Origin of the sequence: Micromonospora okii, from assembly GCF_020884795.1 — a bacterium.
Taxonomy (GTDB): Bacteria; Actinomycetota; Actinomycetes; order Mycobacteriales; family Micromonosporaceae; genus Micromonospora; species Micromonospora okii.
In genome coordinates this window covers 57,548-106,518 of record NZ_BBZF01000016.1, presented here as the reverse complement: position 1 = coordinate 106,518, position 48,971 = coordinate 57,548, and the positions used below count along the sequence as shown (strand labels likewise).

Annotated in this window: 41 protein-coding genes (1 of these 41 cut by a window edge); 14 read left to right on the top strand and 27 right to left on the bottom strand. The window is 75.4% G+C overall.

Annotation, left to right across the window (positions count from 1 at the left end):
- Nucleotides 1-727: CLIPPER-2 domain-containing protein (locus LPU43_RS12380; protein ID WP_229400478.1), on the top strand; the 727-nt coding region annotated here is incomplete at its 5' end.
- A gap of 320 nt (nt 728-1,047) precedes the next feature.
- On the opposite strand, the gene LPU43_RS12375 is transcribed toward LPU43_RS12380, so the two are convergent.
- The 8 genes from LPU43_RS12375 to LPU43_RS12340 all read right to left on the bottom strand — a co-directional run bounded on the left by LPU43_RS12375 (nt 1,048) and on the right by LPU43_RS12340 (nt 10,448).
- Nucleotides 1,048-2,307 (bottom strand): MFS transporter, encoded by a 1,260-nt coding sequence (locus LPU43_RS12375; protein ID WP_229400471.1) that lies wholly within the window; start codon nt 2,305-2,307, stop codon nt 1,048-1,050.
- A gap of 259 nt (nt 2,308-2,566) precedes the next feature.
- The gene (gene htpX, locus LPU43_RS12370) at nt 2,567-3,445 is read right to left on the bottom strand and encodes a zinc metalloprotease HtpX (RefSeq protein ID WP_229400470.1); all 879 of its coding nucleotides are present in this window, start codon (nt 3,443-3,445) and stop codon (nt 2,567-2,569) included.
- 243 nt (nt 3,446-3,688) lie between these two features.
- A complete protein-coding gene (locus LPU43_RS12365) occupies nt 3,689-5,308 on the bottom strand; it encodes an NADH-quinone oxidoreductase subunit N (RefSeq protein WP_229400469.1) in 1,620 nt (539 codons plus the stop codon).
- Nucleotides 5,309-5,425: 117 nt separating this feature from the next.
- On the bottom strand, nt 5,426-6,934 hold the full coding sequence (locus LPU43_RS12360; RefSeq protein WP_229400468.1) for a complex I subunit 4 family protein: 1,509 nt from the start codon (nt 6,932-6,934) through the stop codon (nt 5,426-5,428).
- A 34-nt stretch (nt 6,935-6,968) separates the two neighbouring features.
- A complete protein-coding gene (locus LPU43_RS12355) occupies nt 6,969-8,720 on the bottom strand; it encodes an NADH-quinone oxidoreductase subunit 5 family protein (protein ID WP_373321705.1) in 1,752 nt (583 codons plus the stop codon).
- A gap of 227 nt (nt 8,721-8,947) precedes the next feature.
- The gene (nuoK, locus tag LPU43_RS12350) at nt 8,948-9,307 is read right to left on the bottom strand and encodes an NADH-quinone oxidoreductase subunit NuoK (RefSeq protein ID WP_229400466.1); all 360 of its coding nucleotides are present in this window, start codon (nt 9,305-9,307) and stop codon (nt 8,948-8,950) included.
- Nucleotides 9,304-9,843 carry an NADH-quinone oxidoreductase subunit J family protein gene (locus tag LPU43_RS12345; protein WP_229400465.1) on the bottom strand — a complete coding sequence of 180 codons (540 nt, stop codon included), beginning with the start codon at nt 9,841-9,843 and terminating at the stop codon, nt 9,304-9,306. The genes nuoK and LPU43_RS12345 overlap by 4 nt, the downstream gene beginning before the upstream one ends.
- Nucleotides 9,840-10,448 carry a NuoI/complex I 23 kDa subunit family protein gene (locus tag LPU43_RS12340; protein ID WP_229400464.1) on the bottom strand — a complete coding sequence of 203 codons (609 nt, stop codon included), beginning with the start codon at nt 10,446-10,448 and terminating at the stop codon, nt 9,840-9,842. Before LPU43_RS12340 ends, LPU43_RS12345 begins: the two co-directional genes overlap by 4 nt.
- Before the next feature lie 140 nt (nt 10,449-10,588).
- Between LPU43_RS12340 and LPU43_RS12335 the strand changes: the two genes are divergently transcribed.
- Nucleotides 10,589-11,164, top strand: a complete 576-nt coding sequence (locus LPU43_RS12335; RefSeq protein WP_229400463.1) for a Uma2 family endonuclease — start codon at nt 10,589-10,591, stop codon at nt 11,162-11,164.
- Here LPU43_RS12335 and LPU43_RS12330 read toward each other — a convergent pair.
- Nucleotides 11,145-11,567, bottom strand: coding sequence for an ester cyclase (locus LPU43_RS12330; protein ID WP_229400462.1), 423 nt, complete (start codon nt 11,565-11,567; stop codon nt 11,145-11,147). The genes LPU43_RS12335 and LPU43_RS12330 overlap by 20 nt on opposite strands.
- A 243-nt stretch (nt 11,568-11,810) precedes the next feature.
- Between LPU43_RS12330 and LPU43_RS12325 the strand changes: the two genes are divergently transcribed.
- Nucleotides 11,811-12,848 carry a glutathione S-transferase family protein gene (locus LPU43_RS12325; protein WP_229400461.1) on the top strand — a complete coding sequence of 346 codons (1,038 nt, stop codon included), beginning with the start codon at nt 11,811-11,813 and terminating at the stop codon, nt 12,846-12,848.
- A gap of 134 nt (nt 12,849-12,982) precedes the next feature.
- Nucleotides 12,983-14,230 carry a S8 family peptidase gene (locus tag LPU43_RS12320; RefSeq protein ID WP_229400460.1) on the top strand — a complete coding sequence of 416 codons (1,248 nt, stop codon included), beginning with the start codon at nt 12,983-12,985 and terminating at the stop codon, nt 14,228-14,230.
- Between the two features lie 74 nt (nt 14,231-14,304).
- Here the strand turns inward: LPU43_RS12320 and LPU43_RS12315 are convergent, their stop codons facing one another.
- Both LPU43_RS12315 and LPU43_RS12310 read right to left on the bottom strand, forming a co-directional pair.
- Nucleotides 14,305-15,267 carry a complex I subunit 1/NuoH family protein gene (locus tag LPU43_RS12315; protein ID WP_229400459.1) on the bottom strand — a complete coding sequence of 321 codons (963 nt, stop codon included), beginning with the start codon at nt 15,265-15,267 and terminating at the stop codon, nt 14,305-14,307.
- Nucleotides 15,267-16,082, bottom strand: coding sequence for an NADH-quinone oxidoreductase subunit C (locus tag LPU43_RS12310; protein WP_229400458.1), 816 nt, complete (start codon nt 16,080-16,082; stop codon nt 15,267-15,269). Before LPU43_RS12310 ends, LPU43_RS12315 begins: the two co-directional genes overlap by 1 nt.
- 147 nt (nt 16,083-16,229) lie before the next feature.
- Here LPU43_RS12310 and LPU43_RS12305 point away from each other — a divergent pair, with 147 nt between their 5' ends.
- A complete protein-coding gene (locus tag LPU43_RS12305) occupies nt 16,230-17,276 on the top strand; it encodes a glucose 1-dehydrogenase (protein WP_229400457.1) in 1,047 nt (348 codons plus the stop codon).
- A gap of 15 nt (nt 17,277-17,291) precedes the next feature.
- Here LPU43_RS12305 and LPU43_RS12300 read toward each other — a convergent pair whose 3' ends face one another.
- From LPU43_RS12300 to LPU43_RS12275, 6 genes are all read right to left on the bottom strand, one after another.
- Nucleotides 17,292-18,608, bottom strand: a complete 1,317-nt coding sequence (locus LPU43_RS12300; RefSeq protein ID WP_229400456.1) for a DUF2252 domain-containing protein — start codon at nt 18,606-18,608, stop codon at nt 17,292-17,294.
- A gap of 10 nt (nt 18,609-18,618) precedes the next feature.
- Entirely contained in the window at nt 18,619-18,882 is a 264-nt protein-coding gene (locus LPU43_RS12295; protein WP_229400455.1) for a flavin reductase, read from the bottom strand.
- Between the two features lie 871 nt (nt 18,883-19,753).
- Nucleotides 19,754-20,350 carry an NADH-quinone oxidoreductase subunit B gene (locus LPU43_RS12290; protein ID WP_229400454.1) on the bottom strand — a complete coding sequence of 199 codons (597 nt, stop codon included), beginning with the start codon at nt 20,348-20,350 and terminating at the stop codon, nt 19,754-19,756.
- 115 nt (nt 20,351-20,465) lie between these two features.
- Nucleotides 20,466-21,944, bottom strand: coding sequence for a pyridoxal phosphate-dependent decarboxylase family protein (locus LPU43_RS12285; RefSeq protein ID WP_229400453.1), 1,479 nt, complete (start codon nt 21,942-21,944; stop codon nt 20,466-20,468).
- Nucleotides 21,941-23,341: an MFS transporter gene (locus tag LPU43_RS12280; RefSeq protein WP_229400452.1), complete on the bottom strand. Its 1,401-nt coding sequence runs from the start codon at nt 23,339-23,341 to the stop codon at nt 21,941-21,943. The genes LPU43_RS12285 and LPU43_RS12280 overlap by 4 nt, the downstream gene beginning before the upstream one ends.
- A gap of 32 nt (nt 23,342-23,373) precedes the next feature.
- Nucleotides 23,374-23,688: an MGMT family protein gene (locus LPU43_RS12275; RefSeq protein ID WP_229400451.1), complete on the bottom strand. Its 315-nt coding sequence runs from the start codon at nt 23,686-23,688 to the stop codon at nt 23,374-23,376.
- Nucleotides 23,689-23,724: 36 nt separating this feature from the next.
- Between LPU43_RS12275 and proB the strand changes: the two genes are divergently transcribed.
- Nucleotides 23,725-24,882 carry a glutamate 5-kinase gene (proB, locus tag LPU43_RS12270; RefSeq protein WP_373321699.1) on the top strand — a complete coding sequence of 386 codons (1,158 nt, stop codon included), beginning with the start codon at nt 23,725-23,727 and terminating at the stop codon, nt 24,880-24,882.
- A 68-nt stretch (nt 24,883-24,950) separates the two neighbouring features.
- Entirely contained in the window at nt 24,951-26,195 is a 1,245-nt protein-coding gene (locus tag LPU43_RS12265) for a glutamate-5-semialdehyde dehydrogenase (RefSeq protein ID WP_229400449.1), read from the top strand.
- 46 nt (nt 26,196-26,241) lie between these two features.
- Here LPU43_RS12265 and moeZ read toward each other — a convergent pair whose 3' ends face one another.
- The 5 genes from moeZ to LPU43_RS12240 form a co-directional block, all read right to left on the bottom strand.
- Nucleotides 26,242-27,465, bottom strand: coding sequence for an adenylyltransferase/sulfurtransferase MoeZ (gene moeZ / locus LPU43_RS12260; RefSeq protein ID WP_229400448.1), 1,224 nt, complete (start codon nt 27,463-27,465; stop codon nt 26,242-26,244).
- A gap of 90 nt (nt 27,466-27,555) precedes the next feature.
- Nucleotides 27,556-28,356, bottom strand: coding sequence for a DUF3152 domain-containing protein (locus LPU43_RS12255; protein ID WP_229400447.1), 801 nt, complete (start codon nt 28,354-28,356; stop codon nt 27,556-27,558).
- Between the two features lie 118 nt (nt 28,357-28,474).
- A complete protein-coding gene (locus tag LPU43_RS12250; protein ID WP_373321698.1) occupies nt 28,475-29,572 on the bottom strand; it encodes a DUF3152 domain-containing protein in 1,098 nt (365 codons plus the stop codon).
- 5 nt (nt 29,573-29,577) lie between these two features.
- A complete protein-coding gene (locus LPU43_RS12245; RefSeq protein ID WP_229400446.1) occupies nt 29,578-30,552 on the bottom strand; it encodes an alpha/beta fold hydrolase in 975 nt (324 codons plus the stop codon).
- Between the two features lie 86 nt (nt 30,553-30,638).
- A complete protein-coding gene (locus LPU43_RS12240; RefSeq protein ID WP_229400445.1) occupies nt 30,639-33,050 on the bottom strand; it encodes a hypothetical protein in 2,412 nt (803 codons plus the stop codon).
- Nucleotides 33,051-33,198: 148 nt separating this feature from the next.
- Here LPU43_RS12240 and LPU43_RS12235 point away from each other — a divergent pair, with 148 nt between their 5' ends.
- From LPU43_RS12235 to LPU43_RS12215, 5 genes are all read left to right on the top strand, one after another.
- Entirely contained in the window at nt 33,199-33,837 is a 639-nt protein-coding gene (locus LPU43_RS12235; protein WP_229400444.1) for a TetR/AcrR family transcriptional regulator, read from the top strand.
- A 65-nt stretch (nt 33,838-33,902) separates the two neighbouring features.
- Nucleotides 33,903-34,130 (top strand): DUF3107 domain-containing protein, encoded by a 228-nt coding sequence (locus LPU43_RS12230; RefSeq protein ID WP_117665019.1) that lies wholly within the window; start codon nt 33,903-33,905, stop codon nt 34,128-34,130.
- Between the two features lie 655 nt (nt 34,131-34,785).
- Nucleotides 34,786-36,471 (top strand): DEAD/DEAH box helicase, encoded by a 1,686-nt coding sequence (locus tag LPU43_RS12225; protein WP_229400443.1) that lies wholly within the window; start codon nt 34,786-34,788, stop codon nt 36,469-36,471.
- Nucleotides 36,472-36,759: 288 nt separating this feature from the next.
- The gene (locus LPU43_RS12220; RefSeq protein ID WP_229400442.1) at nt 36,760-38,010 is read left to right on the top strand and encodes a class I SAM-dependent methyltransferase; all 1,251 of its coding nucleotides are present in this window, start codon (nt 36,760-36,762) and stop codon (nt 38,008-38,010) included.
- A 210-nt stretch (nt 38,011-38,220) separates the two neighbouring features.
- A complete protein-coding gene (locus tag LPU43_RS12215; RefSeq protein ID WP_229400441.1) occupies nt 38,221-38,637 on the top strand; it encodes a helix-turn-helix domain-containing protein in 417 nt (138 codons plus the stop codon).
- 64 nt (nt 38,638-38,701) lie between these two features.
- Here the strand turns inward: LPU43_RS12215 and LPU43_RS12210 are convergent, their stop codons facing one another.
- Together LPU43_RS12210 and LPU43_RS12205 are read right to left on the bottom strand one after the other, a co-directional pair.
- The gene (locus tag LPU43_RS12210; RefSeq protein ID WP_229400440.1) at nt 38,702-39,817 is read right to left on the bottom strand and encodes a DUF8832 domain-containing protein; all 1,116 of its coding nucleotides are present in this window, start codon (nt 39,815-39,817) and stop codon (nt 38,702-38,704) included.
- A 135-nt stretch (nt 39,818-39,952) separates the two neighbouring features.
- Nucleotides 39,953-42,244: a DEAD/DEAH box helicase gene (locus tag LPU43_RS12205; RefSeq protein WP_229400439.1), complete on the bottom strand. Its 2,292-nt coding sequence runs from the start codon at nt 42,242-42,244 to the stop codon at nt 39,953-39,955.
- Between the two features lie 479 nt (nt 42,245-42,723).
- On the opposite strand from LPU43_RS12205, the gene LPU43_RS12200 reads away from it, so the two are divergent.
- Nucleotides 42,724-44,058: a TrkH family potassium uptake protein gene (locus LPU43_RS12200; RefSeq protein ID WP_229400438.1), complete on the top strand. Its 1,335-nt coding sequence runs from the start codon at nt 42,724-42,726 to the stop codon at nt 44,056-44,058.
- Nucleotides 44,048-44,716, top strand: coding sequence for a potassium channel family protein (locus tag LPU43_RS12195; RefSeq protein ID WP_229400437.1), 669 nt, complete (start codon nt 44,048-44,050; stop codon nt 44,714-44,716). The genes LPU43_RS12200 and LPU43_RS12195 overlap by 11 nt, the downstream gene beginning before the upstream one ends.
- Nucleotides 44,717-44,834: 118 nt before the next feature.
- Here LPU43_RS12195 and LPU43_RS12190 read toward each other — a convergent pair whose 3' ends face one another.
- The 3 genes from LPU43_RS12190 to LPU43_RS12180 all read right to left on the bottom strand — a co-directional run.
- Nucleotides 44,835-46,553 (bottom strand): serine/threonine-protein kinase, encoded by a 1,719-nt coding sequence (locus tag LPU43_RS12190; RefSeq protein WP_229400436.1) that lies wholly within the window; start codon nt 46,551-46,553, stop codon nt 44,835-44,837.
- A 70-nt stretch (nt 46,554-46,623) separates the two neighbouring features.
- Nucleotides 46,624-48,174: a fused MFS/spermidine synthase gene (locus LPU43_RS12185; RefSeq protein ID WP_229400435.1), complete on the bottom strand. Its 1,551-nt coding sequence runs from the start codon at nt 48,172-48,174 to the stop codon at nt 46,624-46,626.
- A 36-nt stretch (nt 48,175-48,210) separates the two neighbouring features.
- Nucleotides 48,211-48,971, bottom strand: the 3' portion of a protein-coding gene (locus LPU43_RS12180; protein WP_505845437.1) for a coiled-coil domain-containing protein. The gene runs 250 nt beyond the window's last position; 761 of the gene's 1,011 nt are visible here — the last part of the coding sequence; its start codon lies beyond the right edge, outside the window; the stop codon is at nt 48,211-48,213.

Here is a 48,971-nt window from a genome sequence, read left to right as displayed (position 1 = left end):
CACGTACACCGTCAAGAAGTCCGACGTGACCAACGGCAAGATCGTCAACGTCGCGCAGGCGAGCGGCCGGTTCGGCGAGCAGACGGTGCCGTCCAACGAGGCGACGTTCACCGTCACCACCGCGGTGGTCCCGCCGAAGCAGGCCAGCCTGTCGATCGAGAAGAAGGCCCGGGTCGACTCGGACTGCCGCAACAAGTGCGGCCACGAGGGCTCCGCCGCCAAGGGCGACAAGATCTTCTACACCTACCGGGTGACCAACACCGGCAACGCCGCCATCACCGGAGTCGCCGTCGACGACCCGACCGCCGGCCAGGTGGTCTGCGCCAGGACGACCCTGGCGCCGCGTACGAGCACGGACTGCCACGCCGTCAAGCCGCACGTGGTGACCGCCGCCGACGTCAAGGCCGGGAAGATCGTCAACACGGCCCGCGCGACCGGCACGTTCGACGGCAAGGCGGTGGTCTCCGAGCCCGACACCGTCACCGTCTGCGTCCGGGACGGCAAGGGCGACCACCGCCACGACGGCAAGGACCACGACCACGGCAAGGACGGCAAGGACCACGGCGACCACGGCAAGGACGGTGACCACGGCAAGGACGGACCGAAGCTGCCGGTCACCGGTGGCGACGCCACGGGCGCCCTCACACTGAGTGGCGGCCTGCTGGCCGCCGGCGCCCTCCTGCTGGGGGCCAGCCGCATCCGCCGCAAGGCCGGTATCCCGGCCTGATCGGCACAGCCAGGCGCTCCGGGCACCGCATGCGGTGCCCGGAGCGCCCACGCGTCGGGCGGGTTCGGCCGGGGGGACGCCCGACGCGCAAGCACCCCGACGCGTACCGCCCCTCAGCCCAAGGAGAACCGCGCTCAGCGCGAGAAGATCAGAATCAGTACCACGGTCAGGAGCGCGCTGATCGCCAGCGAGCCCAGACAACCCACCCGGTTGGAGAAGAAGAGGAACATGCGCCCTGCGGTACCCGGTGGGCGCGCCGCCAGCCCGCGCGGGGAGGGGCCGGCCGCCGGACGTGGCCGCTCAGGCGGATGTGCGGCGGGTCATGCGGCGAGGGTCTGCTCGACGCGTACCGCTGTGGCCTCGGCCCGGGCGATCGGCCCGGCGGGGAGCGCGGCGACCGAGGCCCCGACGGCGACCGCCGCGCCGGCGAAGAGGAACGCCCCGGTCACGCCGCCCGCGTGGTCGATGATCAGCCCGGCCACCGCGCCACCGGCCGCGCTGGCGGCCACCGACATGGTCACCACCCAGGTGTACGCCTCGTTGAGCATGCCGGCGGGAGCGACCCGCCCGACCAGGGTGTTCTCCAGGGTCAGCGCGGGCGCGATGGTGGCCCCGCCCACGACCAGGGCGACGCCCAGCGCCACCGGGCCCGGCATGATCGCGAACACGGCGAAGCTCGCCGCGACGGCGGAGAGCAGCCAGGCGAACTGGCGGGTCATGTTTGCCGCCGGCTTGCGCACGCCGAACCAGAACCCACCGATCGCGCTGCCGACCCCCCAGACGGCGAGCAGCACGCCGGCCAGGCTCTCCGGGTCGCCGGTCGGCTGGTTCCCGGCGTACGCGGGGACGATCACCCCGGCCGCGCCGAACGCGATGCCGAGGCTGGCGACGCAGAGCAGCAGTGCGGGGAAGCCGCCCACCCGCAGCGGGCCGAGCCCCTTGGCCTGGTGCTCGTGCGGGTGGGGCCGCCAGGCGCGCATCACCCGGCCGAGCGCCACGGCGGTGGTGCCGACCAGGGTGACCACGGCCGCGCCGATCAGGGCCGCCGCCGCGTCGGCGACCAGGACGAACCCGGCCACCAGCAGGGGGCCGAGCACGAAGACGACCTCGAAGAGGGAGGTCTCCGCGGCCAGGGCGGTGTTGCGCAGGTGGTACCGGCCGGAGGCGGGGGCGGTCAGGTCGTTCCAGGCGCCCCGGATCGCGGCGGTCAGCGGCGGGTACGTGGCCCCGGCCAGCCCGGCCGCGACGTAGATCAGGGCGAGGCCGGCCGTGTCGGACCGGCTGACCCAGAGCAGCCCGAGGAGCGCGAGCGGGTGGGCGACGGCGGTGGCCAGCAGCACCGGGGTGGGGCCGACCCGGTCGGCGATGCGGCCGGCGACCGGGCTGAGCGCAGCGCCGGCGAGGGCGTAGATGCCGGCGGCGATGGCGGCGAGAGAGTACCGCCCGGTGACCTCCTCCACGACGAGCAGCAGCGCCAGCGAGGTCATGCCGATCCCGAGCCGACCGACGACGCCGAGAACGAGCAGCAGTGGCGCGCCGGGAATCCGCCAGACGCCCAGGTACTGGCGCAGTGCGGCCACGGGAACCTCCAGGGGTGTAACGAGTGGAATTCGACCCGACCCTAACGCCCCGGCCGCCGGGGGTGAATCGGTTATGGCGGGTGTCTCCCCCGCGCGGCGGCGATCGCGCTCGACCCGTGCGGCGCGGGCCTTCGGCACCCTCCCCTGCACGAGGAGCCGCCCCGTTAACCCGAGGAACCGGAGGAACCGGCCCGGACACGAGGAACCGCCCGCGCCCGGTCGGACGGGCGCGGGCGGGACTCGACCGGGTCGGGCGGGGTCAGCGTTGGAAGCGCACCGGGCCGGCGCTGGCGGCCATCCGCTCCAGCCGGGCGACCCGCTCCTCCATCCGGGGGTGGGTGGAGAAGAGCGCCGCGATGCCGCCGCCCCGCGTGAAGGGGTTGTCGATCATCAGGTGGGCGGTGCTGGTGAGCTGCCCCTGGGCCGGCAACGGCCGCATCTGGGTGCCCATGTGGATCTTGCGCAGGGCGCTGGCCAGGGCCAGCGGGTCCCGGGTGAGCTGGGCACCGGACTGGTCGGCCTGGAACTCCCGGCTCCGGCTGATCGCGAGCTGGATGATGCTGGCGGCGATCGGGCCGAGAATGATCGTGAGCAGCAGCACGGCCGGGTTCGGGGCCTCCTCGTCGTCGGAGGAGCCCAGCGGGATGAACCAGGCCAGGTTCGCCAGCATCGTGATGATGCCGGCCAGACCGGCCGCCACGCTGGAGATGAGGATGTCGCGGTTGTAGACGTGCGACAGCTCGTGCCCGATCACCCCGCGCAGCTCGCGGTAGTCGAGGACCTCGGTGATCCCCTGCGTGACGCAGACCGCCGCGTTGGCCGGGTTGCGGCCCGTGGCGAACGCGTTGGGCTGCGAGGTGGGGCTGACGTACAGGCGGGGCATGGGCTGCCGCGCCTCGGTGGCCAGCTCGCGGACCATCCGGTACAGCTCGGGGAACTGCGCCTCGGTGACCGGTTGCGCCCGCATCGAGCGCAGCGCGAGCTTGTCGGAGTAGAAGTAGGTCACGCCGTTCATCACCAACGAGAGGATGACGGCGATGACCAGACCGCCGCTCCCGCCGAACCAGTAGCCGACCGCGAGGATCAGCGAGGTCAACAGGCCGAGCAGCGCTGCGGTCTTCAGACGGTTGTGATGCACGATCGCTCCTTCGGTGCGCGGGCCACGCGGGGCTCGCCGACCGGTACAACGTCACCGGTACCCGTCAACCATCCGTCTAATGACTGTGAGTTACCTGGACGAGGCTGGGCATCGGCTGAACACCAGGTCAGGCCCGCTCCCGCCCCGGCCGGGCCCGCACGCCCCGTCAGCGGGGGGCCGGTCAGCGGGCGGGGGCAGCAGGGGGCGGGACCGCTGACGGGGCAGGCCGGTCAGCGGGGCCGGTCAGCGGGCGGCGAGGTCCAGCACGAGCTGCGGGGCGAAGCCCACGACGACCGCGACCAGGGTGGCCACGGCGAGGGTCGCGACGACCGCCACGCCCGGGTGGACAGGGGCGGGGACCGCCTCGGTCGGGCGGGCGGGCGCGGGCGCGGCGTCGGCCGGGAGCGCGGGCGTGGGTGTGGGAGCAGGCGCGGCGCCGGTCGGGAGCGTGGGAGCGGGCGCGGCGTCGGCCGAAAGTGGCGGCGTGGGTGCTGCGTCGGCGGGGAGCGCGGGGGCGGGCGCGGCGTACAGGCGGGTGGCGAGGCGCAGGTAGTAGGCCAGGCCGATCACCGCGTTCACCGCCACCACCAGGGCGAGCCAGCCCGCGCCCCCGTCCAGCAGGGCCCGGACCACAGTCACCTTCGCGAACAGGCCGGCCAGCCCCGGCGGGAGACCGGCCAGCCCGATCAGGGCCAGCGCGAACGCCGCGCCGACCCAGGGCCGGCGGCGGGCCGCGCCACGCAGGTCGTCGACCGTGCCGCCATCCGCGCCGGCCGGGCGCAGGGCCACCAGCGCCGCGAACGCGGCCAGCTCCACGATCACGAAGAAGACGACGTACGCGACGGCGGCGGCGTACGCGGCGGCGCGGGCGTCGTCGGAGCGGCCGGCGGCCAGCGCCAGCGCGCCGAGCGGGGCGAGGACGTAGCCGGCCTGGGCCACCGACGACCAGGCCAGCAGCCGGACCGTGCGGTGCTGGCGCAGCGCCACCAGGTTGCCCACCGTCATGGTGAGCACGGCGAGCCCGGCGAGCACCGGGCCGGTCACCCGCGCCGGCAGGGCGTGCTGGACCACCGCGAGCAGGGCCACCACCCCGCCGAGCTTCGAGGCGGTCGACAGGTACGCCGCCACGGGCAGCGGCGCGCCGTCGTAGGTGGCCGGGGCCCAGGCGTGGAACGGCACGGCGGCCACCTTGAACGCCAGCCCGAGCAGCACCAGCGCCACGGCGGCCGTGGTCAGCGGCACGTCCAGCAGCTCCGGCCGCTCGGCGAACAGCGCGCCGACCCGGTCGAGGTGCAGGCCCCCGGTCACCGCGTAGAGCAGCGCCGCGCCGAGCAGGGTGAGGGTGGTGGCCACCACGCTCACCACGAAGAACGTCACCGCCGCCTCCGCGCTGGCCACGCTGCCCCGGCGCAGCCCGACGAGCACGTACAGCGGCAGGGTCAGCGTCTCCAGCGCCACGATCAGGGTGATCAGGTCGCCGGCCGCGCCGAGCACCACGCCTCCGGTCATCGCGCAGGCGAGGAGGAAGCAGTATTCCCCCACCGGGGAGCGCCCGGCCCGCAGCGACGGGCCGGACAACGCCAGCACGCCGAGGGTGAGCAGCGCGAACAGCGCGCCGACGAGGGCCGCCCGGCCGCCGAAGACGTACGAACAGTCGGGGCCCACGCAGAACGTGGCGCGCTCGCCGCCCGCGCCGACGACGGCGCTGCCGAGCGCGGTGGCGACCGACCCGGCGGCGGCCACCGCCACCGTCGCGGCGGCCCGCGCCACCAGCAGGTCGGCCAGCAGCACCAGGACGGCGGTGCCGGCGGCCAGGTACGCCGGGAGCAGCGCCACGTTGTCGACGCTCTGCACGAGACTCATGAGTGCCTGCCTTCATTCGCGACTGCGGGGCTCCGCTCCGCTGCACTCCTCGCGCTCATGGGGTGAGCCTGCCTTCACTCGCGACTGCGGGGCTCCGCTGCGCTGCACTCCTCGCGCTCATGGGAGGACGGCCTCCAGGAGGGCGGCCACCGGGTCGGCGGCGACGCCGAGGACCAGGGTGGGGGCCAGGCCGACGGCGAGGGCGAGTAGCACCAGCGGGGCCCAGGCCGTCAGCTCGGCGGCGGCCAGCCCCGGGGCGAGCCGGCCGACCACCGGGCTGGGCGGGCCGTGGGTGACCCGGCGCAGCAGCCGCAGCAGGTACGCGGCGGTCAGCGCCCCGCCGACCGCCGCCAGCACCCCGAGCGTCGTCCACAGTGGGCCGCCCCGTTCGACGGCGGCGACCACGGCGAACGCCTCGCCCCAGAACCCGGCGAGGCCGGGCAGGCCGAGCGAGGCGACGGCGGCGAAGCCGAGCAGCCCGGCGAGCCGGGGCGCGGTCTCCCGCAGCCCGGACAGCTCGGCCAGTTCCCCGGTGTGCGCCCGGTCCTTGATCGCCCCGGCCAGGAAGAAGAGCAGGCCGGTGATCACCCCGTGGGCGATGTTGCCGATCAGCGCCGCCTGGATGCCGGTGGCGGTGAGCGTGGCCACCCCGAGCAGCACGAAACCCATGTGCCCGACGCTGGAGTAGGCGATCAGCCGCTTCAGCTCCCCCTGCGCGAGGCAGACCAGGGAGCCGACGAGGATCGCCGCGACGGCGAGCACCCCGAGCGCCGGGGCGGCCCAGCGGGCCCCCTCGGGGGCCACCCCGACCGCGACCCGGATCAGCCCGTACGTGCCCATCTTGAGCAGCACCCCGGCGAGCACGACGCTGCCGACGGTGGGCGCCTGGGTGTGCGCGTCGGGCAGCCAGGAGTGCAGCGGCCAGAGCGGGCTCTTCACCGCGAACGCCAGCCCGAGCAGCGCGAACGCGGCGAGCTGGGTGCCCCGCGACAGCCCCGCCCCGCCGGTCAGCGCGACGAGGTCGGCGGTGCCGGCGGCGGCGACCACGACGTAGACGCCGACCAGCAGCAGCACCGAGCCGAGCAGGGTGTAGAGGGCGAACTTGCGGGCCGCCCGCCGCCGGTCGGGCCCGCCCCAGCCGGCGATGACCGCGTACATGGGCAGCAGGACGACCTCGAAGAACAGGAAGAACAGCACCAGGTCGAGGGCGAGGAAGGTGCCCAGGATGCCGACCTCGACCACCAGCAGCAGCGCCACCAGGGCCCGGCCGCTGCCGCCGCCGTCGGGCACCTTCCACACCGTGTACGCGCAGCAGAGCAGCGTGAGCAGGGCGGTCAGCACCACGAGGGGGTAGGAGATGCCGTCCACGCCCAGGTGGAAGCGCAGGTCGAGGCCCGGCACCCAGGACACGTCGAGCCGGTGCCAGGGCCGCAGCGCGGGGGCCGGCCCGTACGCCGTCCAGCCCCGGTCGCCGGTCGCCAGCGCCGCCGTCGCCAGCAGGGTCAGCCCGGCCGCCGCCGTGCCGACCAGGCGGGCCGCCCGGTCCCGGGGCACGGCGGCGACCACGGCCGCGCCGACCGCCGGCACCGCCAGCGCCGCGACCAGCAGGACCTGTCCGAGCGTCACCGCTCCCCCTCGGCTCGCACCGCTTCGACCCGCCTCACGCGGCCCCTCCGATCAGCACGGCGGCCAGCCCGATCAGCAACGCGCCGGCCAGCACCGCCACCGCCGCGCGGGGCAGCGCCGCCCGGTGCAGCCCGGCCAGCGCACCGCCGAGCCCGGCCGCGCCCCGGCCCGTGCCCTCCACCGTGCCGTCGACCACCCGCTCGTCGCCCGCGCGGGCGAGGCGGGCCAGGGCGGTCACCGGGCGTACGACGAGGGCGCGCTGGACGGCGTCGAGCCGGAAGCCGGCCGCGAACACCGGCCCCAGCGGGCCCAGCGCCCGCGCAGGGTCGCCGGCGCGGTCCCGCCGCCAGCCCGCCCAGGCCAGCCCCGCCCCCGCCGCCAGCAGGGCCAGCGGGAGCAGCGCGGCCGGGCCGAGGTGGGTCAGCTCCCCCTCGGGCGCGGCGAGCCGGCCGGTGAACGGCGGCAGGAACGCGGCGAGGCCGAGCAGGGCCGCCGGCACGGCGAGCAGCAGCAGCGGCCAGCGCATCACGGGCGGCGGATCGTGCGGGTGAGCCGCTGTGGCGTGCGGGTGGGCCGCTGTGGCGTGCGGGTGAGCCGGCGCCGCGTGCGGGTGGGCGGGCGCGGCCTGCGGGCCGACCTCGCGCGTCCGTGCCTCACCGAGGAACGTCCGCAGCAGCAGTCGGGTGGCGTACCAGGCGGTGACCGCAACGCCGACCAGCCCGGCCAGCCACACCAGCCAGCCCACCCAGGCGGGGGCCGGGCCGTCACCGTGCAGGGCGGCGGCCTCGGCGGCGGCGAGCACGCCCTCCTTGCTCCAGAAGCCGGACAGCGGCGGGAGGCCGGCCAGCGCGCCGAGGCCGATCACCGTGCACCAGAACGTCACCGGCATGGCGGCGCGCAGCCCGCCCATCCGGGACATCGAGGCGGTGCCGAGGGCGTGGATCACCGCCCCGGCGGCGAGGAACAGCAGCGCCTTGAACGCGGCGTGCGCGAGCAGGTGGAACAGCGCGGCGGCGGGCGCGCCGACGGCCAGCGCCCCGGTCATGTACCCGATCTGGGAGACCGTGGACCAGGCGAGCACCCGCTTGAGGTCGTCCTGGGCGGTGGCGGCGAGCGCGCCGAGCAGCAGGGTGACCGCGCCCATCGCGCCGAGCACGGCGAGCGCCACCGGGGCCCGCTCGAACAGCGGGTAGAGGCGGGTGACCGCGTACACCCCGGCGGCGACCATCGTGGCGGCGTGGATCAGCGCGGAGACCGGGGTGGGGCCGGCCATCGCGTCGGGCAGCCAGGTGTGCAGCGGGAACTGGGCGCTCTTGCCGGCCACCCCGGCGAGCAGCAGCAGGCAGGCGGCGGTCAGCGTGCCGGCGGAGTGGTCGTGGGCGAGGACGTCGGCGATGCGGAAGCTGCCCGCCGAGACGCCGAGCAGGGCGATGCCGAGCAGGAACCCGACGTCACCGACCCGGGTGACCAGGAACGCCTTCATCGCGGCGGCGGGCGCGCCGGGCAACCGGCGGTCGTGGGCGATGAGCAGGTAGGAGCAGACGCCCATCACCTCCCAGCCGACCAGCAGCATGACCAGGTCGCCGGCGACCACCACCAGCAGCATCGCGGCCGTGAAGAGGCTGATCTGCGCGGCGTACGGCGGGTAGCGGTGGTCGATTTCGGCGGCGGCGTGCGGGTCGGGCCGCAGGTAGCCGACGGAGTAGACCTGCACGGCGAGGGCGACCGCCGCGACGGCGACCGCGACCAGGGCGGCGGCGCCGTCGAGCCGGACGCCCAGGGTCACCCGCAGCCCGCCCAGGTCGAGCCAGGTGGTGGAGGTCTCGGCGGGCGGGCCGACCCGGGCCAGCAGCACGAGCGCGACCAGCAGCGCCCCGGCCGCCCCGGCCACGCCGAGCCCGACCGCCGCCCGCCGGGCCCGGTCGTCCCGGCCGCCCGCGCCGGGCGGCAGCAGCAGCCCCACCAGCCCCGCCACCAGCGGCGCGGTCGGCAGCAGCGCGCCGAGCAGGCCGGTCACCGGGTCGCCTCCGCCGCTGCCCCGCCGGCCTTGGTCGGCTCGACCGTCGGCGGCTCGGTCAGCGGCACCTCGTCCACCGCGACGCTGGCGCGCAGCCGGTAGAGCTGGAGCACGATCGCCAGCCCCACGCCGATCTCCGCGGCGGCGAGGACGATCACGAACAGGGCGAAGACCTGGCCGGCGTGCGGGAGCTGCGCCCGGACCGTGGTGTCGGCCGTGACCAGGACCAGGTTGACGGCGTTGAGCATCAGCTCGACCGCCATCAGCACCAGCACCGCGTTGCGGCGGCGCAGCACGCCGTAGACGCCGAGGCCGAACAGGAGGGCGGCGGTGACGTACGGGATGACCGGCCTCACCGGCGGCCCCCCGTCCCGGGCTCGCGGCGGGCTCCCGGCGGGCGACCGATGTCGGGGCGGGAGAGCACGATCGCCCCGACCAGGGCGGCCAGCAGCAGCACCGAGAGCACCTCGAACGGCAGCACCCAGGAGCGGAACACCTGCTCGCCGAGGCGCTCGGCGGTGCCCGGCTCGGGCAGCTCGACCCGCGTCCAGCGGAACGCGTCGACCAGCAGGGCGGCCAGCCCGAGGCCCGTGCCGCCGCCGATCAGGGCGGCCGGCCAGCCCGGCCGGTCCAGGTCGTCGGACGCGCCGATGGGCGCGCGGGTCAGCATCACCGCGAACAGCAGCAGCACCACCACCGCGCCCACGTAGATCAGCACCTGCACCCAGGCCACCAGCTCGGCGGTGAGCACCAGGTAGACGCCGGCCAGGGCACCCAGGCAGAGCACCAGGTAGAGGCCGGCGCGGACCAGGTGCCGGGTGGTCACCACGAGCGCCCCCGCGCCGACGGCCACCGTGCCGAGGGCGAGCAGCAGCGCGTCCGCGCCGGTCACGAGACGGCACCCGGGTCGGGGCCGGAGGCAGGGCCGGGGCCGGGCTCGGGGCGTGCCCGGGCGGGGGCCGGACGGGCGGCGGGGCCGGCGGGGGACGCGGCCTTGCGCGCGGCGGTGGCCTCCTCCTTCGCCGGCTCGCCGTGGCGGTCGTGGGCGGGCGGCGGGGGCACGGTGCCCATCCACTCGCCGAGGTGGTCCTTGTCGTGCAGCAGGTCCTTGATGTCGTACTCCGAGTATTCGAACTCGGGCGACCAGTAGAGCGCGTCGAAGGGGCAGACCTCGACGCAGATGCCGCAGTACATGCAGAGCGAGAAGTCGATGTCGAACTTGTCGAGCACGTTGCGCTGGCGGGGGCGGGCGGCCCCGGGCACCACCACCTCCTCCTTGTGGGAGTCGATGTAGATGCACCAGTCCGGGCACTCGCGGGCGCAGAGCATGCAGACCGTGCAGTTCTCCTCAAGCAGCGCGATCACGCCCCGGGAGCGGGGCGGCAGCTCGGGGGCCACGTCCGGGTACTGCTGGGTGGTCGAGCGGCTGGTCATCGTCTTGAGGGTGACCGCCAGCCCCTTCACCAGCCCCTCGCCGGGCACGTGCCGCTCGCTCACGCCGCCGCCTCGCTTCGCTCGCTGCGCTCGCTCATGCCGCCCATCCTGCCCTGTCTCCCCCGGCGCGCGCGACCACCACCCGGCACATGGGGGGATACGGTGCCCGTGGGGAGAACGACGCACCGGGAAGGACCTGTCCCATGACCGCCGCGTTGCACAGCGGCCTCCCGCCCGAGGGCGGGTGGACGACCGACGACCTCGACGCGCTGCCCGAGGACGGTCGCCGCCGCGAACTGATCGACGGAGTGCTGCTCGTCTCCCCCTCCCCCACCCGCGTCCACCAGACCATCGCCATGCGACTCGGCGTCGCCCTCGAAGAGGACTGCCCCGACGAGTACGACGTGACCCAGGGCGTCGAGGTGCGGATCAACCGCACCCGCTCCTTCATCCCCGACGTGCTGGTCACCACGTCGACGGCGGCGGTGCGGGCGACCTCCTGCTACGCGCCGCACGAGGTGGTGCTCGCCGTCGAGATCGTCTCGCCGAGCACCCGCTCGATCGACCGGGTGCTCAAGCCCGCCCTCTACGCACAGGCCGGCATCCCGTTCTACTGGCGGATCGAGGTGGAGGACGGCGGCCTCGTCGTCCACACCAACAGGATCGACCCGGTGCACGAGGTCTACACCGAGACGGGCCGCTGGACGAAGTTCGTCGACACCGGCGAGCCGTTCCCGGTCAACCTGCCGGTCGCCCGGATCACGCCCCGGTACCTGTGACGGGCGGCAGCACCTCGACGCCGAGCTGCTGGAGGAGCTGGAACAGCTCGGTGCAGTGCCACACGTCGACGATCCGCCCCTGCTGGTCGAAGCGCAGGAACGACGCCCCGGAGAAGCTGGCCACCCGCCCGGTGGCCGGCACCGGCCCGAACGGCCCGGCCTGGGTGCCGGCGGCCCGCCAGTGCACGGCCACCCGGTCGTCGGAGGCCACCACGTCGACGGTCTTGTAGCGCAGGTCGGGGAAGGCCGCCCGGCGCTCGCGGTGCCAGGCCAGCGCCGCCTCCGGCCCGGTCCCGCCCAGCCCCGGGCAACCGGGGGCCACCAGCTCGTACGCGGACTCCTCGCGCCGGCCGTTCCACACGTCGGCGATGAAGCGTCGGGCCGCCACCTCCACGTCGTTCACCCGGGAAGCCTAGCCACCGCGCCCGGCGGCGCCGGGGGCGCGGCACCCGGAGTCGATCGCCGCCCGGCGGCTCTCGCGGGCCTCGACACCCGTAGCCGACAGCCGCGCAGGCCTCGACACCCCACTCCGACACCCGCGCCGACCCCGACACCCCGCGTCGGTCGCCGGCCGGCGGGCCTCGGGGCCGCCGATCGGCCAAGATGGGACGGACGGGAACGACAGGCGCAACGATCAGGGGGCGACGTGGGCGGCGAGGCGGAAGCGACGACCGGCGGGAAGTACGTCGAGCCGGGCGCGGAGTTCACCCGGGACCAGCGGTACATCGCCACCCGGATCACCGCCGACGGGCGGGACGGCTGGTCGGTCGAGCCGGGCCGGTACCGGCTGGCGGTCAGCCGCGCGTGCCCCTGGGCCAACCGGCTGATCATCGTGCGCCGGCTGCTCGGCCTGGAGGACGCCCTCTCGATGGCCGTGGCCGGCCCCACCCACGACGCCCGGAGCTGGACGTTCGACCTGGACCCGGACGGGCGGGACCCGGTGCTCGGCATCGAGCGCCTCCAGGAGGCGTACTTCGCCCGGTTCCCCGGGTACGAGCGGGGCATCACCGTGCCGGCGATCGTGGACGTGCCGACCGGGCAGGTGGTCACCAACGACTACGCCCGGATGAGCCTGGACCTGTCGACCGAGTGGACGGCCCACCACCGGCCCGGCGCGCCGGACCTCTACCCGGAGCGGCTGCGCGACGAGATCGACGAGGTCAACGCGGTGGTCTTCGCCGACGTCAACAACGGCGTGTACCGGTGCGGCTTCGCCGGCAGCCAGGAGGCGTACGAGAAGGCGTACCACCGGCTGTTCGACCGGCTGGACTGGTTGAGCGAGCGGCTGGCCGGGCAGCGGTACCTGGTCGGCGACACGATCACCGAGGCGGACGTGCGGCTGTTCACCACGCTGGTCCGCTTCGACCCCGTCTACCACGGCCACTTCAAGTGCAACCGGCAGAAGCTGACCGAGATGCCGGTGCTGTGGGCGTACGCCCGGGACCTGTTCACCACCCCCGGGTTCGGCGACACGGTCGACTTCGACCACATCAAGCGGCACTACTACGAGGTGCACCGGGACATCAACCCCACCGGGGTGGTGCCGCTGGGCCCGGACCTGTCGAACTGGCTGACCCCGCACGGCCGGGAGGCCCTCGGCGGGCGGCCCTTCGGCGACGGCACCCCGCCCCCGCCGCCCCCGCCGGCCGAGCGCGTGGACCCGGCGCACACCCCGCTGGGCTGACCTCCGGCGCGAATCGACTACCTCCGTTGGTTATGGCACCTCTCGATCCAAACTGATCGAATTGTGGGCGTGTTCGGCGCCGGTCCCTCGGCCGGCGCCGGGCTCATGTCGTCCACAACGGAGGAGGTCCGACCTTGCGCAAGCCAGGTGGCAGGACGGTACGCGTCGGCGCGCTCGCCGGCATGATCACGGGTGCGCTCGTCGCCGCCATCGGAGCACCGGCGGCTTCGGTGGCGGCGGCACCGGGCCGCGACGCGCCCGCACCGCTGCGGGCCGGTGGCCCGGAGGCCGCGCAGGACCGGTACATCGTGGTGCTCTCCGACACCCCGGCCGGCACCGACCGGGCGGCGCGCGGCGCCCGCGCCGCGCGGGCGGCCGACCGTGCCGAGCAGGCCGGCGGCACCGTGCTGGCCCGCTACTCGCAGGTCCTCGAAGGGTACGCCGCCCGGCTCTCCCCGGCCGCCCTCGCCGCGGTCCGCGCCGATCCCGCCGTGGCGTACGTCGAGCGCGACAGCCTGGTCCGGGGCGGCGACGTGTCGACGCAGGCCACGCAGGCGAACCCGCCGTCGTGGGGGCTGGACCGCATCGACCAGCGCAACCTTCCGCTGAACAACAGCTTCGGGTACACCTCGACCGGCACGGGCGTCACCGCGTACGTGTTCGACTCGGGTATCCGCTCCACCCACGTCGACTTCGGCGTGCGGGCCAGCGGTGTCTACGACGCCGTCGGCGACGGCAACGGCACCAACGACTGCCACGGCCACGGCACGCACGTCGCCGGCACCATCGGCGGCACCACGTACGGCGTCGCCAAGGCGGTGACGATCAAGGCCGTCCGGGTGCTCCAGTGCGACAACAGCGGCTGGACGGCGGACCTGATCGAGGGCATGGACTGGGTCGCCGCGAACCACGACCCGGTCTCGGTGGCGAACTTCAGCCTCCAGGGCTACGGCACCACGCCGAACACCGCCGCGCAGAACCTGATCACCTCGGGCGTGTACTCCGTCTTCATCGCGAACAACTACAACACCGACGCCTGCACGAACGGACCGCGCACGTCCACGGGCATCACGGTCGCCGCGACCGACAGCACGGACAACCGGGCCTCGTTCTCCAGCTGGGGCACCTGCGTCGACATCTTCGCCCCGGGGGTGAACATCACCTCCGCCGGCATCGCCTCGAACACGGCGGTCGCCTCCGGTTGGTCGGGCACCTCGATGGCGGCCCCGCACGTCACCGGGTGGCTGGCGCGCTACCGCCAGACGAACCCGACCGCCACGATGGCGCAGGCCAAGAGCGCCCTGATCGCCGCGGCCACCACCGGGGTGGTCATCAACCCGGGCACCGGCTCGCCGAACCGCCTGCTCTACGCCGCCCCGTAACGGCGCCGCCCCGCCGAGCGGGGTGTTGGGAGGGGCCCCCTGCTATCGCATTCGGGATAGCAGGGGGCCCTTCCTCACAGCGCGACGCGCACGGCGGCGGTCAGGACGAGCTGGGCGAGGGAGAGCGGGACGAGGACCAGCCAGCACAGGCGCTGGAGCTGGTCCTCGCGCAGCCGGGGGTACGACACCCGGAGCCAGATGATCACGAACGAGACGGCGGCGACCTTGATCAGGGTCCAGAGCCAGCCGAGGTGCGCGTCGGCGAACGGGCCCTGCCAGCCGCCGAGGAACAGCACGGTGGTCAGCGCGGCGATCACCACGATGCCGACGTACTCGGCGAGCAGGAAGAACGCGAAGCGCAGCCCCGTGTACTCCGTCATGTAGCCGAAGACCAGCTCGGCGTCGGCCACCGGCATGTCGAACGGGGGCCGCCGGATCTCGGCCAGCCCGGCGACGAAGAAGACGATCATCGCGGGCGCCTGCCAGAGCAGCCACCAGGGCTCCCACGCCTCGACGATGCCGGGCAGGCTGAGCGTGCCGGCCGCCATCGCCACCGACGCGGCGGCCAGCACCAGCGGCAGCTCGTAGCCGAGGAGCTGGGCCGCCCCGCGCAGCCCGCCGAGCAGGCTGTACTTGTTGGCCGACGCCCACGCCGACATCAGCACCGCCAGCACGCCCACCCCGACCACGGCCAGGACGAAGAACAGGCCGATGTCGAGCCGCTGCCCGACCAGGTCGCCGGGGCCGAGCGGGATCACCAGCAGGACCAGCAGGTACGGCAGCAGGGCCACCACCGGGGCCAGCCGGAACACCGCCCGGTCCGCCTCGCGCGGGGTGACGTCCTCCTTCTGCACGAACTTGACGCCGTCGGCGACGAGCTGGGCCCAGCCGTGGAAGCCGCCCGCGTACATCGGCCCGAGGCGGGCCTGCATGTGGGCCATCACCTTGTGCTCGGTCTGCCCCACCACCAGCGGCAGGACGAGGAAGGCGACCAGCACGCCGGCCACCCGCAGCACCGCCTCCAACCAGTCGGGCATCAGGCCGTACCCCCGTCGTCGTCGGCGGCGGCCGGGCGCTCCGGCGGCGCGGGGCGGCCGGGGCGTTCGCCGCGTACCGGACGTTCGCCCGCAGCGGGCCGGGCCTCGCCGAGGGCCGGACGTTCGCCCGGAGTGGCCCGGGCCTCGCCGGGGGCGGGCCGGGCCGGGCGCTCCCGGGCCGGCCGGGCGGGGACGCCGCCGCGCGGGCCCTCGCCGACGCCGGCCGCGCCGGCGGGCGTCGGCGTCGTCCCCCACTCCCCCGGAGCCGGTACGCCCGGCGGGCGCACCGCCCGCCGACCGCCGCCCGCCTCCGACTCGCCCGGCTCCTTCGCTCCCGGCCACGGCTTGGCCACCCGGGAGGCGAGCACGAACTCCTTGCGCAGCGGGTGCCCCTCGAACTCCGGCGGCAGCAGCAGCGGTCTCAGCTCGCCGTGCCCGGGGAAGTCGACGCCGAACATCTCGAACGTCTCCCGCTCGTGCCAGGCCGCGCCGGGGTAGATGTCGACGACCGACGGCACGCTCGGCGCGTCCCAGCCGACCCGGGTGCGCAGCAGCAGGCCGTGCCGGTGGCCGGTGGACCACAGGTGGGCCACCACCTCGCAGCCGTCGGCGAGCTGGTCGACGGCGGAGAGCCAGTCGAAGAAGTCGCAGCCCAGCTCGGCGTCGTCGCGGGCCGCGGCGAGCGCGTCCCGCCAGCTCGCCGGGGGTACGTCGACGGTGGCCCGCGCGTGCGCCTGGCCGCCGGAGACCGATGCGGTGACCTCGACGGGCGCGAGCAGCGCCACCAACCGCTGGCCGACCTCTTCCGGAGTCATGCCGCTGATCCTAGGGCCGGTGCCCGCCCGACGCGGCGGCCCGCCGGCCCGAATCCGGCGTCCCCGCGCGGCCCGGCGTCCCCACCGGGCGGGGCAAATGCCGCGTTCCGCCGGGTGGCGGCCCCTCGCTCGGGCACGATGAGGGGCGTGCGCGCCGTGACCGTCACCCCCGGAGTCCCGAACTCGCTGCGGCTGGTCGACGACCATCCCGAGCCGCCCGCCGAGGAGGGCGCGATCCTGGTCGAGGCGCTCGCGGTCGGCATCTGCGCCACCGACCACGAGATCGTCTCCGGCGGGTACGGCGAGGCGCCGCCCGGCGCGACGGCCCTGGTCCTCGGGCACGAGTCGCTGGGCCGGGTGGTGGAGGACCCGACCGGCACGCTGCGCCCCGGCGACCTGGTCGCCGGCATCGTCCGGCACCCGGACCCGGTGCCCTGCCCCAACTGCGCGGTCGGCGAGTGGGACATGTGCCGCAACGGCCGCTACACCGAGCACGGCATCAAGGCGCTGCCCGGCTTCGCCCGGGACCAGTGGCGGGTGGAGCCGGGCTTCGCCGTCCGGCTGGACCCGGCCCTCGCCCCGGTTGGGATGCTGCTGGAGCCCACCAGCGTGGTGGCGAAGGCGTGGGACCACATCGAGCGCATCGGTGCCCGCGCCGAGTGGCAGCCCCGGACGGTGCTGGTCACCGGGGCGGGGCCGATCGGGCTGCTCGCGGCGCTGCTGGCCACCCAGCGCGGGCTCGCCGTGCACGTGCTCGACCTGGCCACCGCCGGCCCGAAGCCGGAGCTGGTCCGGGCGCTCGGCGCGACGTACCACGCGGAGCCGGTGACGCAGCTCGACCTTCAGCCGGACGTGCTGGTGGAGTGCACGGGAGCGCCGACGGTCGTGCTGGACGCGATGTGCGCGGTCGGGCCCACCGGGATCGTCTGCCTGACCGGGGTGTCCAGCGGCGGCCGGACCATCGACTTCGACGCCGGGGCGCTCAACCGGGAGCTGGTGCTGGAGAACAACGTCGTGTTCGGCTCGGTGAACGCCAACCGCCGGCACTGGGAGCTGGCCGCCGACGCCCTCGCCCACGCCGACCAGGGCTGGCTGGCCTCGCTGATCACCCGCCGGGTGCCGGTGGGGGCGTACGCCGAGGCGTACACCCCCAGCTCGGACGACATCAAGGTGGTGCTGGACTTCACCGCCTGACCGGCGGCCGGCCGGTCAGATGCCGGGCAGGCGGCCGTTGCGGAACAGGTCGACGAAGAGCTGGTGGTCCTCGCGGGCCCGCAGCCCGTACGCGTGGGCGAACTCCACCAGGCCCGCGACGAAGCCCTCGGGGTCGGTCTCCACCGCCGCGACGATCGCCTCCTCCGTGGAGTAGTCGACCAGGTCGTGGCTGGACTCGTCGTCGGCCACCGAGTGCATCCGGGCCACCGCCCGGCCCAGGTCGGCCAGCACCCCGGCCAGCTCCTCCGGCTCGTTGACGTCCGCCCAGTCCAGGTCGGCCGCGTACGGGGAGACCTCGGCGACGAGCTGCCCGGCCCCGTCCAGCTCGGTGAAGCCCAGCCACGGGTCGGCGTGCGCCTGCAACGCCCGCTGCGACTCGGCGGTCCGGTGCCCCTGGTGCCGGAAGTAGCCGCGTACCCGCTCGTCGTCGATGTGCCGGGCCACCGCCGGCACCTGGGCCTGCTTCATGTAGATGACGACGTCGTTCTCCAGCGCCTGGGTGTGCCCCTCCAGCAGCAGGTTGTACGACGGCAGCCCGGCCGAGCCGATGCCCACGCCCTTGCGCAGCACGATGTCCTTGATGCGCGTGGCGACCGGACGCAGCCGGGCGAACGACTCGGGCAGGGTGCCCAGGTACTCCTCGAACGCCGCCCGGACCCGCTCCCGGGTCTCGGGGTCGATCTCGTACACCCCGTCGCCGACGGAGAACTGGCGCTCGTAGTTGTCCACGGTGGTCTGCGCGACGAGCAGGTCGACCCGGGTGTTGAGGCGGGCCTGCTGGAGCACCCGGCGCAGCACCCCGTCGGCGTTCTCCAGGGTGATCGAGCCGATGGCGTCGTCCCCGCCGGCCGCGATGGCCCGCAGCTCGGTCAGGTACGACCGGGCGAAGCCCGCCACCAGGTCACCGATCGCGGTGTCGGAGAGCGCCTTGGCGTACCCGAGCAGGGCCACGCTCGCGGCGAAGCGCCGCAGATCCCAGGAGAAGGGCCCGACGTACGCCTCGTCGAAGTCGTTGACGTTGAACACGAGCTGCCCGGAGGCGTTCATGTAGGTGCCGAAGTTCTCGGCGTGCAGGTCGCCGTGGATCCACACCCGGCTGGTGCGCTCGTTTAGGAAGGCGTCGTCGGCGAAGTCGCCGCGCTGGTCGGCGTAGAAGAGCGAGGCGCTGCCCCGGTAGAAGGCGAACGGCGAGGCGGCCATCTTGCGGAACTTGCGGCGGAACGCCGCCGGGTCGAGCGCCATCGACGCGCCGAACTCCTCGGTGAGCACGTCGACGATGAAGGCGGAACGTTGGTCCGCGGACTGGGTCATGGCCGGCAGGCTAGCGCCCGCAGGCCACCGGGCGGGCTACCCGCCGGGCACGTGCCCGATCGATGAAACGCTCGGCCAGCCGCGCGGGCGGCACGACCTCGGCCAACTCCCGGGCCGCCTCCGCCGCGAGCGTGTCGAGGTGGCTCACCACGCCGGCGCGACCCTTCCGGTGGACGGCGAGGAGACGCAGCTCCGCCGGCGAGCGGGGCCAGGCGATCCCGCACGCCCGGCAGCGCCGGGCGGGGCGGCTCGGCAGGTGCTCAGGGCGTCTCATGCCGGCACCCGCGTGCCGCGAGCGCCCCGGGCCTGGCGGCGAGCCTCCGGGACGCTCGTCCCGGGGTCAGCCGACGCAGCCCCGCGCGCAGCACGAACAGCTCCCGCTTGGCGACCGCCCCGCCCGGGCAGGGGGACGGCGGCTGACCATGCGATGACGCTCGGGGATCGACGGTGGACAGGTGGCCGACGCCCGCGCATGACAGGTCGCCTACCCGTGCCGCCGGAGCATCCGGCCGTGCGAGTCATGGCGCTGTCGGAGGTCGCCGCCTACCTGGGCGTCTCGCGCCAGCGAGCCGCGATCCTCGCCGACCGCCCCGACTTCCCACCCCCATCGCCACACTGACCGTGGGGCCGCGCCTGGGACATCACCGACGTCCGCGCCTACGCGACCCGCCGCCACCCCCACCTGGCCGACGAGGAGCCCGCCGACCGAGCGCCGTGATCAAGAGGTTTACGTCAGCCAACCTGCCCGTCCATGACGGAAACTCCTTGATCAACGCGGTGGGAAGAGGCCGGGCTAGAGATCCTGGTATGAAATGGCCCCCAGAGGGGGCAGGTTCGTACCAAGATCTCGGTCGTTACCAGCCGGCGGTGCCCACCGGGGCCGTCGGGGCGTCCGGCCGGGCGCGTCATGGCGCTGTCGGATCACGCCCCTGTCGGAGGTCGCAGCCCACCTGGCCCGTCTCGCCCCGACCCGCCACCCACCCCCAGCACCCTCCCGCCTCGTCGATCATGGAGTTGGCGGCAACGACACGCCGGAGCGGGTGGAGTCAACTCCATGATCGACGAGGCGGGGATGGGTGGTGGCGTCCGGTGCGTAGCCGGGTGGGGGCGACCGGCTGTGGGGTTGTGCCGTCAGGCGGTGGGCCTCACTCGGTCGGGGGCGTGGTCGGCGGGCGGACCGGTGGGGCGGTCAGCGAGTCCACCGAGCGCGTCGGCCGGCCGGCGGCCGGCGGGGCGGGTGCGTCGGCCGGGGAGGCCAGGGGGTCGGGGCGGGGGACGCCGCCGACGCCGGACTGCTCGGCGGCGATCTTCTCCTGGAGGCGCAGGATGCCGTGCAGCAGCGCCTCCGGGCGGGGCGGGCAGCCGGGCACGTAGACGTCCACGGGGATGATCTGGTCGACGCCCTTGGTCACCGAGTACGAGTCCCAGTACGGGCCGCCGCAGTTGGAGCAGGCGCCGAACGAGATCACGTACTTCGGCTCGGGCATCTGGTCGTAGAGCCGCTTGATCGCCGGGGCCATCTTGTCGGTGACCGTGCCGGAGACCACCATGAGGTCGGCCTGGCGCGGGCCGTGGGCGAACGGGATCACGCCGAGCCGCATGAAGTCGTGCCGGCCCATGCTGGTGGCGATGAACTCGATCGCGCAGCAGGCCAGCCCGAAGTTGAACACCCAGAGCGAGTAGCGGCGGCCCCAGTTCAGCACGAACCGGATCGGCTCCCCCAGCACTGCCGGCAGTTGCACGACCGCCCCCTCTCCTCTGTCACCCAGTCAACCACAGCCGCCGGGCGGCCCCGCCGGGCCGCTCAGGCGGCCAACCCGGCCGGCCCGGTCGCTCAGCCGGCCGGTCCAGCCGCTTTCAGTGGGTCGGGCGTTGCAGCAGGCCGACGAACTCGACCAGCAGCCGCTCCCGCAGGGCCGGCGGGGCGGCGTCGAGCAGGGCGTTCACGGTGGCGTCGGGTGCGCCCCCGGAGGGGCCGCCCAGGCCGAGGCCGGCCGCCAGGCCGGCGACCAGTTCGGGGGTGAGCGCCTCCGGGGTCAGGGTCGCGGCGAGCGCGGTCAGCTCGGCGGGCAGGGCCACCGGCCCGGCGGCGCGGGCCGCCGCCGCCGCGTCGGCCAGGTCGGGGCCGAACTCCGCCACCCGGGGGGCCACCGAGGCGGTCACCGTGAGGTGCACGCTGGCCGGCAGTTCGCCGTACGCGAGCTGGGGCTGGGTGTGCCAGCCACGCGCGGTCAGCTCGTCGACCAGCACGAACAGGTCGAGCTTCGGGTCGGTGGAGGTGAAGCAGACCACGGTCGACTCGGGCTCGGCGAGCAGCCGCAGCCCGTCGACGCCCCGCACCGCGTCGGCGAGCCCGGCGACCGCGTCCCGGGTCGCGGCGGCCAGCCGCAGGTAGCCGTCCTCGCCGAGGTGGCGCAGGGTGGCGTACGCGGCGGCGATCGGGCCGCCGGAGCGGGTGGACGCGATCCCAGGGTTGATCATCGTGTACCCGGGCCAGTCGGCGTACGCGAAGTACTGCGGGGCGCGCAGCGCCGGGTCGCGGTGCAGCAGCACGGAGACGCCCTTCGGCGCGTACGCGTACTTGTGCAGGTCGACGGAGATCGAGGTGACCCCGTCGACGGCGAGGTCGAAGGGCGGCACCGGCGCGCCGAGGCGGCGCAGCCAGGGCAGGGTCCAGCCGCCGAAGCACGCGTCGACGTGGCAGCGCACCCCGGCGGCGGCGGCCACGGCGGCGATCTCGGCGACCGGGTCGATCACGCCGTGCGCGTACGAGGGGGCGGAGCAGGCCACCAGGACCGTGCCGGGGCGGATCGCGGCGGCCACGTCGGCGGCCGACGGGCGCAGCGTGACCGGGTCGACCGGGACCGGGTCGAGGGCGACCCGCAGGTAGTGGGCGGCCTTGGCGAACGCCGCGTGCGCGGTGACCGGCACCGCGATGCGGGGCTCGGCGACCTCGGGGCGGGCGTCGCGGGCCGCCTTCACGGCCAGGATCAGCGACTCGGTGCCACCGCTGGTGACGCTGCCGACGGCGTCCGGGGCGGTGCTGCCGGGGCCGCCGCCGAGCAGCCGGGCCGCCGCGCCGACCAGGGCGTTCTCCATGGCCAGCAGGGACGGGAAGGCGGTCGGGTCGAGGCCGTTGACGTGCGCGGACTCGGCGTGGGCGGCGGCGGTCAGCTCGTCCAGCCCGGCCACGGCGGGGTCGTAGACGTACGCGAAGAGCCGCCCCCCGTGGGTGGGCGCGTCGGCCCGGCGCAGCGCCCGGATCTCGGCGAGCACCCGCTCGGCCGGCACCCCGCGCTCCGGCAGCGCCCGGCCGGTGTCCTGGTCGTCGTTCATGACGTGAGCACGTCCCTCTCGTGATGGCCGGCGGCCTTCGCCGCGTCGCCCTCGGCGGGACGCGCGGCGGCCAGGCGGGCGGGGGTCAGGTCGTAGCGGCGCAGCAGGAGCAGGGGCGGGGCCACCAGGAGGGCCGGGACGACGGTGAAGCCGAGCAGCACGCCCAGCCGGGCGGTGTCGGACTGGGCCGCCGCCGCGCCCGTGTCGGACGAGACGTACCCGCTGAGCGCCAGGACCAGGCCGTAGATGCCCGGCCCGAGGGCGAGGCCGAAGGTCTCCCCCGCCGTCCACAGCCCGGTGAACACGCCGGCCTGCCGGCGGCCGGTGCGCGCCGTGTCGTACGCGATGCAGTCGGGCAGCATGGCCAGCGCGAAGACCTGCTGGCCGGCGTACCCGACGCCGATCACCGCGACCACGAGGTAGACCGCGACGGACGGCAACGCCGGCGCGGCGACCAGCGCGAGCGCGCCGGCCGCGAGCAGCGCCGAGGCGGCGACCAGCGCGGCCCGCTTGCCGACCCGCGCGCCGACGCGGGTCCACAGCGGCATCACCAGCAGCGCCGGCCCGACGAAGCAGGCGAAGAGCACGGTCGGGCCGGTCTCCGGGTCGCGCAGCACCTGGGCGGCGAAGTAGCTGACCCCGGCCAGGATGGTCGCCACCCCGGCGGACTGGATCACGAAGCAGGCCAGCAGCGCCCGGAACGGGCGGTTCCGGGCGGCCACGGCGAGCTGGGCGCGCAGCGTCGGCTCGCTCTCCCCGACCGTCCCGGTGGGCGCGCCCCGCGTGCCGAGGAACGCCCCGACCGTGCCGACCACGATCAGCGCCGCCACGAACAGGCCCATCCAGCGGTGCCCGGCGACGCCGTCGCCGCCCGCGGTCACCACGGCCGGGGCCACCGCGCCGGAGACCAGGATGGCCACCGCCAGCACCGCGACCCGCCAGCTCATCAGCCGGGTACGTTCGGCGTAGTCGTCGGTCAGCTCGGCCGGCATCGCCACGTACGGGACCTGGAAGAAGGCGAACGCGGTCGCGGTGGCCAGGAACGCGACGGCGACGTACCCGCCGGCGGCCGGGCCGGAGCCGAACGGCGCGGCGAAGATCGCGGCGAAGAGGGCGGCGAGGGCGAGCCCGCCGAGCAGCAGGTACGGCCGGCGGGCGCCCCAGCGCGACCTGGTCCGGTCGGAGATCCGACCGGCGACCGGGTTGACCAGCACGTCCCACGCCTTCGGCACGAGCACGAGCAGGGCGGCCACCCCGGCGGCGACGCCCAGGGTGTCGGTCAGGTACGGCAGGAGCAGCAGCCCCGGCACCGTGCCGAAGGCCCCGGTGACCAGCGAACCGAGGGCGTAGCCGGCGTGCACCCGGCGCGGTAGCCGCCCCTTGCCCGACCCACTCATGGGGGCGAATGCTACTCACGTTGTGCGTCGGGTCACATCCCCTCTTCGGGGTACCAGCTCGCCGCCGCCATGTCCACGCCCGACGGGCGCAGCGGGGCGCCCTCGGCGCGCAGCCGGGCCCGCGCCTCGACCTCGTGACCGGGCGGCAGCCGGCCCGCCGCGTTGACCACCCGGTGCCACGGCACCCCGCCGCCGTGCCGCGCCATGATCGCCCCGACCAGCCGGGCCGACGCCCGCCCGGAGCGCTCGGCGAGCGCGTCGGCGACCGCCCCGTACGACATCACCCGCCCCGGCGGGATGCGCTCGACGAGCCCCAGCACCGCCTCGACGTACTCCTGCGGCGTCACGCCCGCCACTCCCTGAGTGTCACGAGCTGCCACGATATGGGAAGGCCGCCGGGGGCGGCGGACCCGACCGCGCAGAATGGGCGGGTGCGCGAAGCAGTCACCTCGGCCCGCCGGATCGTCGTCAAGATCGGCTCGTCCTCGCTGACCACGGCGTCCGGCGGCCTGGACGACGCCCGGGTCGACGCGCTGGTCGACACCCTCGCCGCGCTCGCCGCCGCCGGCCGCGAGGTGGTGCTGGTCTCCTCCGGCGCGATCGCCGCCGGGCTCGCCCCGCTCGGGCTCACCCGCCGTCCGCGCGACCTGGCCACCCAGCAGGCCGCCGCCAGCGTCGGCCAGGGCCTGCTCATCGGCCGGTACGCGGCCGGCTTCGCCCGGCACCGGCTCACCGTGGGGCAGGTGCTGCTCACCGTCGACGACGTGACCCGGCGGGCGCACTACCGCAACGCGTACCGGACGCTGCGCAAGCTGCTCGACCTGCGGGCCGTGCCGGTCGTCAACGAGAACGACACGGTCGCCACCGAGGAGATCCGCTTCGGCGACAACGACCGGCTCGCCGCGCTGGTGGCCGCGCTGGTCCACGCCGAGCTGCTGGTGCTGCTCTCCGACGTCGACGCGCTCTGGACCGGCGACCCGGCCCGCCCGGGGTCGACCCGGATCGCCGAGGTCCGCGACGAGCGGGACCTGGCCGGCGTGACCATCGGCGGGGCCGGCCGGGCCGGGGTCGGCACCGGCGGCATGGTAACCAAGGTCGAGGCGGCCCGGATCGCCACCGGCTTCGGCATCCCCGTGGTGCTCACCGCCGCGCCGCTGGCCGCCGCCGCGCTGGCCGGCGAGGAGGTCGGCACCCTGTTCCACGCCGGGCGGCGACGGCCGGCCGCCCGGTTGTTCTGGCTGGCCCACGCCACCACCCCGCGCGGCCGGCTGCACCTCGACGAGGGCGCGGTGGCCGCCGTGGTGGGGCGGCGCAAGTCGCTGCTGCCGGCCGGGATCACCGCCGTCGACGGGGCGTTCACGGCGGGCGACCCGGTCGACCTGGTCGACACGGGGGGCACGCCGGTGGCCCGGGGCCTGGTCAACTACGACGCCGTGGAGCTGCCCGGCCTGCTCGGCCACTCCACCGGCGAACTCGCCGCCGCCCTCGGCCCGGCGTACGAACGTGAGGTCGTCCACCGCGACGACCTGGTGCTGCTGTAAGCAGGGGCACCTTGTCAACGCATTCCGTTGTACAGGGGCCCCTTCCCAACACGTGAGGAGTGGACAGGATGAGCGTCGTCGAGCAGGCCCGGCGGGCCCGGGACGCGGCGGAGGCGCTGGCCGTCGCCACCCGTACCGCCAAGGACGCCGCGCTGGGGGCGATGGCGGACGCGCTCGTGGCGCGTACCGGGGAGATCGTGACCGCGAACGCGGCGGACCTGGCGGCCGGGCGCGAGGCCGGGCTGAGCGCGGCCGTGCTCGACCGGCTCGCCCTCGACGACGCCCGGGTGGCCGGCATCGCCGACGCGCTGCGCGAGATGGCCGCGCTGCCCGACCCGGTGGGTGAGGTGGTGCGCGGCTCGACCCTGCCCAACGGGCTGGAGCTGCGGCAGGTCCGGGTGCCGTTCGGGGTGGTCGGGATCATCTACGAGGCCCGCCCGAACGTGACCGTGGACGCCGCCGGGATCTGCCTGAAGTCCGGCAACGCTGCGCTGCTGCGCGGCTCGGGCTCGGCGGCGCACTCCAACGCCGCCCTGGTCGCGGTGCTGCGCGACGCGGTCGCCTCGGCCGGCCTGCCGGCGGACGCCGTGCAGCTCCTCGACGCCAGCTCCCGCGACTCGGTCAAGGAGCTGATGCGGGCCCGCGGCCTGGTCGACGTGCTGATCCCGCGCGGCGGCGCGTCGCTGATCCGCACCGTGGTCGAGGAGTCGACCGTGCCGGTGATCGAGACGGGCGTGGGCAACTGCCACGTGTACGTCGACGCCGCCGCCGACGTCGCGAAGGCCGTCGCGATCACCCTGAACGCCAAGACGCAGCGCCTCTCCACCTGCAACACCGCCGAGTCGCTGCTGGTGCACGCGGGGATCGCGGACGCCTTCCTGCCGGCGGTGCTGGCCGCGTTCGCCGAGGCCGGGGTCACCGTGCACGGCTCCCCCGAGGTCGCCGCGCACTCCGCCGCCGTCGTGCCGGCCACCGAGGAGGACCACGCCACCGAGTACCTGTCGGCGGACATCTCGGTCGCCGTCGTCGACTCGCTGGACGCGGCGGTCGCGCACATCCGGCGGTACGGCACCGGACACACCGAGGCGATCGTCACCGAGTCCCAGTCGGCGGCCCGCGAGTTCGTGGCCCGGGTCGACGCGGCGGCCGTGATGGTGAACGCGTCGACCCGGTTCACCGACGGCGGGGAGTTCGGCTTCGGCGCGGAGATCGGCATCTCGACGCAGAAGCTGCACGCCCGGGGGCCGATGGGCCTGCCGGAGCTGACGAGCACGAAGTACGTGGTGACGGGCGACGGCCACCTGCGGGGGTGAGGTCGTAAGGAGGGGCCCCTGTGACAGGGGCCCCTCCTTGCGTTCGTCAGTACGCCGGGAGCGACGGGTCGATCTGCTTGATCCAGGACAGGATTCCGCCCTGGACGTGCACCGCGTCGCGGAACCCGGCCGCCTTGAGCGCGGCGAGCGCCTCCGCCGAGCGGACGCCGGACTTGCAGTGCAGCACGACCTGCCGGTCCTGCGGCAGCTTCGACAGGGCCTCGCCGGAGAGGATGTCGCCCTTCGGGATCAGCGTGGCCCCGGGGATGCGGACGATCTCGTACTCGGCGGGCTCGCGGACGTCGACCAGGAAGACATCCTTGCCGCTGTCCTGCCACTCCTTCAGCTCGGCGGCGGTGATGGTCGAGTCGACGACCGCCTCCTGCGCCTCCTCGGAGACCGCGCCGCAGAAGTCCTCGTAGTCCTCCAGCAGGTCGGTGACCGTCGGGTTCTCGCCGCAGAGCGCGCAGTTCGGGTCCTTCCGAACCTTGATCTTGCGGTAGCTCATCTCCAGGGCGTCGTAGACCATCAGCCGGCCGACGAGCGGCTCGCCGATGCCGGCGAGCAGCTTGATCGCCTCGTTGACCTGGATCGAGCCGATGGACGCGCAGAGCACGCCGAGCACGCCGCCCTCGGCGCAGGACGGGACCATGCCGGGCGGCGGGGGCTCCGGGTAGAGGCAGCGGTAGCAGGGGCCGTGCTCGGCCCAGAACACCGACGCCTGGCCGTCGAACCGGTAGATCGAGCCCCAGACGTACGGCTTGCCGAGCAGCACCGCCGCGTCGTTGACCATGTACCGGGTGGCGAAGTTGTCGGTGCCGTCGACGATCAGGTCGTAGCCGGAGAAGATCTCCCGGACGTTGTCCCGGTCCAGCGCCGTGTTGTGGATCTCCACGGTGACCAGCGGGTTGATCTCCCGGATCGACGCGGCGGCCGACTCGGCCTTGGACCGGCCGACGTCGGAGACGCCGTGGATGACCTGCCGCTGGAGGTTGGACTCGTCGACGGTGTCGAAGTCGATGATGCCGAGCGTCCCGACGCCGGCTGCGGCGAGGTACAGCAGGGCCGGTGAGCCGAGGCCGCCGGCGCCCACGCAGAGCACCCGGGCGTTCTTCAGCCGCTTCTGCCCCTCGACCCCGACGTCGGGGATGATCAGGTGGCGCGAGTAGCGGCGGATCTCGTCAACGGTCAGCTCGGCGGCAGGTTCGACGAGCGGGGGCAGCGACACGGTGGACTCCCCGGGATCGGCGGGTGGGAACAACCGCGCCATTGTCGCTCGCGGGGGCCGCCCTCGGCCATGAGCGGAGACACGTCGCCCGACATGCGGGAGCGGGAATAACCCCGGCCGTTCCGCCGCCGCTCACAGCCCGGCGGTCGGCTCCCCCACGTACCGGACGCCGTCGAGGTAGGGCCAGGCGTTGGCGACGCAGCCGTCCAGGCCGTACGTCTGCTGCTGCATCACCGGCGCGGGCTCGCCGAGGCCGGGGCACGCCTCGTGCAGCTCGCCGAACTCGTGCCCGACCTCGTGGTTGACGACGTACGCCCGGTAGACCTCCAGCGGCGCGTCGTAGTCGGGTACCGCCTCCATCCACCGGGCCAGGTTGATGATCACCTGGCCGGGGAGCCGGCACGAGGTGTACCGCTCGGTGCTCAGCCCGCCCAGCGCACACATCCGCTCCGAGGTGGCCGGGGTGGCCAGGTAGACGGTGAAGTCCGCGTCGACCTCGTCGGTCACCCGCCGCACCCGCAGTTCGCCGGAGGCGATCCAGCTCCGCGGGTCGCCGAGCGCGTCGTCGACGGCGGTGGCGAAGGCGTCGGGGTCCTGACCGGTGCCCCGCTCGACGAGGACGCGGTAGCGGTGCACCGGCCCGCCCGCGCCCCGTACCGGGGACTGCCCCGTCGCGGCGGCGAACCGGCCCGAGCCGCTGGTCGGGACGCCCGTCGGGTCGTCCGTCGGGCCGCCCGGCTCGGTGCTGGCGGCCGTGCCGGCCCCCTGCCCGGTCGGCTCCCCGCCGATGCCGGCCAGGACCGCACCCAGGATCAGGGCCGCGCCGGCGGCGAGCGCCACCAGCCCGGCGAGGACGGCGAGCAGCCCGCGCGGGTGCGGTCGCCGCGCCCGGGACCGGGCCCGACGCGGGTACGGACGCCCGGGGCGGGGCACCCCGGGAGGGTACGCGGAAGTCACTCCCTCAGCCTGGCAGACCAAACGGGCATCTCGGCGCGTTTGCCGCAGATACCGCGAGCGCGTCTCACCTTTCCCTGGGGGGGGAGGGAGCGGGTCAGAGCCGGGGGCCGGTGTAACGGCGGCCGTCCCGGTACGGCCACGGGTTCGCCACGCAGCCGTTCAGGAAGAGCGTCTGCTGCATCATCACCGGCGCGGGCCGACCCCGCTTCGGGCACCGCTCGTGGCGGTTCCCCAACTCGTGCCCGACCTCGTGGTTCACCACGTACGTCCGGTAGACCCCCAGCGGCACGCCCGCCGAGACGTAGTGCGGCACCGAGGTCCGCCACCGGTCCAGGTTGATGATCACCTTTCCGGGCGCGCGGCAGGACGTGTACGGCCGCCCGCCCACCCGGATGTCCACCCCGCCGGCCGCGCACATCCGGCCCGCCGTGCGCGCCGTCGCCAGGTACACCGTGAAGTCGTGGCGGGCCCCGCCCGGCACCTGCCGCAGCCGCAGCCGCCCGCCGTCCACCCAGCTCCCCGGCCCCGCGAGGGCCTCCTGGACCGCCGCGCCGAAGGCCCGCGCGTCCTCGCCGGCCTCCCGCTCCACCGCCACCCGGTAGCGGCGCACCGCGCCGGCCCGGCCGAGCACCGGGCCGCCCCGGTCGTCGTACCGGAAGTCGCCCCGGCCCGCCGACGGCACCGGGCCCGGCAGCCGCAGCACGGGGGTAGACGTGGCGTCCGGCGACCCACCTCCGCCGACAACCGGCGGGGCGGGCACCCCGGCGGGCGGCGGCGCGGGCGGGCCCGCGACCTGCCGCGCCGCCTCCGGGCCCGCAGGAGGCCGGTTCGCCTCCGGGCGCGCGAGCGGCCGGGTTTCCGGGCCCGGGACCGGCCACGCGGACAGGGTGGCGAGCGGCGACGCGGGCGCGCCGGCGGCCGGCGGGAGCGCCGGGGCGGAGGGGACGGCCGACAGGGTCGACGGCGGCGCGGCGACCGGCAGGCCGGCGGCCGGTGCCGCCGCGCCGGCCGGGGACATCGCGTCGGCCGGGGGCCGCTCCGCGAGCAGGGTCACGCCGGCCAGCACGCACACGGCGAGCGCGGCCGGCCGCAGGGCCCGCCACCGGGGGTGGGCGGCGGTACGCGCCGGCGCGGCGCTCTCGGCGCTCTCGGCGGGCGGACGGGCGGCGGGGCGAAGCGGGAAACCGGGCATCCCGGTCAGTTTGCCATGTTCCGCCTCGGCGCTGCATCCGCCGTCTCGGCGAGCAGCCCGAGCACCGCGCGGGCCACCGTGCGCGGCACCTCCATCTGCGCCACGTGCCCGACCCCGCGCAGCATCAGCAGCCGGCTGTCCGGGATCACCCGGGCCGTGCGCGGCGACACCCGCACGTCGACGAGCCGGTCGTGCGACCCGCCGATCACCAGCGTGGGCACCGGCACGGCGGCGGCGAGCCGCCACAGCGAGTCCGCCCCCGGCAGGTACGCGCGCAGGAAGCTGGAGACCAGCCCACGGAACGCGCCCACGTAGACGGCGCCGTAGTGCGCGGCCCGGTAGCACTCCCGCAGCTCCTCCAGCGCCTCCTGCCGGCGCTGGTCGCTGATCCGGGTCAGGTCCGCCACGCAGGACCTCAGCACCTGGCCCGCCATCACCTCGGGGTCCAGCCGGGCCAGGTACCAGCCGACGAGGCGCGCGCCCCGGGGCACCGCCAGCACCGGCAGCATCCGGCCCTGCAACGAACGGCGGAAGTCCAGGAAGGGCAGCGCCGGGGAGACCAGCGTCAGCGTCCGCACCAGGTCGGGGCGCAGCGCCGCCACCCGCACCGAGGCCGCACCGCCCAGCGAGTTGCCGAACAGGTGCACCGGCCCCCGGGCGGAGTGCTCGATCCAGCGGACCACCCGGTCGGCGAGGGCGGGCACCGTGTAGCGGCGGGCCGGCTCGCTGCGGCCGAAGCCGGGCAGGTCGATGGCCTGGCCGTCGAGCCGGTCGGCGAGCAGCCCCGCAAGATCGGTCCAGTTCTGCGAGGAGCCGCCGAGGCCGTGCACGTAGAGCGCCGGCTCGGCGTCGGGCGCGGTCGCCGGGGTGTCGCGGACGTAGGTGACCGAGCCGTCGAGGCGTACCTCCCGGCCCGGCCACGGCGGCGGGACCGCGTGCGGGGGAAGGAGATGGTCCGGCCCGAGGGTCGCGCTCTTCATGACTCCAGTCTGCCCGCCGGGCCCCGGGCTCCGGTCTGCCCGCCGGGCCCCGGCCCGCGACCGGGCCGGCATCGGCGCGCGCCCGGTCAGGCCAGCAGCGCCTCGATCCGTCGGTTGACCGCCGCGAGGGTGGCCCGGACGGCGGCCTGCCGGGGATCGCCGGCCACCAGCGCCGACCCGGCGAGCTGCTCGACCCAGCCGTCGCAGACCAGCAGCACCACCACCGTGGCCACCTCGCAGTTGCCGAACGACACCACGGCAGCGTGCTCGACGAAGCACCGCTCCCGGTCCGGCTCCTGGTCGCCGTCGCGCAGCAGCCGGTCCACCGCCGCGGCGGCGGCCACGGCGCAGAGCCGCAGCAGGTAGCCGTCGACGGCGGGCCCGCTGGCGTACCCCGACGCGCTCTCCGCCCCGGCGAGCAGGCGCACCTCGACCGTGGCGTCGAGGCCGAAGGTGCTGACCTGGACGTGGTCGATCACCACGCGCGGGCCCGGCACGCCGCCGGTGTCCAGCGGACGCGACGGCGCGGTCTCCGTCGTGGTCATCTGCCCGCCCGAGTACGACGCGGCGAGCGTCGCCGGGCTGCCCGTGGCGACGCCGGGCGGGAAGGCGACCCCCTGGCCCGGCTCCTCCACGGCGGCCCGGCCCCGGTGGGCGCTGGCCTGGCGGCGTCGGCGGGGCGGCTCCCCCGCCGGATCGGCCCGGCGCGGCGGCACCTCGGCGGGCCGGCCCTCCGGCGCCCGAGCGACGGGGTTCCGTGGGTCGGTGCGGTGGTCGACCCGCGCCTCGGCCGAGCGGCGACGCACGGGCGGGGGCGGGGGCGGGGCGCTCGGCATGCCGGGGATGTTCTGCGGCGCGGCGGCCAGCCCCATCCGATCCTGGAGCAGCCGGGCCACCTGCCGGCTCACCTCGGCCGGGTCGGCGCCGTCGGCGAGGTCCAGCCGAAGGCTGTGCGCGCCGGCCTGGGTGCGGCGCAGCGCCGCGTCGCGCACCCCGGCGACGCCCCGGACGGCGTCGAGGATGGCGTTGACGTCGAAGCCCTCGGGCCGCTCCTGCGGCGGTGCGGGCTCGTCGTCGCGCCGCAGGTGGGTGGCGATGCGGGCGAGCTCCGGGGTCTCGGCGGGAGGATCCACGGCCGGCGGCTCCGGCACGACGGGCACGTCCGGCTCGGCGGGGACGCGCTGCGGCAGGACCGCCGAGGCGTGGTCCGGCTGCCGGCCCTCGTCGGCCGGGGGGAACTGGTCGGCCGCGAGCCGGCGGGCCGCGTAAGGGGACGTCTCCGCCGCGTACGGGGAGGTCTCCGTCGGGGCCGGCTCGGGCGGGGTGCGGACGAGCCGGCCGATCCCGCTGCTGACCGGCGCGGCGACCGGCCCGGCAGCGGTGGGGGTCGGCGGGTGGCCGAGGGCTTCGTCGGCCGAGGCGTCCTCGGGGACCGGGCGCAGCCGGAACGGCCGGGCGGCCCGCAGCTCGGTCGGGTCCATGGCCGGGTACGGCCGCGCGGGCTCGTCCCCCACCGGCGGCGGGTACGGCCGGGCGGACTCGTCCCCCACCGGCTCGTACGGGCGGGCCTGCTCGGCGGCGTGGGGGCGGCTCGGCTCCGGCGGGTAGCCCCGGCTCGGCTCGGGGGCCCAGTCGGCGGCCCGGTCCTCGCGGGCCCGGCGGCCGACCGGCTCGTCCTCCTCGCGCATTCGGCGGCCGACCAGCTCGTCCTCCTCGCGGCCCCGCCAGCCGAGGCGCTCGTCGTCGTCCCGGGCCCGGCGGCCGGCCGGCTCCTCCTGGTCGCGGGCCCACGGCGGGGCCCAACCCCCGCTCCAGCTCGGGCGGTTCCAGTCGGGGCCGGCCCAGCCCGGCTCCGGCAGCGGGGCGCGCTCGTCGGGGCGACCCCGCCCGACCCCGCGCTCGTCGGCGGGCGGGCGGCCGACCTCGTCGCCACCCGAGCGGTGGGCGGGACCGGCCGGGTCGTGCCCCGGGTATCCGTCCGACCAGCGGCTCGCGCGGGGGGCCGACGGGTCGTCGGAGGAGTGCCGGGCGGGGCCGGCCTCCGGCTGCCCCCTGACGGGCCGCTCCCCCGCCGGGGCGGGACGCTGCGCGGGGACGGCCACCCGGTCGTCGTGGGCCTCGCGCCCCACGTCGGCGAACGGCGGCGCGCTGACCGGCCCCGGGCGGCCCACCGGAGGCTCCTCCCCGGTGTGGCTCACGCCGTTGAGGTGCGGGTGGTGGCCGTTGGTCCGGGCCGGCGGCTCGGAATCGGCCGGCAGGCCGGGCAGCGGCGCCGGCAGGTCGCCGTGCCGGGGCGACGAGGCGGCCCAGCCGGAGGGCGGCTCCGGCCGGTGCCAGGGCGATCCCGCGTCCCGGGCCCCGGCGACGTCACCGCCGCCGGACCAGCCGGACGCCGGAGGCGCCCACCCGCCGACGGGACGGGCCAGGTCGTCCTGCTGACCCGGTTCGTCACCGTGCTCTCCCGGGGTGGCGGCACCGGGTTGCCCTGTTTCACTCACCGCGCGCTCCTTGGTCGCCCCCGCTGAGGCTACCGTGTGGTGACAGTGGCGATAAGTTACAGCGGCGGCCAATTCCGCCGAGGGCTCATCGACCCCGACCGGTTCGGGTGTTTAGTGCCGGCTCGTACGACCAGTTTCGGAGGTTCCCATGACGGCTGTGGGGAACGGTGCCCAGACCGCCGGCCGGCCCACGCGCCTGCCCCGCTCCGCGCGGCGCAAGCAGCTGCTCGCGGCGGCGCAGGAGGTGTTCGTCGCGCAGGGCTACCACGCTGCGGCGATGGATGACATCGCCGAGCGGGCGGGGGTCTCGAAGCCGGTGCTCTACCAGCACTTCCCGGGCAAGATGGACCTCTACCTGGCGCTGCTGGACACGCACTGCGACGCGATCGTGGCCAAGGTGCGCGACGCGATGCGGGGCACCAACGACAACAAGGAGCGGGTCAGCGCGTCGGTCCGCGCGTACTTCGACTTCGTCGACCACGAGAGCGAGGCGTTCCGCCTGGTCTTCGAGTCCGACCTGCGCAACGACCCGGCGGTCCGGCAGCGGGTCGAGCGGGTGGAGCAGGGCTGCATCGCGGCCATCACCGACACCATCATCTCCGACACCGGCGTGAGCCGGGCGCACGCCGAGCTGCTCGCCTCCGGCCTGGTCGGCGCGGCGGAGACGGCGGCGCAGTTCTGGCTGGCCCGGGGCCGGCAGCTCCCCAAGGCCGAGGCCGAGGCGCTCGTCGCCGCCCTGTCCTGGCGGGGCATCGCGAGCTTCCCCCTGCAGGGTGAGTCAGCCTGAACATCCGGCCACGAGATCGGATAGCCTTCCCACGGCGGCTTTTTCGCCCCAGTTGAGGAGGCACCGTGGAGGTCAAGATCGGCGTGCAGTACGCGCCGCGCGAGCTGGTTCTGGAGAGCGCGCAGTCGCCGGCCGAGATCGAGCAGATCGTGACCGACGCCATCGCCAAGGGCGAGGGCACGCTCTCCCTGACCGACGAGAAGGGCCGGCGGGTCATCGTGCCGGTCTCCAAGGTCGCCTACGTCGAGATCGCCGAGGCGTCGCCCCGGGCGGTCGGTTTCACCGTCCGCTGATCCGTCGGGCGTCCGTGGCGGGGCGGGCGACGCCGCCCGCCGTCACGGACGCCGCCGCGCGGGGCGACGCGCCCGGTCGGCCGCTGCGGCCAGCCGGTTGCGGGGGCGGCCCACGGCGGTGGCGGCCGGGCGGAGCGCGTGGTGAAGCGGTGTGAATGGTCGAGCGGTGTGCGCGGCGGCTGGCCGGTGTGCGCGGTCGTCAGGCGGATCAGCCCTTCCTCGCCCCGCCCTCCAGCCCCAGGCCCTCCCGCCCCAGGTGATCCGCTCGGTGGGCACCCTCGCGGAGGGGGCGCATATCAGCGCCCGCAACTGCCCCACGAGGCACCAAAATCCCCCAAAAGGGGTATAACTTAGTGACGCATGTCACAATCAAGGCCCCCGACTGCTGGGTTCCCCTACTGAACAGGGACGACATCGGATCGGCTCGGGTAGTATCGGGTAGTTGCCGCGGGCTCCGATCTGACCGACGACCGACGTCAGTCTGACCGATGATCAGTCTGACCGATGTCAGGTCGATTCGAATTCCCGCTCGCGGCGCGCGTGCGGCCCGGTCCGGCTCGGCACTCCCGCCCCCCGACCGTGTGGCCCGCGCACCTGCCGACCGCGCCCTGAGGACATGACGGGGCGCACCACGAGAGGGCACCCCCAAATCCATATGAGCGAGCAGATTTCCGATCTCACAGAGGGCCAGGAGCTGGCCCCGATCGCCCCGGTCCGCCCCGAGGCTCCCACCTTCGCCGAGCTCGGCGCACGGCCGGAGACCGTCGAGGCGCTGGCCGCGGCCGGCATCACCCGCGCCTTCGCCATCCAGGAGTACGCGCTCCCGATCGGCCTGCGCGGCACCGACCTCATCGGCCAGGCGCCCACGGGCACCGGCAAGACCCTCGGCTTCGGCGTGCCGCTGCTGGAGCGCGTCTTCGCCCCCGCCGAGGGCAGCGACGGCGTGCCGCAGGCCCTCGTCGTCGTGCCCACCCGCGAGCTGGGCATCCAGGTCGCCAAGGACCTCGACGCCGCCGGCCGGACGCGGGGCGTCCGGGTGCTGCCGATCTACGGCGGCGTGGCGTACGAGCCCCAGGTCGACGCGCTCCGCAAGGGCGTGGAGATCCTGGTCGGCACGCCGGGGCGGCTGCTGGACCTGGCCAAGCAGAAGCACCTACGGCTCGACCGCGTGCACGCGCTGGTCCTCGACGAGGCCGACCGGATGCTCGACCTCGGCTTCCTCGACGACGTCGAGAAGATCCTGGCGATGCTGCCGGAGGACCGGCAGACGATGCTCTTCTCGGCCACCATGCCGGACCCGATCGTCGCGCTGTCCCGGCGCTTCCTGCGCCGGCCGGTGACGATCCACGCGGGGCACACCGCCGAGACCGGGCCGTCGCCGCAGACCCAGCAGCTCGTCTACCGCACCCACTCGATGAACAAGATCGAGATCGTGGCGCGCATCCTCCAGGCGGAGGGGCGCGGCCTCACCATGATCTTCACCCGCACGAAGCGGGCCGCCGACCGGGTGGCCGAGGATCTCGACTTCCGGGGCTTCGCCGTGGCCGCCGTGCACGGTGACCTGGGCCAGGGCGCCCGGGAACGGGCGCTGCGCGCGTTCCGGGCCGGCAAGATCGACATCCTGGTGGCGACCGACGTGGCGGCCCGGGGGCTGGACGTCAGCGGCGTGACTCACGTCATCAACTACGACTGCCCCGAGGACCAGGACACCTACACCCACCGGATCGGGCGTACCGGCCGGGCCGGCGCCACCGGCGTGGCGGTGACCTTCGTCGACTGGGACGACATGCCCCGCTGGCGGATCATCGACAAGACGCTCGGGCTGGACATGCCGGAGCCGCAGGAGACGTACCACACCTCGCCGCACCTCTACACCGACCTGGACATCTCCCGGGAGGTCACCGGCACCCTGCCCACGGCGGAGCGAACCCGGGCCGGGCTGTCGGCGGAGGTCGAGGAGGACCTGGGCGGCCGGTCCCGGCGCGGCGACAGCGGCGGCCGGGGCGCCCGGCGCGGCGAGTCGCGCGGCCGTGGCGGCGAGCGCCGCCGGGGCCGCTCCGGCGCGGACGCCGCCGCCCCCGACGCCGGTGCGCCGGCGGAGGAATCCGGCGAGGAGGGCACCCGCACCCCGCGCCGCCGGCGTCGCCGCCGGGCGGGCGAGGTGGTCGCCGGCGAGCCGACCGCGGTGATCTCCGCCGAGTCGTCCGCGGTGACCACCGCCGAGTCGTCCGACGGCGGGCCGGCCGCGTCCGAGGGCGAGCCGGGCCGGCCGCGCCGCCGCCGACGCCGCCGGGGTGGCGGTTCCGGCGCGGGTACGCCGGCCGAGGCGACCGCCGACTGACCCACGCGCTACGCGTCGACATCCCCCGCCCCGGCCCGCCCGGAGCGGGGGATGTCCCGTTCCCCGTCAACCTTGCGCCGCGCCTGCGCCCGCCCTGCCCCGCGTCCGCCATGTCCCGCCGGCCTGCCCCGCCCCTCGCCTCGCCGGCCCTGCCTCGCCCTGCCCGCGTCCGCTATGTCCCGCCCGGTCCGGCCGCATGATCGACTCCGTTGCGCCGGCATGGCGGGGTGCCGAGCGCGCCGACCCCGCCATGCCGGCGACCCGGTGTGGATCACGGAAGATGAACAGATGCCCGAACCGCTGGACGCCGCCCTCACCGAGGTCCGCTCCCTGCTGCTCGACCCCGCCCTGACCCGGGCGGTCGCCGCCGGCCGTCGCCGGGGGCACCGGCCCTCGGTGGTCCGCGCCGAGCTGCGCCCGGTCGCCCTCAAGGCCGGCCCCCGGTTGCAGATCGCCACCTCGGACGGGGCCCGGCCGCACACCCGCAACGTCGCGCCCGGCGCGGAGGCCGACGCGGCGGTGGACGAGCTGCTGGCCGAGCCGTTCGGCAACTGGCACGTGGAGACCGCCGACGTGACGCTCCAGCTCCGGGTGACCAAGTCCGGCGAGGCGCAGGTGCACCGGGCCACCGCCGCCCGGCCGACGGTCGAGCCGCAGGGCCACGACCGGGCCAAGGAGTGGCTGCTCGACCCGGGCGACGAGATCTTCGCCGAGATCGGCGGGTCGGCGGCGAAGCGGCGGCAGGTGGACGCCTTCCTCCGGGCGCTGGCCGCCACCCTGCCGGACGACCTCACGGGGCCGCTGCGGGTGGTCGACCTGGGCTGCGGCAACGCGTACCTGACCTTCGCCGCGTACCGGTACCTCACCCAGCGGGGGCTGGACGTGCGGCTGGTCGGCGTCGACGTGCGCGAGGACCAGCGGCGGCGCAACACCGAGTTGGCCGAGCGGCTGGGCTGGGCCGACCGGGTGGGCTTCGTCGCCGGCACGATCGCCGACGCGGTGGTCGAGCCCGCGCCCGACCTGGTGCTGGCGCTGCACGCCTGCGACACCGCCACGGACGAGGCGCTGGCCCGGGCGGTCCGCTGGGGTGCCCGCTGGGTGCTCGCCGCCCCGTGCTGCCACCACGACCTCGCCGCCCAGCTCCGCGCCCGGCCGGCCCCGGCCCCGTACGACCTGCTGACCCGGCAGGGCATCCTGCGCGAGCGCTTCGCGGACGTGCTGACCGACTCGCTGCGGGCCGCGCTGCTGCGGCTGCACGGGTACCGGACCGAGGTGGTGGAGTTCGTCGACTCCCGGCACACCCCCCGGAACCTGCTGATCCGGGCGCGCCGGGCCGGTGGCGGGCCGTCGGCCGAGCAGCGGGCGGAGTACCGGGCGCTGGTCGACCAGTGGCGGGTCATCCCCCGCCTGGAGACGCTCCTCGCCGCCCCGACCGCCCCCGCGTCCCCTGCGGGGCGGGCCTCCCTCGCCGGAACCGCGTCCCCTGCCGAACCGGCCGCGTCCCCCGCCGAACGGGTCGAGGTGCCCTCGACCGACTGACTCCGCTCGACCTCTCCCCGGCCGGCCGCCGCGCCGGATCGCGGGCCCCTCCACCCCGACGGAACAATGCGAGCAATCTTCGCAGGTCACCGGCCCCGGAGTACCACGAGTCCGGCGAACCGGGCAGGCGGGCGCTTGCTTCCGTCGTCGGTGGTACTACTCTCGGTGGGCACCGTCCGGTGCTCGGGCCGGAAGGAAGACCGCGCAGGAATGGCTTCGCCAGAGGTTTCGCCCCAGATGGCCTTCGCCCGCTTCGTGCGGCGCGCCATCGACGACGCCCGCGAGGAGCGCGGCTGGACCGTCACCGACCTCGCGGCGCACACCGGGGTGGGGCGCTCCACAGTTTTCCGCTGGCTGGCCGGTGACTGGCAGGACTACCCCGAGCTGGCGAAGGTGCGGGGCTTCTGCGCGGCGCTCGACCTGCCGGTGGCGGCGGCCTTCCGGGCGCTCGGCCTGCCCGACGCGGGCACCGTCCCGCGCCGCCGGGGCGAGGAGGCCCCGGTCGAGGCGGACGTCCGGGTCATCCTCCAGCGGTTGGCCGACCCGGCCGTGCCGGCCGAGGAGAAGCACCACATCCGCGACCTGCTCCGCTACCTGGCCCGCCGGCCCGTCCGCCGCGCCGGCTGACCCGCCGCCCCGGCCGACTGACCACCCCGGCCGGACCGGCGGCCGCGTGCCCGGGTCGCCCGGGTCAGGGAACCGTGAGGGTGAACTCGGCGGTCCGCACCACGCCGGCCACCTGGAAGTCCAGGTAGAGCCGGTACCGCCCCGGCCCCGGTACGGTCAACTGGAAGCTGATCCCGTCCGTCGCCGGGCCCGCCTCCGGATGCACGTGCAGGTACCCCAGGTCCCCCTCCCGCAGCGCCACCAGGTGCCCGTACGCCCCCAGGTAGCGCTCCAGCTCCGGGGTCGTGTCGCCGGCCCGGACCTGGAACCGCAGCGGCCGGGTAGCGCCCACCTTGGGTTCACCGGACCAGCTCACGGTGAAGCCGTCCACGGTGTCGGTGCGGGCCGCCGGCGGCAGGGGCCGGGGCGCGTACCCGCCGGGAACGGCCAGGTCGACGCCCAGGGTCAGGGCGCTCTGCCCGCCGTCCCCGGTGACCAGGGTGAAGTCCGCGTACGCCCGCCACACGCCCGGCCCCGGCAGGGTGAGCGGCACCGACCAGGTGCCGTCCGCCGCCATCGCCGGGTGGAGGTGCTGGAACCCGGTGAGGTCCCGGCGGACGATGATCAGGTGCATCGGCTTGTCGTGCACGACCGCGAACCGGGTGACCGGCCGCCCCCGCCCGTCGCGCACCTGGAACCGGAGTTCGCCCGGCCGGCCGGCGGCGAAGCCGGTCGACAGCGGGGCCAGCGTCCACCCCCCGGCGCTCACCGCGAGGCCGCCGACCTCGCTCGCGCCGGAGCCGACGTCACCGGAGCCGACGCCGCCCGCGTGCTCGTGCGCCCCGGTGCCGGGCGCGTGGGCATGATCGTCCGTGCCCGCCTCCGCCGAGGTCAGCGCGGTCGCGGCCGCCGTGGGCGGGTCGAGCCGCCCGAGGCCGAACCCGAGCAGCACCGCGAGCACCAGCCCGCCCACCACCAGTGCGAGCCGCACCGTGCCCCGATCGACCAGCACCCCGTCCCCGTCCGGCGCGGCGCGCTCTGGAGCGGCCGGCGACGCCCCCGCAGCATCGCCGGTCGAGTCCGGGGCGAAGAGCGGCACTTCGGCCTGCTCCGGGGCGGACAGCGGCGGCCCCGTCGGCTCCGGGGCGGGTGCGGCGTCCCGCGCCCCGGGGGCGCGCGTGGCGGGTCGCTCGTCGGTCATGGGCACACGGTACCGCCGGGTGACCTACCACCCGACCAGCGGCGACACGGCGTGGCACCGATCGCAATCCGCGCCGCCCGGGAACTTTCCGCCTCGATCGCCCCGGCGGCCGGCGGTAGGGGCCTGCCTCTTCCGTCAGCCGGCGACGGCCAGCGCCAGGGGGAGCACGTCGGGCGCGCCGGAGCGGCGCAGCAGCCGGGCCACCATCGTCAGCGTCCAGCCCGTGTCCACCAGATCGTCCACGAGCAGCACCGGCCCGTCCAGCCCGGCGAGCGTGTCGGCCAACCCGTCGGGCACGGCGAAGGCGTCGTGCAGGGCGCGTACCCGCTGGGCGCTGTTGCCGCGCGGGCCGCCCGGGCCCGCGGCCCCCGTGGGGACCACCTCGCCGAGCAGCGGCAGCCGGCCCACGGCGGCGATCCGCTCGGCGAGCGAACCGACCAGGGCGGGCCGCCCCCGGGAGCCGACCGCGACCACCCCGGCCGGGCGGCGCGGCCACGGGTCGTCGCCGTGCGCCCACGCCTTGAGCACCTCGACCACCGCGCCGGCCACGTCGTCGGGGACCGGCTGGTCCGCCGCACCGGGCCCGACCAACTCGCGCAGCCGGCCGCCCCAGCCCAGGTCCGACAGCCGCCCCACGGCCCGCCCCGGCAGCGCCTGCTCCGCCGGGGGGATGCGCCCCTTCAGCGGTACGCCCACCGCGTCCAGCCCCGTCGGCCACAGCTTCTTCGGCGCGATCTCGACCCCGGGCCGCCCGAGGTACGCCTGCGCGGCGGTCAGCGCCGGCCCGGACACCTCGGCGGTGAACAGCGGCCCCGCGCACCGGTCGCACCGGCCGCAGTCGCCCGCCCCGGCGTCGTCCAGGCACTCGCGCAGGTACCGCATCCGGCAGCCGGGCGTGGTCGCGTACTCCCGCATGGCCCGCTGCTCGGCGGTGCGCGCCTCGGCGACGCGGCGCAACCGGGCCTCGTCGTAGACCCAGGGCTCGCCCGTGGCGAGCCAGCCGCCGCGCACCCGACGCACCGCGCCGTCCACGTCGAGCACCTTGAGCATCAGTTCGAGGCGGGCCCGGCGCAGGTCGACGATCGGTTCGAGGGCCTGGGTGGAGAGCGGCCGGTCGGTGCGCAGGGCGGCCAGCACGGCCCGGACCTGCTCCTCCGGCGGGAAGGCGAGCGAGGCGAAGTACCGCCAGATCGCCGCGTCCTCCGCGCCGGGCAGCAGCAGCACCTCGGCATGCTCCACGGCCCGACCGGCGCGGCCGACCTGCTGGTAGTACGCGATCGGCGACGGCGGCGCGCCGAGGTGCACCACGAAGCCGAGGTCGGGCTTGTCGAAGCCCATGCCCAGCGCCGACGTGGCGACCAGCGCCTTGATCTTGTTGTCGAGCAGGTCCTGCTCGGCGGCCCGCCGGTCGGCGTCCTCGACCTGGCCCGTGTAGGACGCCACCGGGTAGCCCCGGGAGCGCAGAAACTCCGCCGTCTCGCCGGCCGCCGCCACGGTCAGCGTGTAGACGATCCCGGAGCCCGGCAGCCGGTCCAGGTGGTCGGCGAGCCAGCCCAGCCGGTGCGCCGGACTCGGCAGGTCGAGCACGCCGAGCCGCAGCGACTCCCGGTCCAGGGTGCCGCGCAGCACGAGGGCGTCGCCGAGCTGCTCGGCGACGTCGGCGGTGACCCGGGCGTTGGCGGTGGCCGTGGTGGCGAGCACGGGCGTGCGCTCGGGCAGGTTGCCGAGGAACGTGCGCAGCCGCCGGTAGTCGGGCCGGAAGTCGTGCCCCCAGTCCGAGACGCAGTGCGCCTCGTCGACCACCAGCAGGCCGGTGGTCGCCGCCAGCTTCGGCAGCACGGTGTCCCGGAAGTCCGGGTTGTTGAGCCGCTCCGGGCTGATCAGCAGCACGTCCACCGCGCCGGCGTGGATCTCGGCGGTGATCTCGTCCCACTCGTCGAGGTTGGCCGAGTTGATGGTGCGGGCCCGGATGCCGGCGCGGGCCGCCGCCTCGACCTGGTTGCGCATCAACGCCAGCAGCGGCGACACGATCACGGTCGGGCCGGCGGGAGCGCCTACTGGGGCGACGGCCTGCGGCTCGGCGGGGGCGACGGCCCGCAGATCGGCAGGGGTGCCGCCTACGGGGGCGACGGCCTGCGGCTCGGCGGGGGTGCCGCCTACGGGGGCGACGGCCTGTGGCTCGGCGGGGGCGACGACGTCAGCGGGGGCGACGGCCCCGGTGGGGCGCTCCCGCAGCAGGGCGGTGGCCACGAAGTAGACCGCCGACTTGCCCCACCCGGTGCGCTGCACGCAGAGCACCCGACGCCGGTCGACCACCAGCGCCTCGATGGCCCGCCACTGGTCCTCCCGCAGCCGGGCGTGCTCCCCGGCCAGCCGGCGCAGCACCGCCTCGGCCCGCTCCCGTACCGCCGCCCGATCCTGACCCATCCGGCATTTCTACCAGCGCCCCACCGAATCCACTCCGCCCCGCCCCCACTTCCCGCCTCGTTCGCCTCCCTTCCCGCCCCCCGATTCCGCGCCCTCGGTGCAACCTCCTGCCCCTCCGCCCCACCCCCTCCCACTTCCAGGGATTCCCCTCCCACTGTTCGAGACGCGAGTGAATCTTGGTAAGAAACGGCCCCCAAAGGGGCCATTTCGTACCAAGATCTCGGGCGGCTCGGCGCACTCCGAGTAGGGCACCGCTGGCGGGTCGGGCGCCGAGGTCCATGGCGGCCGGGGAGGCTGACAGCCGGGCCGACGCTGCGGGGCGAACCCAGGCGCGCTGGCCGCCTTGTTGATCAAGAGGTTTTCGTCATGACTTCCGTGTTGCTGTGACGCAAACCTCTTGATCAGCGGGGGCGGGCGGGGTGGGGGCCGGGGGCGGGGTTTGGGTGCGGGAGAGGGGGTAGGGCCAGGAAGATTGGGGGGTGCGTTCGGTTTTTCGTCGTCCCGTGCGGTTTGTGCCGTTCGGGTTCCTGGCGGTGATCCTGGTCGGCACCGGCCTGCTGATGCTGCCGGCGGCGACCAGCGAGGCGCGCTACACCCCGTTCACCACGGCGCTGTTCACCGCCACCTCGGCGGTCTCCGTCACGGGCATGTCCGTGGTCGATACCCCGGCCTACTGGAACACGTTCGGGCTGGTGATGATCACCGTGCTCACCCAGGTCGGCGGGCTCGGCATCCTGACCGGGGCCACCCTGGTGATCCTGGTGGTGTCCCGGCAACTCGGGCTGCGCAACCGGCTGCTCGTGCAGGCCGAGACGGCGGAGTTCGGCGTGGGCGACGTGCGCCGGCTGCTGCTGCGCATCGCCGCCACCGTCGGCGTCTGCGAGGCGGTGATGACCGGCCTGCTCGCCGGCCGGTTCTGGCTCGGCTACGACTACCCGCCCGGCCGGGCACTCTGGTACGGCGTCTTCCACGCCGTGCAGGGGTTCAACAACGGCGGGTTCGCCCTCTTCCCCGACAGCCTCGTCGGCTTCGCCCGCGACCCGTGGGTCTGCCTGCCGATCGCGTTCGGCACGATCGTCGGCGGGCTGGGCTTCCCGGCCCTGTTCGAGGCGGCCCGGCGGTGGCGCAGGCCGGACCGCTGGGCGATCGCCACGAAGCTCACCGTCTGGGGCAGCGCGGTGCTGCTGGTCGTCGGCTTCGTGGGCCTGCTCGCCGCCGAGTGGTCCGATCCGCGCACCATCGGCCCGTACGACGTCCCCGGCAAGCTGCTGGCCGCCTTCACCCAGAACGCGGTGGTGCGTACCGGCGGGTTCGCCACCCTGGACACGGCGGAGCTGGACGAGGAGAGCATCCCGTTGCTGATCGCGCTGATGTTCATCGGCGGCGGCAGCGCCAGCACCGCCGGCGGGATCAAGGTCTCCACGTTCTTCCTGCTCGCCTTCGTCATCTGGGCCGAGCTGCGGGGCGAGCCGGACGTCACGGTGGGCCGCCGCCGGGTGGCCACGGCCAGCCAGCGGCAGGCGCTGACCGTGGCGCTGCTGAGCGTCGCGCTGGTCGCCGGCGGGACCGTCGTCCTGCTGCTGCTCACGGAGGGGCTGGCGTACCACTGGGCGCTGCTGGAGGTGACCTCCGCGTTCAGCACCACCGGCCTGTCCAGCGGGGTCGCGTCGGCCTCCGACGAGCCGGGCCGGCTCGTCCTGGCCCTGCTGATGTACGTCGGCCGGGTCGGGCCGCTCACCCTCGGGTCCGCGATCGCGTTGAACACCCGACGGCGTCTGTACCGCTACGCGGAGGAGCAACCCATTGTCGGCTAGGAACAGGGGCGACAGCGGCATCGCGGTGATCGGCCTGGGGCGGTTCGGCTGCCACCTGGCCACGTCGCTGACCCAGCTCGGCTACGAGGTGCTCGCCATCGACCGGGGCAGCGACCAGGTGCAGCGCTGGTCGCCGTACCTCGATCGGGTGGTGCAGGCGGACGCGACCGAGGAGGGGGCGCTGCGGCAGCTCGGCGTGGCGGACTTCCCGCGCGTGGTGGTGGCGATCGGCGCCTCCCTGGAGGCCAGCGTGCTGACCGTCCTCGCGCTGACCGAGCTGGGGGTGCCGCAGGTCTGGGCGCGGGCGACCTCGGAGAAGCACGCGCGGATACTGGCCTCCGTCGGCTCGCACCACGTCATCTTCCCCGAGGCGGAGACCGGGGAGCGGGTCGCGCACCTGATCGTCAGCAAGATGCTCGACTTCATCGAGCTCGGCGACGACTTCGCCATCGCCACGGTCCGGGTGCCGGACGTGCTGGTCGGCCGTCGGCTGCGCGACCTGGCCATGTCCGAGCGCCACGGGGTGATGGTGGTCGGCGCGAAGCTCCCCGGCGAGCGGTTCCGGTACGCCGAGCCGGGGACGGTCCTCGCCCCGGGCAGCGTGTTGATCGTGGAGGGGGGCATCGCCCAGGTGCAGCGCTTCGCCGCGCTGACCTGACGGCCCGCGGATCAACACCACGGCGACCCGGGTCCGCGCTGACCCGATTCGGACAGCCGCCGGTCAGGTCACCGGCCCTTTCCCTTTCCCTTACCCTTGCCGGCCCCCTTTCCCTTCGTCACCTTCCTTTTCCCTTGTCGCCGGCCCCCTTGCCCTTGCCTGGCTTGTGGGGTTTCGCCTTGGCGCCGCCGCCAGAGCCGCTCCCGGGGCCGCTCCTGGCCGAGGAGCCCGACGAACCCGAGGAGCCCGACGAACCCGAGGAGCCCGAGGAGCCCGAGGAACCCGACGGGCCGGCCTTCGCGACCGTCGCCTTCTTCGTGGTGGGCCTCGCCGGAGCCTTGGTCGTCGGCGCGGTCGTCGGCACCGAACCGGCCACCCCGGAGACCCGCACCTGGCAGGCGGCGTCGCCGAGGCGGAACTCCACCGGCAGCGGGTTCGTCCCCGTGTACCGGCCGGTCAGGGCCAGCTTCCTGGCCGCGCCCGGCCCCAGCGTGGCCTGCGCGCCGGCCGGACGCACCTCGACCGTGCGGCCCTGCTGGCGTACCGCCGGGTCGGCCTTCGTCACGCTCTGCTGCCCCGGGAAGGCGAAGCTCATCGTCCAGTCCCGCAGCTCCCGCTGGCCGGTGTTGGTGACGGTCAGCTCGGCGGTGAACTCCTTGCCGGAGTCCTTGCGCAGCGCGTACTCCACCGCGCACGGCGCGGGCTGGGCCAGGCCCATCCGGGCCTCGGTGGGCTTGTCGATCCCGCCGCTGGCCGAGCTGCGGGAGGTCATCCCCCACATCGTCGCGGTGACCACGACCAGGCTGGCCGCCGCCACCCCGGCCTCGACCTTGCGCCGCCGCGCCGCCGCCCTCCGGGCGCGAGTACGGCCCGACAGGGGCAGCGCGCCCGTCTCCGCCGACCACGGCAGGATCGTGGTGCCGGCGTTGGCGAGCGCGGCCGGGTCGAGCGGCGAGGCGCCGGCCGGCCCCGGGGCGGGCGACACCGGCACGGCGGCGTGCATCCCGGCCGCCTCGGCGAGCGTGCGGGCCAGCTCGGCGGTCAGCGGGCGATCCTCGGGGCGCTTGGCCAGGCAGCGGCGCACCAGCTCGGCCACCTCGTCGGGCAGCCCCGGCACCTCGGGCATCGGCTCCGGCTCGGTGTACATGTGGGCGCGCAGCATCTGGGTGGTGGTGCTGGCCTCCCAGGGCAGCCGGCCGGTGAGCATCCGGTACAGCAGCAGGCCGACGGCGTACACGTCGGTGGCCGGGGAGACCTGGCCGTTGTCCAGCCGCTCCGGGGCCAGGTACGCCGGGGTGCCCAGCAGGGTGCCGTCCGCGCCCTTCTCGCTCTCCCCGGCCAGCGCCGAGATGCCGAAGTCGACGACCTTCACCCCGGTCGGGGTGAGCATGACGTTGCCCGGGGTCACGTCCCGGTGCACCACGCCCCGGGCGTGCGCGGTGGCCAGCGCCGAGCTGACCTCCGCGCCGATCGTCACCGCCTCCCGCCAGGGCAGCGTCGCGCCCCGGCCGAGTCGGGCGCTGAGCGGGCCGCCGTCGACCAGCTCCATCACGACGTACGGCACCGTGAGCCCGACCTGCTCGGACTCGCCGTAGTCGTACACGTTGGTGATGTTGGGGTGGCAGAGCCGCGCGGCGGCCTGCGCCTCGATCCGGATGCGGTGCCGGAACGCCCGGTCGCTGGCCAGCCGGGACGCGAGCACCTTCACCGCCACCTGCCGGCCCAGCACCTCGTCGTAGCCCCGCCACACGACGGACATGCCGCCCGCGCCGAGCTGCTCGATGAGCCGATACCGGTCACCGAGCACCTGCGCGCCGTTACGGACCGCTCCACCCATGGTCGGAGGTTTTGCCCGTGGCGGGTGTTCCTAACCCCCGACCGTCGGAATCGGTCAGCGAATCACCCGATCAGGCCGTCGCGAGGAGTTGGTCCACGGGGGCGTAGTCGTCGGTGAGCACCAGCGCGTCGCCGACGAACGAGCCCAGCGTGGCCCCGGAGAGCACGCTCGCCGCCTCGGGCAGGGCCGCGATCCGCTGCCCGAGCGGGCCCAGCGGCAGCGGCGCGTCGGAGGCGACGATGAGGAAGTTGGACCCCACCAGGCCGGCGACCGCGTCGGGCGGGGCGACCAGCGCGACGTGCCGGAACGCGGCGGCGACGGTGGCCACCTCGCTGCGGACGAACCGGCCCGGCGGGTAGTCGATGACGTTCTGCACGTAGATCCCGCCGGGGCGGAGCACCCGGGCGACCTCGGCGGCCATCTCTCGGGTGGCCAGGTGCCAGGGCACCACGAGGTGCCCGAACGCGTCGCCCACCACCAGGTCGCGGCTGTCGGTGGCCTCCCGGCCGACCAGCACCCGGGCGTCGCCCACCCGGGTACGCAGGTCGGGGCCGTCGGTCGCGCCCAGCTCCCGGCGGTTCAGCCCGACCAGCCCGCCGTCGATCTCGAAGACCAGGTTGTCGGTGCCCGGCCGGGTCGCGGTCAGGTAGCGGGGCACGGTGAGGCCGCCGCCGCCCAGGTGCAGGGCGTCGAGGCGCTGCCGGGCCGGGGCGGCCACGTCGGCCGCCGCGCCGATCCACCGCGTGTACGCGTACTCCAGGTGGGTGGGGTCGGCCAGGTCGACGTACGAGTGCTCGGCCGAGTTGAGCAGCAGCGTCCGCCCGGAGGGGCGGTCGGGGTCGGTGCGCACCGAGGCGCAGTGGTACGCCGTCTCCACGTCGCACGGGTTGGGGGCGACCGTGGTCAGCCCCGCCCCGACGATCCCGAGCACCGCGAGCGCGCCCCTGGCCCGGGTCGGACCGGGCAGCGCGGCGCGCCCCCGCCGGTGCAGGTACCACCCGAGCCCGAGCCCGGTCGCCCCGAGCAGCACCGCGAGGGTGAGCACGATGGCGGTGCTGGGCAGCGCGGCCACCAGGACGAACCCGGTCAGCAGGGTGGCGGTGATGCCGCCGAGGGTGCCGATGCCCGAGAGCCGGCCGACCACCTGCCCGGTGCGGCGCAGGTCGGCGAGCTGGAGCTTGACCACCAGCGGGGTGACGGCCGACAGCAGCGCCGCCGGCACGAACACGGCGAGCGCGGTGAGCAGCAGCACGGCGCTGGCCGCCCCACCGCGCAGCGACTCACCGGCGTACCGGACGACCGGGAGGGTGACCGCGGCGGCGATGCCGGCGAGCACCAGCGCCGGGGCGATCAGGCCGCGCGGGTCGCGCCGGTCGGCCAGCCAGCCGCCGGTCCACGCCCCGTACGCGATGGCGGCCAGCGCGATGCCGATGACGGAGCTGGTGACCTGGAGGGTGACCCCGACGTACGGGCCGACCAGACGCAGCGAGACTGTCTCCAGCACGAGCACCGCGCCGCTGGAGAAGAAGACCAGGAACGCGGCGAGGCCGTTGGGCAGGGCGTGGGCGGCGGGCGCCGCCGGCGCGCTGCCCACCGCGAGGTCGGGCGATGAACTGCTCACCGTCGCGATGGTACGCAGCGCCCCCGGCCCCGCGGGTCAGTACATCGAGAGATGAACATGGTTCGTGTGGTCGGCGGCGGGGCTGCCGCTGCCGCTGTACGCCCGCCACCCGGTGTTCGGCATCCAGATCTGCCGGTACCAGATCACGTAGAGCACGCCGAGCCGGCTGGCGTTGTTCTTGTAGTAGTTGGCCAGGCGGTCGCCGTACGCCTTGTCCCCGCCGGTGGCCGTCTCGTCCTTGAACCCGCCGACGGCGGCCGAGAAGTCGCAGGCCCGCCCCTTCGGGTGCTCGCCGCCTCCGCTGGGGCGGTAGCAGGAGACGTACCGGGTGTAGCCGGCGGCCTGGGCCTGCTTGAGCGCGTGCAGGGTGCGCGGCGTGATGCAGCCGTTGGCGGGGGTCGGGTCGTCGACCGAGCAGGACTCCGACGGCCAGGACCCGTCGGAGTTGCGCGGGGCCGGCTTGGCCGAGGCGGAGCCGCCGCCGAACCCGGCGCCGCCGCCGGAGCTGACCTCGGCGAGCGCCCGCTCGGCCTCCCGCTTCTTCTTGGCCAGCACCGTGAGCTGCTTCTTCTGCTCGCGGACCTCGGTGTCGATGGCGATCTTCGCCCGGTTGGCCTGATCCCGGGTCGCGATGAGGGCCCGCAGCCGGCGGCTGTCCCGCTGGGCCATCACGTCCAGCTCGCCGGCCCGTTGCAGGAACGCCTCCGGGGAGACCGACTGGATGAGCAGCGCCGGGGCGGTCATCCGCCCCAGCCGGTACGACTGCGCGGCCACCTCGCCGACCTGCGCGGTCAGCC

Coding starts and splice junctions, on each gene's coding strand:
- LPU43_RS12365 (WP_229400469.1), bottom strand. CDS start 5,308: ATGAGTCTCGTGCAGAGCGTCGACAACGTGGCGCTGCTCCCGGCGTAC.
- LPU43_RS12335 (WP_229400463.1), top strand. CDS start 10,589: ATGACCGCCGCGTTGCACAGCGGCCTCCCGCCCGAGGGCGGGTGGACG.
- LPU43_RS12315 (WP_229400459.1), bottom strand. CDS start 15,267: ATGCCCGACTGGTTGGAGGCGGTGCTGCGGGTGGCCGGCGTGCTGGTC.
- LPU43_RS12310 (WP_229400458.1), bottom strand. CDS start 16,082: ATGACTCCGGAAGAGGTCGGCCAGCGGTTGGTGGCGCTGCTCGCGCCC.
- LPU43_RS12300 (WP_229400456.1), bottom strand. CDS start 18,608: ATGACCCAGTCCGCGGACCAACGTTCCGCCTTCATCGTCGACGTGCTC.
- LPU43_RS12295 (WP_229400455.1), bottom strand. CDS start 18,882: ATGAGACGCCCTGAGCACCTGCCGAGCCGCCCCGCCCGGCGCTGCCGG.
- LPU43_RS12285 (WP_229400453.1), bottom strand. CDS start 21,944: ATGAACGACGACCAGGACACCGGCCGGGCGCTGCCGGAGCGCGGGGTG.
- LPU43_RS12280 (WP_229400452.1), bottom strand. CDS start 23,341: ATGAGTGGGTCGGGCAAGGGGCGGCTACCGCGCCGGGTGCACGCCGGC.
- proB (WP_373321699.1), top strand. CDS start 23,725: ATGGGAAGGCCGCCGGGGGCGGCGGACCCGACCGCGCAGAATGGGCGG.
- LPU43_RS12265 (WP_229400449.1), top strand. CDS start 24,951: ATGAGCGTCGTCGAGCAGGCCCGGCGGGCCCGGGACGCGGCGGAGGCG.
- moeZ (WP_229400448.1), bottom strand. CDS start 27,465: ATGGCGCGGTTGTTCCCACCCGCCGATCCCGGGGAGTCCACCGTGTCG.
- LPU43_RS12250 (WP_373321698.1), bottom strand. CDS start 29,572: ATGCCCGGTTTCCCGCTTCGCCCCGCCGCCCGTCCGCCCGCCGAGAGC.
- LPU43_RS12245 (WP_229400446.1), bottom strand. CDS start 30,552: ATGAAGAGCGCGACCCTCGGGCCGGACCATCTCCTTCCCCCGCACGCG.
- LPU43_RS12235 (WP_229400444.1), top strand. CDS start 33,199: ATGACGGCTGTGGGGAACGGTGCCCAGACCGCCGGCCGGCCCACGCGC.
- LPU43_RS12225 (WP_229400443.1), top strand. CDS start 34,786: ATGAGCGAGCAGATTTCCGATCTCACAGAGGGCCAGGAGCTGGCCCCG.
- LPU43_RS12220 (WP_229400442.1), top strand. CDS start 36,760: ATGCCCGAACCGCTGGACGCCGCCCTCACCGAGGTCCGCTCCCTGCTG.
- LPU43_RS12215 (WP_229400441.1), top strand. CDS start 38,221: ATGGCTTCGCCAGAGGTTTCGCCCCAGATGGCCTTCGCCCGCTTCGTG.
- LPU43_RS12210 (WP_229400440.1), bottom strand. CDS start 39,817: ATGACCGACGAGCGACCCGCCACGCGCGCCCCCGGGGCGCGGGACGCC.
- LPU43_RS12205 (WP_229400439.1), bottom strand. CDS start 42,244: ATGGGTCAGGATCGGGCGGCGGTACGGGAGCGGGCCGAGGCGGTGCTG.
- LPU43_RS12190 (WP_229400436.1), bottom strand. CDS start 46,553: ATGGGTGGAGCGGTCCGTAACGGCGCGCAGGTGCTCGGTGACCGGTAT.